The following is a 56,666-nucleotide window of genomic DNA, read 5'->3' on the forward strand; positions in this document are numbered from 1 at the left end:
GCTGCCCGAGCGCGAGTACCACTACTTCGCGGTGGACTTTCTGCGCCGGTACGCCGGTCGGTGCTCCTCCGGCCTCCTGCCGGTGACGCGGCACCTCGTCACGACCGACTCCTGGTGGGACACCGTCGACCCGCTCGCCGCGCACGTGATCGGACGCCTGGTCGCCGCCGATCCCGCGCTCACCGCCGACATGGACGCCTGGATCACCGACGCCGGTCTGTGGCCGCCGCGCGCGGCCCTGCTGCACCAGCTGGCCCGCAAGGAGACCACCGACACCGACCGGCTGTTCGGCTACTGCCTGCTTCAGTCCGGGCATCCCGGCTTCTTCGTCCGCAAGGCGATCGGCTGGGCTTTGCGCGAGTACGCCAAGACCGACCCCGACGCCGTACGGGCCTTCCTGGCGCGGGAGCGGGGCCGGTTCGCGCCGCTGACCGTCCGGGAGGCGCTGAAGAACATCGGCGCCTGAACCCGCCTCGGCTCGACCGTGCCGAAAACCATTCGACGTCGTACCGCCGCTCGGCGATGATCGACCCCATGTTCCGGTACGCCTTCCTCCTCGCAGCATCCGCCGTCGCGGATGCGCCGAAGGCTGCCGTCCAGATCCTCATGGCCGCCGTCGACGGCGCCCGAAGCTGACCCTCTCCGGAACGACCGGCGGACCCCGCGGGGGGAGGGTCGGCGAGTCCTCGGGGTCCCGCACCCTTCCACGCCTGAGAGGCTTCGAGGTACAGCCATGTCCAAAACGGCCTACGTGCGCACCAAGCCGCACCTGAACATCGGCACCATGGGGCACGTCGACCACGGCAAGACGACCCTGACCGCGGCCATCACCAAGGTCCTCGCCGAGCGCGGCACCGGAACCTTCGTGCCGTTCGACCGCATCGACCGGGCCCCCGAGGAGGCCGCGCGCGGCATCACCATCAACATCGCGCACGTCGAGTACGAGACCGACACCCGGCACTACGCCCACGTGGACATGCCGGGTCACGCCGACTACGTCAAGAACATGGTCACCGGCGCCGCACAGCTCGACGGGGCGATCCTCGTCGTCTCCGCGCTCGACGGGATCATGCCGCAGACTGCCGAACACGTGCTGCTGGCCCGGCAGGTGGGCGTCGACCACATCGTCGTCGCGCTCAACAAGGCCGACGGCACCGACGACGAGGAGCTGATCGACCTCGTCGAGCTGGAGGTCCGCGACCTGCTCACGTCCCAGGGTTACCCGGGCGACGCGGTACCGGTCGTACGGGTCTCGGGGCTGAGGGCCCTGGAGGGCGACCCGCGCTGGACGGCGGCCGTGGAGGCGCTGCTCGACGCGGTGGACACCTATGTGCCGATGCCGGAGCGGTACCTGGACGCGCCGTTCCTGCTGCCGGTGGAGAACGTGCTCACCATCACCGGGCGGGGCACGGTCGTCACCGGTGCCGTGGAGCGGGGGACGCTCCGCCTGGGGGACCGGGTGGCGGTGCTCGGCGCCGACGTGGAGACCGTCGTCACCGGGCTCGAGACCTTCGGCAAGCCGATGCAGGAGGCGCAGGCCGGGGACAACGTGGCGGTGCTGCTGCGGGGCGTGCCGCGGGACGCCGTGCGGCGCGGCCACGTCGTGGCGGCTCCGGGGAGCCTGGTGCCCGCCCGGCGGTTCACCGCCCGGGTGTACCTGCTGTCGGGGCGCGAGGGCGGTCGTACCACACCGGTCGCCACCGGATACCGGCCGCAGTTCTACATCCGTACCGCGGACGTGGTGGGGGACGTCGACCTCGGCCAGGTGGCCGTGGCCCGGCCCGGCGAGACGGTGGAGACGACCGTCGAGCTCGGGCGGGAGGTGCCGCTGGAGCCGGGGCTCGGGTTCGCCGTCCGTGAGGGCGGACGGACCGTGGGCGCGGGCACGGTCGGCTCCGTCGTTCCCTAGGCGTTCCAGGGCGTGGGGACGTGCCGGCGCGTCGTGGCCGGTCGCGCAGGTCCCCGCGCGCCTTCCGGGCGCGCCACAATGAACCTGTGACCGAGCAGATACCCGTGACCCGGACCACCGATCAGGGCACCGCCAAGCTGATGCCCGACGTCGATCGCGAGCGGGCGTGGCTGCTCACGGTCGACGGCGCGCCGCAGTCGTACGTCGATCTGGACGACCCGGCGCACCTGGAGTTCGAGTACGCGCGGCGGCTCGGGTATGCGCTGGACGCCGTCGCCGAGCAGGGGCGCCCACTGGATGTGCTGCACCTCGGGGGAGGGGCGCTGACGCTGCCCCGGTATGTGGCGTCCACCCGGCCGGGCTCACGGCAGGACGTCGTCGAGGCCGACCGGGGGCTGCTGGAGCTGGTGACCGAGTATGTGCCACTGCCGCGGGGCTCGGGCATCGCGCTGCACGCCGCCGACGCCCGGACCTGGCTGGAGGCGGCGCCGGACGATCACGCCGATGTGCTGATCGCCGACGTCTTCGGCGGGTCCCGGGTGCCGGCACATCTGACCACGCTCGCCTACGCCCGCCAGGCCGAGCGGGTGCTGCGGCCCCGCGGGGTCTATCTGGCCAACCTCGCGGATGCGGCGCCGTTCGCCTTCCTGCGCTCCCAACTGGCCACGTTCGCCGCCGTCTTCGAGGAGCTGACGCTGATCGCCGAGCCCGGGGTGCTGCGCGGCCGGCGGTTCGGGAACGCGGTGCTGGTCGCCTCGCACCGGCCCCTCGACACGGCCGCGCTGGCTCGCCGCACCGCGGCGGACGTCTTTCCGGCGCGGGTCGAACACGGAGCGACGATCAGCGAGTTCACGGGCTCGGCGCGACCGGTCGAGGACGCCGACGCCGTGCCCTCACCCGAGCCCCCCGACGGGGCGTTCGGCATCGGCTGACCCGGCCGGGGAGACCGTCACCCGCCGCGTGCGGCGGGTCGGCGTGCGGACGTCCGGGACCAGCAGCACCAGCGCGGTCACCAGCACGACCAGCCCGGCACACCCCCCGCAGCGCTGCCGGACGGCCGAAGACGTTCTCGACGGGCCCGGCGAGCGCGGTGGCGACGAGCATGAGCGAGACCGACCCGAACCAGTCGTACGCCGAGCCCCGGGAGAGCCTCTCCTCGGGGATCTCCTGGTGCAGCGCGGTCATCCAGGACACCCCGAACACCTCCACCGTCGTACCGGCCGCGAACACCACCGCGTCCAGCGGGCCTGCCGGCAGCGGTACGGCCAGGGCGGCGGCGGGCAGAGCCAGGGGGAAGACGCAGAGGGTGCCGGCCAGGAGCGGGCGGCGGGGTTTCCAGCGGGTCATCAGCACGGCGCCGGCCACCGTGCCCGCCCCGAACGCGGCCAGGGCCAGGCCCCGGGGGCCCGCGCCGCCGAAGTGGGCACGGGCGACCAGCGGGCCGTAGACCGCCTCGGCCGCGCCGACCACGGCGTTGGCGATCGAGAACTGTACGACGATGCCCCACAGCCAGGGGCGGCCGGCGAACTCCCGCCAGCCGTCGCGGAGATCGGCCAGCATGCCCTCGCCGGGGGCGCGCGCCGGGATGTGGCCGACGTCGAGGAAGGAGCGCAGGGCGCCCGGGACGGCGAAGGCCGCGGAGCCGAGCGCGAGCACCGATCCGGGGCCGACGGCAGCGACCAGGGCGCCGCCCAGTGCCGCGCCGCCGAGCGCCGCGCCCTGCGTGGCCATGCGGAACACGGCGAACGCCCGGCCCGCCTGGTCGCCCTCCACGGAGGACAGCAGCATGCCCTCGGCCGCCGGGCCGAAGAACGCCTGACCGGTGCCGCCGAGCGTGCTGAGCAGCACCATCTGCCACAGCCGGGGCTCACCGGTCAGCACGAGTGCGGCGAAGGCGCCCTGGGAGAGGCAGTTGAGGGCGTTCGCGGCGACCATCACCCGCTGCCGGGGCAGCCGGTCCGCGAGCGCGCGCCGATCAGCAGGAACACCACCAACGGCACGGTGCGCGATGCGGCGACCAGCCCCACGTCGCCGCCGTCGCCGCCCGCGTCCAGCACGGCGAACGCAGCGGCGATGAGCGAGCTGTTCGCGCCGAGGCCGGTCACGACGGCCGCGGCCGTCAGCAGCGAGTAGTTGCGGCCCCCCAGGAGGGTCTGCGCGGGCCGTTTGGGAGAGAGGGTTGGTTCACCGGGTGACTGTCGTCCCTGCGTCGCGCGCGGGCAATCGGTTTCCCGCGCGCGCCACGCGTGCTCACTCGTTGGTCGGGTCTCCGTGCAGCCGGACCGTGCGCAGGACCTTCAGGACGGTCGCCTTGGGCACCTCACCGTTGACGCCCGTGGCCCCGTAGAAGTTGAACGACACATAGTCGTGCGCCGAGTTCTGGAAGCCGAAGGTGAGTGCCTTGCCGTCGCTGATGCACTTGCCCTTCTTCGGCGTGTGCGTCGACTGTGCCCAGGCGTAGCTGCCCCTGATGCCCGAGTCCGTGGTGAAGGCGGTGGCCTTCTTGTCCCAGGAGATGCTCTTCTTGTCGGGCTGGGTGTAGCCACCGTAGACCCACCAGGCCGGCGTGTTGATCGCGATCTCGTCCGTGTCCTTGGCGCCGTTGGCGCCCTTGACGCCCGTGACCCCGAGCGCGGTGTCCTCGGTACGGCCGTCCTTGTCGTCGTCGGAAGTGCACCACTTCGGCCGGAACTCGGCGGTACCGGACATGATGATGCCCGTGTCCTTCTCACTCTTGGGGAAGTCGAAGCCGATGCTGAGACCCGGGGACTGCACCTGCCAGTCGGCGGGCACGTCGTAGGCGACGCCCCACTTGGGGTTCACCACGACCTTCCAGCCGGGGACGGTCGGTTTCTCGGTCCCGGTGCCGCGCGGATCGTCGGTCGCCGAGCCACCGGCCGTCGGCTGGGACGTCGGCGGCCGGCTCGCGTGCTGCCCGTTCTTGCCGTCGGCCTGGTCGCTCTTGTCCTTCTTCCCCAGGACGAGATAGCCGGTCACCGCGGCGGTCGCCACGACCGCCGCCGCCGCGACGACCGCGATCAGCTTGGTGCGGCCGCCGCCCTGCTGCGGGGGCTGCGGGACGGGCGCGGTGGGCTGCTGCCCCCACTGCGGCGGCTGACCGTACGGGCCGGCCTGCGGATACTGCTGGTATCCCGGCTGCTGGTACGGGTTCGGCTGCTGGTAACCCGGTTGCTGATACGGATTCTGCTGCGGGTTGTTCTGCGGGTTCGGCGCGCCCCCTGGCGGCTGCTGATCTGGCCACATGGCCAGTAACCCTAGTGCGGCCCCGGACACGATTCGGTCACCGGCCCTCGTCGGGCTCGTAGCGAAGAGGGGCGGGCGGCGGTTCCCGCTGGTCAGTGTGGAGCGTGCGGGGCTGGCCAGTTCCCCTACTCGTCAGTAACATCTGGTCCATGACAGTTGAGAACGCCTCGATGGGCGAGATGCTGGCCGCCGCCGTTCCGATGGTGCGGACCCTGAACCTGGAGTTCGTCGAGGTCGGCCAGGAGCGTGCCGTGCTGCGGCTGCCCGACCAGCCGGACTACCACAACCACATCGGCGGCCCGCATGCCGGCGCGATGTTCACGCTGGCCGAGTCCGCCAGTGGTGCCATCGTGCTCACGGCCTTCGGCGACCAGCTCTCGCGCGCGGTGCCGCTCGCGGTACGGGCCGAGATCGCCTACAAGAAGCTGGCGATGGGGCCGGTGACCGCCACGGCGACCCTGGGCCGTTCGGCGTCGGAGGTCGTCGCCGAACTCGACGCCGGTGGGCGGCCGGAGTTTCCGGTCGACATCGCCGTACGGCGCGAGGACGGCGCCGTCACCGGTGAGATGACGGTGGTGTGGACGCTGCGGCTGAACGGCTGAGGCGGCAGGGGCGAGCCGCCGACGCGCACGACGGCCCGCGGCATGAAGAGGTACGGCGACGCGTCGTGCGCTGCGGAGACCCGGCGGGGCACGTCGGTGGTCGCCGGGACGGGTGGCCGACGCACCAGGCCGGCAGCTCCGGGAGACCGGCGGCCCGCTCCGGGGCTCGTGGTGTGGCGGCGGTGGGGCTCGTGGATCCGCGCCGCGGCCGTTCAGTCGGCGGGGCGGTCGACGCGCAGCAGGCGCGGTGGCCGTACGGCGGGTTCGGGCAGGCGCAACGGCGCCGCACCGGGAGTGATGCTGCCCAGCAGCGTGGCCCGGCGGGCGCCGGTGCCCGAGGGCAGGGTGCCGGGCAGTCCGTGGACCGTGAGGAAGCCGAGGACGGCGAAGGCCAGAGCCTCCTTGGCGTCCGAGGGCAGACCCAGGTCGTCGCTGGGCCGCAGTCGTACGCCGGGCAACTCCTCGCCGATCATGCGCATGAGCACCGGGTTGCGGGTGCCGCCGCCGGAGACGACGAGTTCGGTGACCCCGTGGACGCGGCAGGCGTCGGCCACGGTGACGGCGGTGAGCCGGGTCAGGGTGGCCAGGACGTCGTCGGGGTCAGGGGTGGGCACCGCCTCCAGCGCCCTTTGCAGGTAGGGCAGGTGGAAGTGCTCCTTGCCGGTGCTCTTCGGGGCGGGCCTGCGGTAGTAGGGGTCGTCGAGGAGGACGCGCAGCAGTCCGGGGCTGGTCCGGCCGGTGGCGGCCCTGCGCCCGTCCTTGTCACAGGTGGCGGCGCCGGCGGTGAAGTGCCGTACGGCCGCGTCCAGCAGGGCGTTGGCGGGGCCGGTGTCGTAGGCCAGCGGTTCGGCGTCGGGTGCGAGGACGGTGACGTTGGCGATGCCGCCGAGGTTCAGCGCGGCCGGCGTGCCGGGCAGGGCGCGCAGCAGAAGAGCGTCGGTCATGCCGACCAGCGGGGCGCCCTGCCCGCCCGCGGCCACGTCCCGGCTGCGCAGGTCGGAGACGACCGGGAGCCCGGTGGCCTCGGCGATCCAGGCGGGTCGGCCGAGTTGGAGCGTGCCGCGGACGGTGCCGTCCTCGACCCAGTGGTGCACGGTCTGGCCGTGCGAGACCACGAGGTCGGCGCTGTCCTCGCACAGCTCGCGCAGCGCACGGCCGGCGGCGTCGGCGAAGGCCTGGCCGACGCCGGTGTCCAGGGCGCAGACGGCCTGCGTGGTCGTCGTGGACGGCGGCAGGGTGGAGCCGATCAGGTCCCTCAGCTCGTCCGGGTAGGGCGCGGAGAGGTGACCGAGGGGCCGCAGGAGCAGGGTGTCGCCGTCCAGCGCGAGGTCCCCGGCTGCGGCCTCGATGGCGTCGTAGGAGGTGCCCGACATCAGCCCGATCACGCGCACGGCGCCTCCCGGTGCCGAGTCCGCCGCGCGGGCGGTGTCGGTCGACGCAGTGGCATGGCTTCTCCCTCGGGTGTCGGGGGTGCGGGTCCGGGGCTGCTGAGGCCCCGCACCGGGTGGGACGGGCGCGCCGTCAGTCGGTGCCGGCGGCGGTGGCGACGCGGCCGGTGCCGGAGCCCGTTCCGTCCTCGGCCGCCGGGATCGCGGCGGCCTCGGAGGCGCGGTGGAGCAGGCTCGCCAGGCCGCCGACGACCAGGGTGACGACCACGCCGATCGGCACCAGCCACTGGGCGGCGATGGCGGTCGGCACGGTGACACCGGCCACGTGGACGTCGATCTTGACGCTGCGCACGACGTACGTCATCACGCCGACCGTCACCAGGAACGCGGCGACGGAGTCGACCTCGTTGGCGCGCCGGACCAGACGCCCGAGCAGGAACGCGCCGAGCAGGGCGCCGTAGGTGTAGCCCGCGATCGTCAGACCCGTCAGATAGACGTTGCCGGTGCTGGTGCTGAAGGCACAGGCGAATACCGCCATCAGCACCGCCCACACCAGCGTCATCACGCGGGCGAGCCTCAGCAGCGACTCCTCCGACGGCGTGCCGCGGAAGAAGCTGTGGATGATGTCGGCGACCGTCGAGTTCGACATGGAGTTCAGGGCCGAGGACAGCGAGCCCATCGCGGCGCCGAGGATGCCCGCCACGAGCAGACCGGAGATCACCACCGGCAGCCCGTGCAGGATGAACTGCGGGTAGAGGTTGTCGGAGCTGGTCAGGCCCAGGGACTTGAAGTCCTTGCCCTTGTCGTACGACCACAGCAGGGCGCCGACGAGCGAGAAGGCGGCGAACTGGAGGGTGACGAAGACACCGGAGGCGATCATGGCCTTCTGGCCGTCGCGCAGCGAGCGGGTCGCCAGGACGCGCTGGACGATCAGCTGGTCCGAGCCGTGGCTGGCCATCGCGAAGATCGCGCCGCCGATGATCGCGGTCGGCAGGGCGAACGGGCTGGTCAGGACGTGCGCCAGGGTGAAGTCGGTGTCGAACAGCCGGAAGTGGTCCGAGTGCAGGGCGCTGGAGAAGCCGTCGGCGCCGACGTGGCCGGACAGCACGGCGATGGCGAGGATCGCGCCGCCCAGGTACAGGGCCATCTGGATGGCGTCGGTCCAGATGACGGCCTTGATGCCGCCGAGGTAGGTGTAGACGACGGTGATCGCTGTGAGCACGATGATGATCAGTCGGTAGCTCGCGTGCACCCCGAACTCGTCGAGCAGCAGCTTGATCGGGATCGCGGAGGCGAACAGCCGGACGCCCTCGGCGAGGAGCCGGGTGAAGACGAACGTCACCGAGGCGAGCCCCTGCAGCCTGAGCCCGAATCGGCTGCCCAGGTACTGGTAGGCGCTGACGAAGCCGCCGCGCTTGTACAGGGGGATCAGCACGGTGGCCACGACGACGCGGCCGATGACGTAGCCGAGGGCCAGTTCGACGTTCCCGAAGCCCTGCCCGCTGTACGCGCCGCCGGGCACGCTGATGACGGTGAGCACGCTGGTCTCGGTGGCCACCACGGAGAACGAGACCGTCCACCACGGCATGCGGCCCTCGCCGACGAAGTAGTCCTTCGAGGTGCTCTGCCGGCCGGCCAGGCGCAGTCCGATCACGGCGATCGCCACCAGATAGACGACGACCACCACGAGGTCGAGTTGACGCACGCTCACTCCTAAGCGACGGCCGGCGGGGGCACCGGCGGGGTGGGGACGGGGGAGAAGGGCGCCGACCGCCGGACGCGGACGACGTGCGGCTCGTGCGGTGCGCGGGCGTCCAGCGCCAGCAGGCGCGCGCCGTCGAGCGGTTGCCCGAGCGGGCGCCGCACATGCAGGGGGAGCGCGGAGCGGGACAGTGCCGAGCGCAGCGGCCCCAGCAGCGGTTCGCCGAGGCCGGTGAGTCCGCCGGTGAGGGCGACGGAGAGGGCGTCGCCGCCGATGCGGCGCGCCGCGGCGAGTACGGCCTCGCCGAGCGCGCAGGCGGCGTCCCGGATGATCGCCGAGGCCTCGACGTCGCCGACCACGGCCAGCCGTGCGACGTCCGGCGCGAAGGACGCGGTGGTGCGGGCGGGGTTGCCGTCGCGGCCGATGGCCACCGGCAGCCGGTCCGGGTCGCCGAAGCGTTCGGCGGCGGCGGCCAGCAGGGCCGTCGCCGGGCCGCGTCCGTCATGGGCGCGCAGCGCGGCCCGCAGCCCGGCGGCGCCGATCCAGGCGCCGCTGCCCTCGTCGCCGAGCCAGGGACCCCACCCGTCGACGCGGGCGTACGACCCGTCGTTCCCGACGCCGATGGCGACGGAGCCGGTGCCGATCGCGAGCACCACACCGGGGCGGCAGCCGAGGGCGCCCGCGTGGGCGGTGACGGCGTCGCTGGTGACGGCCACCTCGTCCGTGGGCAGGTCGTCGAGGAGCAGGCCGGCCAGCGTCCGGGCGGCCTCCGGCGCTGCGGCCGCCCCCGCCGCCCCCACGCAGACCGCGGCAGGCCGTGGCGCGTGCCGGTGTTCGAGGAGGGGGAGCACGGCGGCAAGTACGGCGGTGCGGGCCGCCGCGACTCCGTTCTCGGCGGCGAGCCCGGGGGCTCCGGGCACCTCGTGGATCCGCCCGGCAGGACCGTCGCCGCCGTTCCACAACGCGGCACGGCAGCCGGTCTTGCCCAGGTCCACCGCGACTACTGCTGTCATACGGCACGCCTTCGTGTCATCCGGGATGCGTCCTCCGGCAGCTCACCCGGACGGCCGGAAGGCCGAGGTGACCGGCGCGGAGCGCGGTGCAGCGAGTATCAGAACGACCGACTTCACATGTCAATAAGTAACGTCACGCAATTGGATACGTAAATTTTTGACACCCGCGGGACACGTGGTTACTGTGACGCCACCCAGCCAGGAGGAACGTCCCATGGCCAGCACCGAACCACCTCGCATACCGGCCCGGCACGCGGAGGACGCCTCCGCCGCCGGCACGCTGGCACGCATCAGGACGGCCCTGTCGTCCCTGGCGCCGTCGGAGCGACGCGTGGCCGAGGCCGTCCTCGCCGATCCGGCTCAGGCGGCGAAGCTGTCCATCAGTGCCCTCGCCGAGCGGGCCGAGACCTCGGTGGCGACCGTCATGCGCTTCTGCCGGGCGATAGAGATCACCAACTACCCGCAACTGCGCCTCGCGCTGGCCGCGGCCGCCGCCCGCGAGCACGCCCTCAGTGGAGACCGCCCGTCGCCGGGCACCGACATCAGCGCCACCGACACCCTCGACGAGATCATCCGCAAGATCGTCTACAACGAGGTGCGTGCCCTGGAGGACACCGGGGCGGGAGTGGACGTCGACGTGCTGGGCAGGGCCGTTCAGGCCCTGGGGGGAGCGGGCAGGATCGACATCTTCGGCGTCGGCGCCAGCGCGTTCGTCGGCCAGGACCTGCACCAGAAGTTGCACCGCATCGGCCGTGTGGCATTCATCTGGGCCGACCGGCACGCCGCGCTCACCGCCGCCGCCCTGCTCGGTCCGGGCGACGTGGCCCTCGCCATCTCCCATTCCGGGGAGACCGAGGACACCGTCGAGCCCCTGCAGGCCGCCGCCGAACGCGGCGCCACCACCATCGCCCTCACCAACGTCCCGCGCTCCGCCCTCGCGGAGAGCGCGGACCTCGTGCTGACGACCTGCGCCCGGGAGACGCCCTTCCGGTCCGGCGCCACCGTCAGCCGCATCGCCCAACTCGCACTCATCGACTGCCTGTTCGTCGGCGTCGCCCAGCAGTCCTACGAGGCCACGACCGCGGCGCTGGAGAAGACCTACGGCGCGGTCCAGCGCCGCAGGCGCCAGCCGTCGCCGCGCCGCACAGCGCCCGGCGACTGACCACCACACTGCTCTGCACCACCAGCATCCGGGAAAGGACGACCGCGCCGTGGACCTCAGCACACTCGGCACCGAGACCCGCAACGAGCGGACCGTCGATCTGGACCGCATGCCGGTCACCGAACTGCTCGCGGTCATGAACGACGAGGACCGGACCGTCGCCCTCGCGGTGCGCGACGCCCTCCCGCAGATCGGCGCCGCCGTCGAGGCGATCACCGAGTCGCTGCGGCGCGGCGGGCGGCTGATCTACATCGGCGCCGGCACCAGCGGCCGTATCGGCCTGCTCGACGCCGTCGAGTGCCCGCCGACCTTCGGTACCTCGCCCGGGCAGGTCGTGGGGCTGCTCTCCGGCGGTCCGGGCGCCTTCGTCCTGGCGGTCGAGGGCGCCGAGGACGAACCGAAGCGGGCGGTCGCCGACCTGGACGAGATCGGCGTGAGTGACCGGGACGCGGTGGTCGGGCTCGCCGCCAGCGGCCGTACGCCCTACGTCGTCGGCGGGTTGCGGCACGCCGCCGCCCGGGGCGCCGTCACGGTGTCGGTCGCCTGCAACCGCGACGCACTCGTCGGCCGCTACGCCGACATCCCGATCGAGATCCCCACCGGGCCCGAGGTCCTCACGGGGTCGACCCGCCTGAAGGCGGGCACCGCAGAGAAGATGGTCTGCAACATGCTCTCCACCGCCTCGATGGTGCGTCTGGGCAAGGCCTACGGAAACCTCATGGTCGACGTCAAGGCCGGCAACGGGAAACTGGTCGACCGGGCCCGCCGCATCGTCGTCCAGGCCACCGGCGCCGACCTCGACACCGCCGCCGACGCGCTTCGGGCCGCCGACGGCCACGCCAAGACCGCCGTCGTCATGCTCCTCGCCCACTGCACGGCCGAGGAGGCGACCCGCCGTCTCGACAAGGCCGGCGGCGACACGCGGACGGCCATCGGCAACGCCTGACGCCGTCTGCGCCGGCCGCCGGTCCCCGCCGGTGTCCCCGCGGCCGGGGGCTCGGGCGGAGGTTCGCGGATCTGGGAAACGCCTGGATCTCCTTGGGAGACCGCATCAAGGCCTCCGCCTCGCACACGAGTCGGCGCGTTGACGGCGCGTGGCGGCGCCGATGAAGGGGGTTGTGTCGCCATGGGGGGGCGGCGAATGGCGACGACGTACCGGCGGCACAGTGCGCCCAAAGAAACGTGGGAACGGTCCCACGGAAGCGATACCGTCGGTAACTATTGTGCGCTGCACCGATTTTGAGGCCGGGTCAATCGAACTCCTTGTTTCCCGTGAGCCGCCTGTGCGAAGGTGAGCGTTCCCGCGGGAGGGCAAAGGCGGGCGTCCGACGCCCAGGCCGGCCCGACAGGTATGCACCACATCGGCACTGCTTTCCGACAGGACGGCATTTCGCATGCCGTCCTGCGGCTGGAAGGAAATGGTTCCGTGCAGTCCCCACACCCCCCGCGCCCGCCGTATCCACCGCTGCCCGGTTCACCCGGGGAGTCCGACCGCAATCTCGCCGCCGGCCTCGGCGGCCCCTACACCGTCCGCCATCACGCCGTCGCCCTGCTGCTGGCCCGCCACTGGCGGGCCGCCTGCGACTACGCCGTCGTCTGTCTGACCTCGGCGGGACCCGCAGCCCAACTCGTCGCCACCGCCGCCTTCCACGAGGTTCTCGGCCGGATGGCGGACGGAGCCGTCGGCGGCGCCCTGCGCCCGCAACTGCTGGCCGCCGTCCGCGACACCGTCCGCGCCTGGGCGGCGGACGACGCGGCCTGCGCGACGCTGCCGGAATTGCGCAAAACCGCCGGAGGCCGCGGACTGCGCGCGACAAAGCCCGGAACGCCGGAAAGACGGCAACTGGCCGAACGCGCATTCCGGGCACTTCCCGGCGCCTCGCAATGCCTTCTGTGGCACACCGAGGTGGAGGCGGAACCGATAAACATACCCGCTGGTCTGCTGGGTATCGACCCGGCCACCGCGACGGGCGCCCTGGAACAGGCGCGCGAGCAATTCAGATCCGGTTGCGTACGCGCCCACCGGGAACTCGCCCCCACCAAGGAATGCCGCTTCCACAACCGGCTCCTGGACATCCCCCTGCGGCGAGGCGGCGCCCTGCTGCCGGACGTGCGGCAGCATCTGACGGCCTGTGCGCACTGCCGGCACGCCGCCGAGACCTTGGGGTTGATCGACGACAGTCCGGGCCTGCTGCTCGCCGAGACCGTGCTCGGCTGGGGCGCCCGCCGCTATCTCGACTCACGCCCCGGACGCGGTTCGGCCGAGGAGGTTCCGTGCGGCCCGGCGCCCGGCCCGGCGGCACCGGTCGCCGGTGGCAGGCACCGCACCACCGGTTCTGGAAGCCGCCGGCGCAAGGCCGTGGTCATCGGCGTCGGACTGACCTCGCTCGCGCTGCTCGCCACCGTCCTCGTGGCCAGGAGCTGGTCCGAGGACAACGGTGTCCGCGGGCCCGGCGCCACCCGGAACGCCCCCGTCGGCCGCACCACGCACCCGCGCGACATCGGAACCCTGCCCGCCACCGCACCCTCCGCCGCCTCGGCCGGAGAAGGCGTCGCGGTCGCCCGGGCCGGCCTGCGCGTTCTCTCCTGCGGACGCCGCCTTCACGTGCGAGGCGACACCGTCCGGGCCGGCGCGGACATCGGGCTCGCGCCCTGCTCCTCGGCCGCGGCACAGCAATGGTCGTACCAGGGCGACGGGTCGCTGCGCAGCGCCGCCGACGCCTCCCTGTGCCTCACCGCCGGCTCCAGCGCGAAGAACGTCGTGCCGCCCCGACGCCTCGCGCACCTCGGCGAGGTGGTCCACGACCTCACCGTGCAGGGCGAGGTCCTGCTGTCACGGGGCGAGGATCTCGCGCTCGGCCCGGTCACTGACGGTCCGTCAGTCCGCGTGACGGCGGACCGGCGCCGGGAGCCGCGACCGGGGGCGGGCCGGGGAGGGTGGACCCGCGCCGCAGCGGGCGGAGGCACCGGTGGCGAGGCGGGAGCGTCCGCGGGCCAGACACCAGGGCGCATCCACGGGCGGGCCGGCGGGCCGTCGTACGGGAAGATTTCGCCCGGGAAGCGGCAAGGCGGCCGTGGTGCGGGCGAGTCGAGGGGTTCGGACAGGGCCCGGTTCGCTCGGGTGGCCCTCGGTCATCGACCGTGGGCGCCCCATGCGGTGTCGTCGGCCCGGGAGGTACGGGCGGTGCACCATGTCCTGCGTCCGGTCGCCGCGGCGCCGCCGGCCGTTGGCGCGCTGCTCAACTGACGGTTGCCGGGCCCCTGATCGCTGCACCGACTCGGAGTCGGGGCACCGCGCCCCGGCTCCGGCCGAGGTCGGCGGCGCCCGGAACGGCCCTCCTGCGCCCGCTGCCCCGTCGGCTCGGCCCGTGCGGCGCCCGCCGTCCGACGGCTCGTCATGAACGGACCGGACTCACAGCACCTTGGCCCGGATCAGCGCCGACAGCAGCAACGTGCCCGGCAGCAGCGGTACCCAGTCGGTCAGCACCCGGTAGCCGATGACCGTCGCGGTGGCCGTCGCCGGTACACAGCCGAAGGCGACCAGCGTCCACACCAGCGCCGCGTCGACCGCCAGCCCGCCGGGCGCCGGAACCGCGCCGACGGCCGTGCCCGCCGCGAGACAGGCGAGCACCGCGTGGTGCCACGGCAACCCCGACCCGAGCGAGGCGCCCACACAGGCGAGCGTGGTCCCCTGCACCAGCGGCATCGCCACCGCCCCGCCCCACAGCGCGACCACCCGGCAGGGCCGCGTGTGCACCTCACGGGCATCGGAGAGTGCGGACAGCAGCAGCCCGGTGGGCGGTCGCCGCAACGGCCGTACGACCGTCAGCAGCACCCCCGCCACCACGACGGCCCCGCCGGCGACCGCGGCGACCGGGACCAGCAGTCGGCCGTCCGGGACCAGATCACCGAGGCGCCGCCAGGCCGGGGACGCCGCGAGGAACACCAGCAGCACCATGGCCTTCGCACTGGACCTGGCCAGCGAGTACAGCCCGATCGACGCGGTGGCCCGGGCCGGCGGCACCCCCTGGCCCCGCAGAAAACGCAGGGTGACGGCATGCGCACCCAGTCCGCCCGGCAACGTGTGGTTGGCGGCGCCGGCGGCGAACTGCGAGGCCAGCAGCAGCCTCGGCGGCACCCGGTCCGGCAGTGCGCCCTGGCGGACGCAGGCGGCCGCCACACAGTTCAGGCCGGTGAGACCGGCCCCGGCCAGCAGCCACCCGGGATCGGCTGCGACCAGCCGCCGTACCCCCTCGTACATCACCGGCCGGTTGGCGACCGCCCAGCCGGCGGCGAGCAACAGCGGAGCCAGGCAAAGGGCCGGCCGCAGGTGCCGGGCCCCGAGGAGGAACCGCGGGCGGGGGGTGGTCCCGGGACCGGGGCCGGGGAGCGCGGCCGAGGCGGCGGGAAGCGGATCCGCCGTCCGCGAGCACGGCGGATCCGCCGGCCGGACGTACGGCGGGGCGGAGAGCGAGGGGGACGGAGAAAGTGAGGACACGGGGACGTCGTCCTTCCGCAGTGGGCCCCACGGCGGGGACCTGGGGAGGCGGGTCGGGCGAAACCGCGGGGAGCCTTCCCCACCCGCGTGACACGGGGATGTCCGAAAACCGAAGGACCGGGGGCGGGACGGTGCCGCCGGGCGGTTGCGCGTGCGCCGCCGTTCACCGTCGACCGGGTAGCCTTCCCTTGGGGCACCCTTTGCATGCGGTGCCCCACCGGCCAGGGAAAGACGACAGGGGAGGAGCCCGCGGTGCACGTCCAGGCTTGGCTCGACTCGGTGCCCGCGGCCGCCGTGTACGCCGTGGTCGCCCTGGTGATCGGTGTGGAGAGCCTGGGCATCCCGCTTCCAGGAGAGATCATCCTGGTCTCTGCGGCGCTGATGTCCTCCCAGCACTCGGGCATCAATCCGGTCGTCCTCGGCGCGTGCGCGACCGCCGGCGCCGTGGTCGGCGACTCCATCGGCTACGCGATCGGCCGCAAGGGCGGACGCCCGCTGCTGGCCTGGCTGGGCGAGAGATTCCCGAAGCACTTCAGCGAGGGCCATGTGGCGACCGCCGAGCGGTCGTTCGAGAAGTGGGGCATGTGGGCAGTCTTCTTCGGCCGCTTCATCGCCCTGCTGCGCATCTTCGCCGGCCCGCTCGCCGGCGTCCTGCACATGCCGTACTGGAAGTTCCTGATCGCCAACGTCCTCGGCGGCATCTGCTGGGCGGGCGGCACCACGGCGGCCGTGTACTACGTCGGCGTGGTCGCGGAAGGCTGGCTGAAGAAGTTCTCGTATGTGGGGCTGGCGGCGGCTGTGGTCCTCGGCCTCGCCACCATGCTGATCGTCCAGCGCAAGGCGAAGAAGGCCCGGCGGCAGGTGGACCGAGAGGCGGAACCGGTGCGCGCCGGGGACTGAACCGTCCCGAACGGGGCGTGGGACCGATGTGCGGCTCCGTCGCGTGGGCGCGACGAGCCGCACTCGACCGGTGGTCGCCGGACGACAGGCGCTAGCGATGCACGTCCTTGTGCGCCTCGGCCAAGTCCGCATACAGCGTGCCGTTGAGGGTGACCCCCTGCCGCTCCTCCTCGGTGAGCTCCCGCCTCACCTTCGCCGGCACCCCGGCCACCAGCGACCCGGGCGGCACGAGCATCCCCTGCGGCACCAGCGCCTGGGCTGCGACGAGCGATCCGGCACCGATCACGGCCCCGTTGAGCACGGTCGCCCCCATCCCCACGAGGCAGTCGTCCTCCACGGTCGCCCCGTGGACGACGGCGTTGTGCCCGATGGAGACCCGTTCCCCGACATGCACCGGAAACCCGGGGTCCGCATGCAGGGTGACGTTGTCCTGGACGTTCGCCTGCGCCCCCACGGTGATCTTCTCGACGTCGCCCCGGACCACCGCGCCGTACCAGACGCTGGCGCCCGCGTGCAGCGTGACGTCGCCGATCACACAAGCCGTCGGCGCGACGAACGCCTCCGGATCGACCCGCGGCTCCCTGCCGCCGATACCCACGATCAGCGCCTGCTGTGTCATCACCGTCTCCTCAGCCTCCGCGACTACCCGCACGGTACGTCACGGGCTGGGGCAAAGATCACAGCAGCCCGGCCTCTCGCCGGAGGCGACCGATGAGTAACGTAAGCGCGTGCCGAAGCCCAAGAACACGTTCTCGTCCTGGCGCCGCCGCGTCGCCCAGCGCGTGGTGCACTCGGCCTGGGCGTGGGCGCAACGCACGGGCTCCGTCACCGCCGAGCATCCCGGCCGCCTGAGGTTCGGCTCGATCGGCGAAGCCACCCGGCTCGCCTTCCCGCTCGGCACGGTCTTCGGCGAGCCCTGGATCCACCTCGGTGCGCACTGCATCATCGCCGAACAGGTCACGCTGACCGCGGGTCTGATGCCGGACCTGGACCTCGGGCCGGAGCCGATCCTGCGCATCGGCGACGGCGTGGTCCTCGGCCGCGGCAGCCATGTCATCGCGGACACGACGGTCGTGATCGGCAGCGACTGCTACTTCGGCCCCTACGTCTACGTCACCTCCACCAACCACTCGTACGACGACCCGCACCAGCCCATCGGCAGGCAGTGGCCGCGCATGGAGCCCGTGGAGATCGGCCCGGGCTGCTGGATCGGCACCGGCGCGGTGATCCTGCCGGGCGCCCGGATCGGCCGGAACGTGGTCGTCGCGGCCGGGGCTGTGGTGCGGGGCACGGTGCCCGATCACGCCGTGGTGGCCGGGGCACCCGCCCGGGTCGTCCGGCGCTGGACGGCGGACCAGGGGTGGCAGCCGCCGCTGAGGACCCCGGCACCGGTACCGATCCCGGAGGGGACGACACCGGAGCAGCTGCGGGCACTGGCGGAACTGGACGAGGACGACGTGGCCCGGCTCGCGCAACTCGAGACCGAGAGCTGACTCAGCCCGTCGCCAGCAGCAGGGTGCCGAGCAGCGCCAGACCCGCGCCCGCCGCCTGGATCGCGCGCAGCCGCTCGCTGAGGAAGCCGCGCGCGGCAAGGGCGGTCACCACCGGGTACAGCGAGGCGAGCACGGCCGCCACGGTGACCGGGCCGTGCTGGGCGGCGACCGCGTAGGTGCCGTTGGCGGCCACGTCGGCGAGTCCGACGAAGGCCAGCGCGGGCAGTGAGGCCCACGGGAAGCCGCCCTGGGGCACCGCCCGGCCGCCCCGCCGCACGGAGACGGCGAGCGCGGCGCCGCCGACCGCGACATTGGTCAGCCGCTGCACGAACAGGGCGAGGAACAGGCCGGTGACGGTGGTGGAGGCCTCCGTGATCAGAGCGAAGACCGTGCCGAACCCCAGTGCCGCGACCAGCGTGAGCAGGATCGTCCGCCGCTGGACGGGTGCACCGCGCAACTGCGGTCCGCCCGCGAGGACGACCCCTGTGACGGCCACGGCGATGCCCGCGGCCTGGAGCAGTCCCGGCCGCTCGCCGAGGACCAGGCCCACGCCCACGGGCACGGCCACACTCAGCGTCGCGAGCGGCGAGACGACGCCCATGGGGCCGAGGGCGAGGGCCTGGTAGAAGGAGAGCAGGGCGACCGGTCCCACCAGCCCGGCGGCGAAGGCGAACCACAGGCGGGGCCCGGCCTCGCCCCATCCGCCGGTCGCGACGACGACCGCGCCCAGCACGGCCGCCGCGATGGCCTGCGAGACGACCACGACCGTCAGCGCGGGCGTCCGTCGTGTCAGCAGCCCGCCCCCGAAGTCGGCCAGCCCCCACAGAAGGCTGGTGGTCAGAGCGAAGAATGCTGTCACGGCCGGCCTCGCAGTACAGTTTGATGAACGATCGGGTTCACCTCACCGTAGTTCAGTGAAGTGAACTCTGTCATCCTCAATACTGGACTTTCGGAACTCCCGGAGCTGACCCTCCGGGCCTGGCCCGGACCTCTTCCCGATGGACGTGATGTGTCGGACCTCGACCTGCTGACCCAGTCCCTGGCGCGCAACGTCAAGCGCTGGCGCACCGAGCGCGGCTTCACCCTGGACGCGCTCGCCGCCCGCGCGGGAGTCAGCCGCGGCATGCTGATCCAGATCGAGCAGGCCCGTACGAACCCCAGCATCGGCACCGTCGTGAAGATCGGTGACGCGCTCGGCATCAGCATCACCACACTGCTCGACTACGAGCAGGGCCCGACCGTCCGCATCGTCCCCGCCGAACAGGCTGTAAGGCTCTGGCACACCGACGCCGGCAGCTACAACCGCCTCCTCGCCGGCACGGAGGCGCCCGGCCCGCTGGAGATGTGGGACTGGCGGCTGATGCCCGGGGAGCAGAGCCCCTCCGAGCCGCACCCCGTGGGCACGGTGGAACTCGTCCACGTCACCGCGGGCGAACTGACCCTCACCGTGGACGGCGTCAAGCACCTGGTGCCGACCGGCGCGAGCGCCACGTTCGAGGCCGGCACCTCGCACACCTACGGCAACGAGGGCGACGTACCGATGGAGATGGTGATGGCCGTCTCGGTGCCGCCCGTGCGCTGAACCGCGCGCGCCCGGGCTGTTAGCGTGCGGACATGCGCGCACCCATCGGAGACTTCGACACCGCCACCCCCGTCACGGACTGCCTCGAGGAGCTGACCGCGCCGGTCGCCGACGCCGTGCGCAACTGGCGGGGCGCGGTTCCCGCCGACCGCCTCCTGTACGTCGAGACGGACCCGCGCTGGGCCGACACGGCCGTCTTCGTGGAGCACTACGGCCGCGAACTGCTGCAGCAGTCGGCGAACTGCGTGGTGGTCGCGGGCAAGCGGGGCGGCGAGACCACCCTTGCGGCGTGTGTGGTGCTCTCCACCACCCGGGCCGACGTCAACGGCGTCGTACGCCGCCGGCTCGGCGCCCGCAAGGCCTCCTTCGCCTCGATGGAGACGGCGACCGGCGAGACGGGCATGGAGTACGGCGGCGTCACCCCGGTCGGACTGCCCGCCGACTGGCCGGTGTTCATCGACGCGGCCGTCGTCGACCTGCCCTACGTCCTCGTCGGCAGCGGCCGCCGCCGCGGCAAGCTGCTGGTGCCCGGCAAGGCCCTCGCGGAACTGCCGGGCGCGGTGGTGCTGGAGGGGCTCGGGGTCGCCTGAGACCGGCGATCGGAGGACCGCTGTCACCGGCCGGCCGAGAACCGGGGGCGGGTCGGGCTGGGCGGGACATCGGCAGGTCGGACGGGACGGGGAGCGCGGGCCGGCAGGGATGGGCGGGCCGCGCGGGAATGCCGGGCCGGGCGCGCGACGAGCGTCGTGGGGCGGGCCGGGCGAGCAGCGCCGGGCGGGGTGGGCCGGAAGGACAGGTTGGCCCGGGGGGAACCGTCTCCGCCCGAGTGGATCTGTCCCTCACGCCGTCACATGGTGGGCCAGAGCCAGGTGAGGATCGCGCTCGCCCGGCGCCGGCGCGGGGTCCGCGTGCACCAGGGCGGCCGTAAGCCTCGGTACGGCGTGCAGCAGGGCGTGTTCCGTCTCCACGGCGATCGCGTGGGCCTGCCGCAGCGTCGCCTCGCCGTCCACCACGACCGCGAGTTCGGCCCGCAGCCGGTGCCCGATCCACCGCAGCCGCAGTTCGCCCACCTCGCGCACGCCCGGTACGTCCCGCACCGCCCGCTCGGCCCGGTCCACCAGCGCCGGGTCGACGGCGTCCAGCATCCGCCGGAACACCTCGCGCGCCGCGTCGCGCAGCACGAACACGATCGCGGCCGTGATCGCCAGCCCGACGACCGGGTCGGCGAGATGCCGGCCCAGGGCGGATCCTCCGGCGCCCACCAGCACCGCAAGCGAGGCGAAGCCGTCGGTGCGGGCGTGCAGCCCGTCGGCGACCAGCGCGGCCGAGCCGATTTGCCGGCCAACCCGGATCCGGTACCGCGCCACCCACTCGTTGCCCACGAACCCGACCAGCGCGGCGACCGCGACCGCCGGCACGTGCGCGACCGGCCGCGGATCGAGCAGCCGCCCCACGGCGACCCAGGCGGCGAAGGCCGCCGACGCGGCGATGGTCAGCACGATCACCAGCCCCGCCAGATCCTCGGCGCGGCCGTAGCCGTAGGTGAACCGCCGGGTCGCCGCGCGCCGGCCCAGCACGAAGGCGATGCCGAGAGGGACGGCGGTCAGCGCGTCCGCCGCGTTGTGCACGCTGTCCCCGAGCAGCGCCACCGAGCCGGAGACCGCCACCACGGCCGCCTGCGCCAGCGCGGTCGCCCCCAGCACGGCCAGGGACACCCACAGCGCCCGCATCCCGTGCGCCGAGGCCTCCATGGCCGGGTCCAGCTTGTCGGCGCTGTCGTGGGAGTGCGGGGTGAGCAGATGCGCGAGGCGGTGGCGGAGGCCGGTGGTGTGCGGATGGTCCCCATGGTCATGGGCGTGGCCGACGTGACCGGCGTGGCCCTGGCCGTGCGCATGATCCGCGCGGTCGTGGGTGTGGCCCTCGTGACCGTGACCGTGACCGTGCGCGTGGCCCGTGTGATCGTGGGCGCCGCCTGCGTGGTCGTGATCATGACCCTGGATGTACCCGTGCCGATGTGCGTGCCGGTCGTTCACGTGGGTCCCCTTCCGGTGTGCGGAGTGGACGCGCGGCGCCCACGGGACCATTATGTGCGTATGAGCGCACGCATGCACCTGTCACCTGCGCACCATGCGCACCCGCGCAGTCCGGGCGAGGAGCAGTTCGCGCTCGCCGCCCAGTTGATGGCCCTGCTCGGCGACCGCACCCGCCTCACCCTGCTGCACGCCCTGACGACCGACGAGGCCGACGTCACGACCCTCACCGAGGCCTGTGGTGCGGCCCGTCCCGCCGTCAGCCAGCACCTGGGTCGGCTACGGCTCGCCGGACTGGTGAAGACCCGCAAGGAGGGCCGCCGGGTGGTCTACTCACTCCCGCACGGGCATCTGCGCAGACTGGTGGAGGAGGCGCTGAAGACGGCGGACCACCTGCTCGCCGAGCAGCCCACCGGGCGTCAGTAGGCGGCGGCCGTCCCGAGATACTGCTCGGCGAAGGCCGCCGCCGCGACCGGCGAGGTGAACAGCCGACGCAGCCGGGCCAGCGTGGTGCCGGCGCGGAACGGATCGCCGGACGCCACACCGTGGTAGATGTCCGACAGCCACTGCGAGAACTCCTGGTAGTCCCACACCCGGCGCAGGCACGCCGCCGAGTAGCCGTCCAGGCCGCTGCCGTCGCCCTTCGTGACGTACGCCGTGAGCGCGTCGCCGAGCAGGAAGGCGTCGTGCAGGGCGAGGTTCATGCCCTTGGCCGCGATGGGCGCGACCAGATGACCGGCGTCCCCGGCCAGGAACAGTCGCCCGTGGACGAGGGGTTCGACGACGTAGTGGTGCATGTCCAGGACGCGCTTCTCGGTCAGCCGGCCCTCGGCGAGCGGAGGTGCACCGGCCGCGCCGAGCCGCTCGCGCAGTTCGGTCCACACCCTGTCGTCGGGCCAGTTCCCCGGATCGTCGCCGGGCGGGCACTGGAGGTAGAACCGGGTGACCTCGGGGCTGCGCGGCATCTGCCCGGCGAAACCGTGCGGATGGATGCCGAACAGCACGCAGTCCGTCGACGGCGGGACCTCCGCGAGCAGCGCCAGCCAGCCGATGTTGTCGTCCTGCCGCGCGATCCGCCTCCGCGCGGCGGGTATCGCGTCCCGGCTCACCCCCCGCGCCCCGTCGCAGCCCGCGACGAAGTCGCAGCGCAGCAGCCGCCGTTCACCCGTCTGCGGGCAGCGGTACGACACCGCCGGCCGGTCGGAGTCCAGGTCGTGCAGCGTGACGTCCCGCACGCCGAAGCGGATGTCGCCGCCGCGTACGTCGGCGTACTCCCGCACCAGGTCCGTCACCAGCAACGGCTGCGGGTACACGTAATGACGACTGCCCGTCAGGGCGGCGTAGTCGAAGCGGTGGCGCTCGCCGTCGAAGCGGAACTCGCAGGCGGCGTGCGACTCGGCCCGTTCCGGGAGCCGCTCGGACAGACCGCGGCGGTCCAGTTCGCGCACCGCCCAGTGCTCGACGACCCCGGCACGCGGCCGGGTCTCGATGAACTGCCGGCTCTCGGTCTCCAGGACGACACAGTCGACGGAGGCGGCCCGCAGGATGCTGCCGACGGTGAGCCCGGCGGGCCCGGCGCCCACGACGACCACCGTGTGGCGTTCGTCGCGCGCGGAGTCGCCGTGGGGGGAAGGGGAGATCATCCCCGCATTATGACGGTGTCCCGTCAGCCGCGAACGGCCGACGGGACACCAGGGGAGAGCGGGTCAGTGCGCGGGGGCGTCGGTGACGACGACTTCTTCGATGTCGCGCTCGATCTGCTCGGGCGCGGAGGCGGTCGCCTTGGCCCAGTAGTAGATGACGAGCGAGAACACCGAGACGACCAGGATGTCCCACCACAGCGGCAGGTCACCGGTACCGCCGAAGGTGCTGAAGTAGGAGATCACGCCGATGCCCGCCAGGTAGGGCAGCAGCCACTGCGCGGCCTTGAAGTCCAGCCGGGGCGCGCCCGGCAGGTTCTTGCCGATCGCGTACCAGGCGTAGGAGCCGAGCAGTACGTAGCCGATCAGGATCGCGCAGCCCAGGCGCCACAGCGTGTCCCAGCCGGACCAGAAGATGATCAGGTTGGCGACCACGAAGGACAGCGGCGAGATGATGTTGCCGGCGGGCAGCTTGTACGGACGCTCGTGGTTCGGCAGCCGGTCCTTGAAGACGCCGTAGGCCAGCGGGGCGCCCGCGTACATCAGCACGCTCGCCGAGGTGATGAAGCTGACCAGCTCCTGCCAGCTCGGGAACGGCAGGAAGCAGATCACACCGGTCACGAACGAGATCGCGAGGCCGAACCACGGCACACCGCGCTTGTCCGTCTTGGCGAACGCCTTCGGCGCGTAGCCGTTCTTGGCCAGGCCGTAGGAGATACGGGAGGTGGCCGTGGTGTAGATCAGGCCGGTGCCGCCGGGGGAGATGATCGCGTCGGCGTACAGCACCCAGGCCAGCCAGCCCAGGCCGCACAGCGTGGCGAGACCCGCCCAGGGGCCGCTGATGCCCGTGTAGTTCAGGTTCGCCCAGCCCTTGGCGAAGGAGGCGTGCGGCAGGGCGGCGATGAACACGACCTGGAGCAGGAGGTAGATCACGGCGCCGATCGCCACCGAGCCGAGCGTGGCGCGCGGCAGGTCGCGCTTCGGGTTGCGGCTCTCACCGGCCAGCTGGATGGCCTGCTCGAAGCCGAGCAGCGCGAAGATGATGCCGCTGGAGCTGATCGCGCCGAGCACACCCGCGGCACCCTTCGGGGCGAAGCCCTCGGAGGTGAAGTTGCCCGGGTGGAAGTTGCCGATGGCGATGATGAAGATCGCCGCGAGCGGCACCGCGATCTTCCACCAGGTGGCGGCGCTGTTGGTGTGGGCGAGGATCCGGACGCCGAGGAAGTTCACGGCGACGAACACCGCCATGAGGAGAACGGCGACGGCGATGCCGCTGGCCGTGAGCGTGCCGTTGGCACGCTGGAAGCCGTCGGCGAAGTGCCAGTGCTTGGCATAGCCGATCATGGCCTCGACCTCGATCGGGGCCACCGTCGCGGCCTGCAGCCAGGAGAACCAGCCGAAGGACATACCGGCCAGACCGCCGAAGGCGTAGTGCGGGTAGCGGGCGGTACCGCCGGCCACCGGGAACATGCCGCCGAGCTCGGCGTGCACGAGAGCCAGCAGCACGATCGCCACCGCTCCGATCACCCACGAGATGATCGCAGCGGGGCCGGCCGCCACAACCGCCTTCTCGGCACCGAAGAGCCATCCGGAGCCGATGATGGAGCCAACAGAGGCCCACATCAGACCAATGAGTCCGACGTCGCGTCGCAGACCACCGGTGTCGCTTGTGGCTACCGGTGCAGCCTGGTCGACTTGTGCCATGTCAAGTGGCCTCTCAGTTCGTATACGCAGCATTAACGAGCAAGGAGGCCACAGGCTAGGGATGCTTTCCGAGTGAGCAAAAGAGTGTTAACCAAATTTTGACCTGGGATCTCCGGTGTCTTGGCCGCACGCTCGGTCACAGTCTTGTCACAGGTCAGATGCCTAGTCGGAATGTCAATATTCAGCGCTCAATTGTGAGTAGAAAGCTAGATTCGCTAGCCCAGACGGGGAATTTCGATGGCCGGGCACCGGTCCATGACCATGTCCAGACCGGCCGATCGGGTACGTTTGTAGGCCGCGTGGTCCACGACGCCGAGCTGGAACCACACCGCCCGTGCGCCCTTCGTCACGGCCTCGTCGGCCACCGCGCCGGCGAGCTCGCTGTTGACGAAGACGTCGACCACGTCCACGCCGAAGGGGATCTCCGCGAGGGAGGCGTAGCCCCGCTCGCCGTGCACGGTCCGGGCCTTCGGATGCACCGGCACGATCCGCTTGCCGTACCGCTGGAGCACCTGTGCCACGCCGTACGCCGCCCGGCTCCGGTTGTCGGACAGGCCGACCACCGCCCAGGTGTCGCCCAGCTCCGTCAGGATCCTGCGGATCGTCGCTTCGTCGCCGTACACGGCCGCCTCCTCGGGCTGCGGGGAACTGTTCGCCTGGGCAACATCGGCGCGCCGGGTCCGGATTCCCCGGCCTGCCCCCCCTCGCCACCATGGCCTGAACAGACACAAGATGCCCGCGTACGGCCGCCGGCCCGCCTACGCTCACCTCGTGCTGCGCATCCTCGACGCCCGAACCGGTGAGCTGGTCCCCGCCGCGCCCGCCCGCCGCGGCCTGACCCGTGTCGAGGCCCACGCCTGCGGACTCGACGCGACGTCCCTGCGCGTGCTGCTCACCGCCGACCTGCTGGTCCGCGCCCTGGAACTGGACGGCACCCCGGTCTGGACGACCCTCAGCGCGCCCCACCGCGCCGCCGGGCTCCGCGCCGCCGCGACCGCCCTGTCCGTCCGCCCCTTCGAGGACGCCCGCGACCTCGCACCGGGCCTGCCGAGGACCCGGGCGATCCAGGTGACGGCCGACCGCACGGCCGCCTCCGGCAGCGGACCCGTGATGCGGGTCGCACCGGTGGAGTGGACGGGGCAGGAGCCGGTGAGCGGACGGAGCGCGGGTGCGTCCTCGTCGGAAGACGCCCGCCTCGACGTCCTGCTCGCCGATCCCTCGGCTCTCCGGCTCGCCCTGCTCGCCGTTCCACGTGGAGAGGCGGTGCGGCTGGACCCGGGCGCGCTGGAGGAGGCCGGCGGGCGGTTGGCGCGGTGGCGGCGGGCCGTCGCCGCGTGGGCGCGGCAGCCGTCGCGGCCCGTGCCCGAGGAGGTGCGGGAGCGGCTGCGCTCCGCGTGGGAGGACGACCTCGGCCTGCCCGCAGTGCTGGACGTGCTGCGGGACGTGGAGAGCACCCCGGACCTGCCTGACGGGGCCCGCTTCGAGACATATGTCTACGCCGACCGCCTGTTGGCACTCGACCTCGCGCGCGGTCTCGGGAGCCTCGCGTGATCGCGCGGGCGGGTGCGGGTCCGCTGCGTCGGTTGGTCGTCCTGAGGCACGCCAAGTCCGCGCGGCCCGAGGGCGTCGAGGATCGTGCCAGGCCGCTCGCGCCGCGTGGTCTGCGCGACGCCTCCGCCGCCGGACGCGCCCTCGCCGAGGCCGACTGCCTGCCCGACCTCGCGCTGTGCTCGACAGCCGTACGCGCCCGCCGCACCTGGGAGCTGGCCTCCGCCGAATGGGGCACCCCGCCGCCGGTGCGTTACGACCGACGGCTGTACGCGGCCGGCGCACCGGAGCTGCTGGAGGTCGTCCGCGAGACGTCCGCCGAGGTGGAGACGCTGCTGCTCGTCGGGCACAACCCCGGTCTGGAGGAGCTGGTCCTGGAACTGGCCGGGGACGGTCTCGACGACACGCTGGAGCGGGTGCGGACGAAGTTCCCGACGTCCGCGGTCGCCGTCCTCTCCTGGCGCGGCACCGGCTGGCCGGCCCTCGGCCCCGGCACGGCGCTGCTGACCTGGCTGACCGTGCCGCGCGGGCCGAAGAAGTAGCGCGCACGCGCGCGTGCGGGTGCGCGAGCCGAGCCGCCCCGGGCACGCGCGTGCCCGACCGCCGGTGGCCGCATCGCCCGCACGCGCCCGTGACCGGCACCCCCGGGCACCGCATACGCTGATCGGATGCAGGACGAGTACCGCACAGTCGCCCGCGCGGGCGTGCACGAGATCGAGATCAACCGCTCCCGCTTCCTGTGCGCCCTCGCCCCGGCCGCCACCGAGCAGGAGGCACAGGACTTCATCGCGTCGGTTCGCAAGGAGCACGCCGACGCCACGCACAACTGCTGGGCCTACGTCATCGGCGCCGACGCCTCCGTGCAGAAGGCCGGCGACGACGGCGAGCCGGGCGGCACGGCGGGCGTCCCCATGCTGCAGATGCTGCTGCGCCGTGAGATGCGCTACGTCGTCGCGGTCGTCACCCGGTACTACGGAGGCGTCAAACTCGGCGCCGGTGGACTCATCCGCGCCTACGGCGGAGCCGTCGGCGAGGCCCTGGACAGGCTCGGCACGCTCACCCGGCGCCGTTTCCGGCTGGCCACGGTGACCGTCGACCACCAGCGGGCCGGCAAGGTGCAGAACGACCTGCGCGCCACCGGACGCGCGGTCCGGGACGTCCGCTACGGCGAGGAGGTCGCCATCGAGATCGGGCTGCCGGACGCGGACGTGGACGGCTTCCGTGCCTGGCTCGCCGACGCGACGGCGGGTACGGCAGGCTTCGAACTGGGCGGCGAGGCCTACGGAGATGCCTGATGTTCCACCTTAATCGGACATAACGTACGGAAGTTCGGCGGGCCATGACGGGCCGATACGGGAGTAACCGCCCGTGATGTCAGACCCGGCCGTTAGTCTCGGGGATCATGAGATTCCTGCACACGTCCGACTGGCATCTCGGCCGGGCCTTCCACCGGGTGAACATGCTCGGGGCCCAGGCCGAGTTCATCGGTCACCTCGTCACCACCGTGCGCGAGCGCGAGGTGGACGCGGTGGTCGTGGCGGGCGATGTGTACGACCGCGCGGTGCCCCCGCTCGCCGCGGTCGAACTGTTCGACGACGCCCTGCACCGCCTCGCGGACCTCGGCGTGCCCACGGTGATGATCTCCGGCAACCACGACTCGGCCCGCCGCCTCGGTGTCGGCGCCGGACTCATCGACCGCGCCGGCATCCACCTGCGCACCGAGCCGTCCGCCGTCGCCACCCCGGTTGTGCTGGCCGACGCACACGGCGACGTCGCCTTCTACGGACTGCCGTACCTCGAACCAGCCCTGGTCAAGGACGAGTTCGCGGTGGACAAGGCCGGCCACGAGGCAGTGCTGGCCGCCGCCATGGACCGCGTCCGGGCCGACCTCGCGACGCGCCCGCCCGGCACCCGCTCGGTCGTCCTCGCGCACGCCTTCGTCACCGGCGGCCAGGCCAGCGACAGTGAACGGGACATCACCGTGGGCGGGGTCGCCGCCGTACCGGCCGGAGTCTTCGACGGCGTCGACTACGCGGCGCTCGGCCATCTGCACGGCTGTCAGACCATCACCGAGTGCGTGCGCTACTCGGGCTCCCCGCTCGCGTACTCGTTCTCCGAGGCCGGCCACCGCAAGAGCATGTGGCTCATCGACCTCGACGCCGACGGCTCCGTGACCGCCGAGCGCCTCGACTGCCCGGTGCCCCGTCCGCTGGCCCGCATCAGGGGCGCCCTGGACGACCTGCTCGCCGATCCGGCGCTGGCCCGCCACACGGACGCCTGGGTCGAGGCCACCCTCACCGACCCGGTCCGCCCCGCCGACCCCATGGCCCGGCTCACCGAACGCTTCCCGCACACCCTCAGTCTCGTCTTCGACCCCGAACGCGCGCCCGACGACCCCGGGGTGTCGTACGCCCGGCGGCTCGCCGGCCGCAGCGACCGGCAGATCGCCGAGGACTTCGTCGCCCACGTGCGCGGCGCCGGACCCGACGAGCAGGAGACGGCCGTCCTGCGCGAGGCCTTCGACGCCGTGCGCGCCGACGGCGCCGTGCGGGAGGTGGCCCGGTGAGGCTGCACCGGCTCGACATCACCGCGTTCGGGCCCTTCGGCGGCTCCCGGAGCGTCGATTTCGACGCCCTGTCCGCCGCCGGGCTGTTCCTGCTGCACGGCCCCACCGGCGCCGGCAAGACCTCGGTCCTCGATGCCGTCTGCTACGCCCTGTACGGCTCCGTCCCCGGCGCCCGGCACAACGCTCAGGGCATGAACCTGCGCAGCGACCACGCCGACCCCCGCACCCGCACGGAGATCCGCCTCGACCTCACCGTCGCCGGCCGCCGTCTGGAGATCACCCGGCAGCCGCCCTGGGAGCGGCCCAAGCTCCGCGGCAAGGGCACCACCGTCGACAAGGCCCAGACCTGGTTGCGGGAGTACGACAGCGAGGCGGGCGCCTGGCAGGACCGCAGCCGTTCGCACCAGGAGATCGGCGAGGAGATCACCCAGCTGCTCGGCATGAGCCGCGAGCAGTTCTGCCAGGTCGTCCTGCTGCCCCAGGGCGACTTCGCCCGCTTCCTGCGCGCCGACGCCGAGGCCCGCGGCCGGCTGCTGGGCCGCCTCTTCGACACCCAGCGGTTCGCCGACGTCGAGAAGCGGCTCGCCGAACGCCGCCGGGCCACCGAAGCACGCGTGCGCGACGGCGACGCGTCGCTGCTCGCCGTCGCCCACCGCATGCAGCAGGAGGCCGGCGACGCCATGGAGCTGCCGGAGCTGGCCCCCGGCGATCCGGGCCTGGCCGACGCGGTCCTCGGCGCCGCCGCCGTCGCCCGCGTCACCGCGCGCGAACGTCTCACCGCCGCCCACTGCCGCCTCGCCGCCGCCGAGTCCGCCCACGCCGAGGCCCGGCGCGCCCTGGAGGACGTACGCGAACTCGCCCGGTCGCAGAGCCGGTTCGCCGAGGCCCGGCGGCGTGCCGAGCGGCTCCAGGAGCGGGCCGGCGCCCACCACGAGGACCAGCGGCGCATGGAGCGGTCCCGCAAGGCGGAGTCGGCCGCGCCCGCGCTGGAGCTGCGCCGGGCCGCCGAGGAGGAGCACCAGCGAGCGGCCGCGGCCGAGACACGCGCCCGTGCCCTGCTCCCCGGCGCCTGGGCCGACGCGGGCGCGGCCGGACTCGCCGCCGCCGCCCGCCGGGCCGCCGAGGAGCTGGGCGGTCTGGACGCGGCCCGGCGCGCCGAGCGCCGACTCGCCGAGGCGGCCGAGGAGCGCGCCGGGCTCGACCGTCAGGAGCGCGCCGACGACGACGTGCTCCGCGAGGCCGAGGCCTGGCTCGCCGGGTGGGACACCGCCCGCGCCGCGCTGCAGGCCCGCGTGGACGTCGCGCAGCTGGCCGCCGCCCGCGCCGAACAGCTGGCCGTCCAGCGGGAACCGATGGCGAGGCGCCTCGACGCGGCCCGCACCCGGGACCAGCTGGCGGCGGACCTGGAGGACGCCCGGCGCCGGGCCCACGCATCCGGGCAGCGCGCCCTCGACGCCCGCGCCCACTGGCTGGACGTCAAGGAACAGCGTCTGGACGGCATCGCGGCCGAACTGGCCGCCCACCTCACCGACGGCGAGCCCTGCGCCGTCTGCGGAGCCACCGAACACCCCGCACCCGCCCGCAAGGACGCCGGACACGTCGACCGCGAGACCGAGGAGCGGGCCCACCGGACCTCCCAGCAGGCCGACCGGCAGCACACCGACGACGAGCGCCGGCTCGGCGTCGTCCGCGAAGCCCTGGCCGCGGCCACCGCCGAGGCCGGTGACACGCCCACCGCACAACTGGAAGCCGCAGCCGCCGCATTGGAGGAGGAGCACGCCCGCGCCCGCCGCGAAGCCTCCGCGCTGCACGCCGCCCACGAGGACCTGCGGCGTGCCGAGCACGAGCGCGAGCGGCGCCTCGCCGACCGCCAGCAGGCCGCCGTGCGGGCCGCCTCCCGGCTCACCCGCCGCGAGACCCTGGAGCGCGAACAGATCCTGCTGGAGGTCGAGTTGGCCCAGGCGCGCGGCAGCCTGGGCAGCGTGGCCGCCCGTGCCGCCCAGTTGGAGCGGCAGGCGGCGCTGCTCACCGACGCCGCCGACGCCGTACGTGCCGCCGAGGAGGCCGCCCAGCGCCTGAAGGACGCCGACGCCCGCCTCGCCGACGCCGCCTACCGCGCCGGCTTCGACACCCCGCAGGAGGCGGCCGCCGCCCTCCTGGACCCCGCGGCCCACCGCGAGCTGCAGCACCGCCTGGACGCCTGGCACATGGAGGAGGCCGCCGTAAGCGCGGTGCTGGCCGAGGCCGACACCGCGGCCGCCGCCGAGCGCCCGCCCGCCGACCTGCCCACCGCCGAGCGCATGGCGGCCACGGCCGAACACCGGCTGCGCGCGGCGGCGTCCGCACGCGACGCGGCGGCCCGCTGCTGTGCCGAGCTGGACCGCCTCTCCGCGCGCGTCGCCGAGGCCGTGCGGCACCTGGCCCCGCTCCGCGAGGAGTACGACCGGGTCGCCCGCCTCGCCGCCCTCACCGCGGGTACCTCCGCCGACAACGAGCACAGGATGCGCCTGGAGTCGTACGTGCTCGCGGCGCGCCTGGAACAGGTCGCCGCCGCCGCGACCGCACGGCTTCAGCGCATGTCGTCGGGCCGCTACACCCTCGTCCATTCCGACGACCGCACCGGGCGCGGCCGCAGCGGACTCGGGCTGCACGTGGTCGACGCCTGGACCGGACGCGAACGCGACACCGCCACCCTGTCCGGCGGCGAGGCCTTCTTCGCCTCGCTCGCCCTCGCCCTCGGCCTCGCCGACGTCGTCACCGACGAGGCCGGCGGCGTCCGCCTGGACACCCTCTTCATCGACGAGGGCTTCGGCAGCCTGGACGACCAGACGCTCGACGAGGTCCTCGACGTCCTCGACTCCCTGCGCGAACGCGACCGCAGCGTCGGCATCGTCAGCCACGTGCCCGACCTGCGCCGCCGCATCCACGCGCAACTGGAGGTCGTCAAGGGCAGAACGGGGTCGGCGCTGCGGCAGCGGGGGGTCTGACCGGTCGGCGGCCCAGCGCGCGCCGGCGCAGCGGTGAGGAGTACGGCGCCCCCGCGCCGCCCCAGCTCTCGCCGAACTCGACTACCAGGTCGAGGAGATGCTCGGCGGCTTCGCGTACCGGGTGCGCACGAGGGACTCGCCCGCGAGACCTGGCAGGGGCCCGCACAGCACCCCGTCGGCCCGCTGACCGCGCCCGTCGAAGGCGAATGCGGCTGCTGATCGACACCCGTGTAGTTTCTCTTCCCATGGCTCGATATGCGGATCCAGGCGCGCTGGAGTGGGTGGAATCGGGCGGCGGCCCGCTGATCGCCGTCCCCGAGACGGTACTGCCGTTCTGGGCGGGCGCCGACAGCGAGGAACTCGACACGGACTACGACCGCGCCTGCGAGGTCGACGGTTATGTCGGACTGCTGCCCGTCGGCGACAGCGCGGCCCTGGTGTTCGGCGACGAGCCGGCCTCCACCTCCTATCTCCCTGAACACACCACCTTCGTACGGTGGTCCGCCGCGAACACCGAGGCGGAACTGCTCGCCACCGTGCCCGCCGCCCTGGACACGGCCGCGTGGGGGAGCGAGGTGCGCTGGCGGGTGCCCGGCCCGGTGCTGCTGTTCGACTCGGCCTGGCCGGGCCGGGCCGCCGACCGCACCGAGCACCTGAGGGTGCCGCTGGAGGCGGGCACCTACGTGGTGCGGGCCGCGTATGTGCAGCCGGGGCCGGAGACCTGGCTCGGGCTGGTGCGCCTTTCGCGGATCCCCGCCCCCTGACCACAGGGTTTCAGGCCGTCGAAGACGATGTCCAGATGCCGGGGCCCGCGCAGCACGGCGTTCTGCCGGTACGGCGGCGGGTCCTCGGCCAGACGCGGGTTCTCCAGCCGCCGGGCCAGTTCTGACAGCGCGATCTGCGTCTCGAGGCGGGCCAGCGGAGCGCCGAAGCAGCTGTGGATACCGCTGCCGAAGCCGAGGTGCTGGAGGTCCTCACGGTCCGGGTCGAAGCGTTGCGGGTCCTTGAAGCGCTCGGGGTCGCGGTTGCCCGCGGCCAGCACCAGCCACATGCGCGCGCCCTTGGGGATGGTGACCCCGCGCACCTCGATGTCGGTGATGGTGGTGCGCTGCGGCACGATCTGCACGGGCGGCTCGTAGCGCAGCAGTTCCTCCACGATCCGCACCGACAGTCCCGGATCCTGCCGCAGGCGCTGGAGGACGTCCGGGTGGCGCAGCAGCGTGAGCATGCCGTTCGTGATCAGGTTGACCGTCGTCTCGTGACCGGCGATCAACAGCAGCACCGCGGTGCTGAGCACCTCCATCATCGTCATGGTGCCCTCCGGACCGTGGCTGTCGACCAGGTCGGACAGCAGGTCGTCCTGCGGCTCCCTGGTGCGCTGCTCGACCAGCCCCGCCAGGTACATCCCGAGCTGCATCCGCGCTTCCTGGGCCGTCCTCGCGAACTCCGGGTCGGGGCCCTGCCGCGTCTCCGGGTCGAGCGTGGCCACCAGGGGATCGACCCAGGCGCGGAAGCGGGGCTCGTCCGCCCGGGGCACACCGAGCAGCCGGCAGATCACCGTCACCGGGAACGGATAGGCGAACTGGTCGACCAGATCGATCTGGCGGGCCTCTCCGAAACCGTCGATCAGCTTCTTGACGGTGGCCATCATGTCGCCCCGCAGGTCGTCCACCCGGTGCGGCCGGTGCGGCGGCCCGAAGGCGCTGTTGGCGATCCGCCGGAGCCGGTCGTGTTCGGGCGGATCCAGCCGCAGGAAGGAGGGCGGGAGCCCGCCCGTCTCCTCCGCCTGGGCCAGCGGATCCTCTCCGGCGGCGGCAAGGTTGGCGGAGTCGGAGCTGACCCGGGGATCGTGCAACAGCGCCTCGATGTCGTAGTACGAGCTGAAGATGTACGGGCCGCCCTCCTCCTCGTGCAGCACCGGGGTCTTGCGGAGTTCTTCGTACAGCGGGTACGGGTTCGCGCGGTTGGCGAAGTCGGTGATCTGACGGAACAGCGGCGTGTGCGTCATGACGCGTCCTTGGAGCATCGGGCCGGGCGGCGGTCAGTGGCGGGCGGGATGGAAGACCAGCTGCTGGTCGGCCGGTGAGTAGCCGCTGAGGGTCACGGTCGGGCCGTGGGTCGGCAGCGACGGGTCGGGGAAGTCGGCCGCCACCGGCTGCCGGCCCTCGGGGCGCCGGTCCATCGTCGGGAACTCCACCGGGAACGGAGCACCCCGCTCGATCTGCCGGGCGTAGAACTCCAGCCACCGCGTGTTGTCGAAGCTCACGGCGGCGACGACCCGGCCCTGGTGGCCGTACACGCCGACGAACCGGCGTTCGGCCAGCGAACCCTGCGTGATCATGAGCCGGTCGCCCATGGACGGCACACCGACCGACTTGATGTTCACACCGAACATCGACGACCAGAAGGCCGGCATCCACAGGTGCGGGCGCCGCTCGGCGGCGTGGCAGATCATGTTGTGCGCGGCCGTCTCCGCCTGGGCGACGGCATTGCCCCAGTGCTCCAGCGACAGGAACTGGTAGCCGAACAGCGCGTGCGGGGAGCGGGCGACGTCACCGGCCACGAAGACGTCGTCGGTGACGATGCCCCGGAAGTCGAAGGCTCGGCAGCCCGCGTCACAGGCGATGCCGCGGGGCCCGGCGCCCAGACCCGACCCGGCCAGCCAGTCGGTGTTGCGCAGCGACCCCAGCGAGACCACGACCACGTCCGCCTCGACGACGCTCTCGTCGGACAGATGGACCGCCCGCACCCTGCCCACCGCGTCGCCCTCCAGCGCGGTCACCGTGACATGTGTGCGCAGGTCGACGCCGTTCTCCGTCTGCAGATCGGCGGCGACCGCGCCGATCACCCCGCCGAGCGCGCCCACCAGCGGCGCCCCGGCCCGCTCCGCCACCGTGACGGGCAGGCCCATCTCCCGGCAGGCCGAGGCGACCTCCGAACCGGCGAAACCGGCGCCGATGACGAACACCCGGCGCGGCCCCGCCTTCAGCCGCCGGCACAGATCGGCCGCGTCGTCCCGGTTCCGCAGCAGGCAGACCCCGTCCAGCCGGCCTTCCTCCTCCTTCGGCCAGGGCCGGGCGCGCACACCGGTCGCGATGAGCAGCCGGTCGTACTCCACCTCGTCCCCGTCGGCCAGCCGGACCCGTTTGGCGCTCAGGTCCAGTCCGGTCGCCGGGACGCCGAGCCGCCACTTGGCGTCGATCTCCCGGCGGTGCGGCAGCTCGGTGTGGCGCGGGGACGCCTTGCCCAGCAGGACCGACTTGGACAGCGGCGGCCGGTCGTACGGCTCGTACGGCTCGTCCCCGATCAGGGTCAGCTCCCCGGTGAAGCCCTCGGCGCGCAGGGTCTCGGCGGCGCGCAGGCCCGCGAGCGAGGCGCCGACGATCACGATCCGGCCCTCGCGCCGCAGCCGGTCGACGTGGTCAGCGGACATCGGACGACTCCTGGGCGGCTCCCGTGCCGGTCCCGCCCCTGCCGGCCAGCCCGTCCGCGGTGATCGCCTGTACCGGGCAGGCGGCGACGGCGCGGGCCAGCCGTTCCCGTTGCTCCTCGGGTGCGTGCGGGTTGTAGATCAGCGCCTCCTCGCCGTGCATCGCGAAGACGTCGGGCGCGAGGAACGCGCACTGGGCGTACCCCTGACACTTGTTGAGGTCGACGACGAGCCGCATCGATGCTCCGCCCTTCCGGTGGCCAGGTCCGGTGCGCGCTCGCCGCTTCGCGCGGCAGTCCCGGACGGCGGTCATGTCCCGTGTGCCAGCATGAGCGCGGTCGGCCGGCCCCGCCCGTCGGGGAAACCCGTTCGGGCCCCCCGGGTCCCCACTCACGGGCGACGGGCGTGAGAGGTGGGTCTCACCCATCCGCCGCGGCACCGGCACGGGTGCGGGCGTTCACGCGGAGGATGTACACGCTGAGCACCAGCGACCAGGCCGGGAAGACCAGTTCCGCCCAGGGCACGTTGGACGCGACGAACAGCAGCGTGAGGGCCGTCGGGAAACCCAGGATCGTGAGCGGGCGCGGCAGGATCCTCAGGCGGTGGCCGATCACCGACACGGAGGTGACGAACACGGCCGCCATCCGCATGGCGTACTCCGCCATCAGCGCGTACGCCAGATGACGGCCGAAGTCCCACGAGGGCAGCGGCGGCACGGCGCCGGGGGGACGCGCGACAGAGAGGACGGCACCCGCCGATGCGGCCGCGCAGAACAGCGTGGCCGTGAAGACCAGGCCGCTGCCGAGGAACACGGTGGCGAGGAACTTGTCCTCGCCGGTGCCTACGTGCGCTCGGACGGCGCCGATGAACCACAGGAAGAAGATGCCGGCGAACGGCACGAGCGCGAGGGCCGTACGCACCGCCAGCCGGCGAGCGGGGTCCGTGAACGCTCGTGGGGAGACTGCTTCGGGCCCCTCGGGAATGCCCAGCCGGATCAGGACGATCGCCGCCGCGAGCAGCAGCGCGAACGCCACTCCCGCCAGCCCGGCCGCCCGCGGCGTCTCCAGCACCCGCCGCGCCTGCTGCCGCATACCGCCACCACCTCCTCCACGACACCCCCGCCACCAGCCAGCCGCCGCCGCCCGCTTCCCGCCACCGGGGGGCGGCCGGACGGACGAGCGAGGGAGGACGGGGCGGTGCCGGCTCGCGCGGTCGCTGCGGGGCCGGGAGGGATGCCGGGGGTGGGGGCGGTCGGGCGGGCGGAGGCTCGCCGGGCGGAGGTGACGGGGTGGGAAGGGTACCGGCCGTGCGGGCCGGTTGCGTGCGGGAGCGGGGGCGCGCCGGTTGGCTGTGCCAGGGGGCGGCAGAGCGCCGGAGCCCGGTGGCAGCTCGCACCGCCCCGTGCACAACCTCACGACCCGCCACGGGGGAGGGCGCGTCGGCCCGCGCACCGACCGGTCCGCCCACGCTCGGCTGCCCCGGCTGAGGTGATCTCCGTCGGTCAGGCTCGACGAACGTCGGTTGCGCCGCCGGCGGGGACCACGCGGCTGTCGCCGTGCGGTCCCCGCCGGGCGTCGGGTCCTGTCGGCACCCCGGGCCGCCGCGGCGCCCGGTCGGCCGACCGCCGACGAGGGCCGCCGGTTCACCGGGGAGGTCATCGACCCCCGGAAGGCGTCTCCCCGGTGTCGTCGCCGGGCGGTCAGAGCCGGGACAGCTCGTCCACCAGGTCGTCCAGGCCCAGCGAGCCCTGCGACAGCGCCGCCATGTGCCAGGCCTTCAGGTCGAACGCGTCGCCGTGCCGCTCGCGCGCCTTCTCCCGGCCCAGCAGCCAGGCCCGCTCACCGAGCTTGTAGCCGATCGCCTGGCCCGGAATCGTCAGATACCGGGTCAGCTCGCTCTCCACGAAGTCCGCGGGCCGGCTGCTGTGCGCGCCGAAGAACTCCTGCGCCAGCTCCGGCGTCCACCGCTCACCCGGACGGAACGGGGAGTCGGCGGGAATCTCCAGCTCCAGGTGCATGCCGATGTCCACGATCACCCGGGCCGCCCGCATCATCTGCGCGTCCAGGTAGCCGAGCCGCTCCTCCGGATTGGTGAGACGGCCCAGCTCGTCCATCAGCCGTTCCGCGTACAGGGCCCAGCCCTCGGCGTTGGCGCTCACCCCGCCGATCGTCGCCTGGTAACGCGAGAGGTTCTCGGCCACGTGCGCCCATTGGGCGAGCTGGAGGTGATGACCGGGCACGCCCTCGTGGTACCAGGTCGAGACCAGGTCGTAGACCGGGAAACGGGTCTGCCCCATGGTCGGCAGCCAGGTGCGGCCGGGGCGGGAGAAATCCTCCGACGGCGGCGTGTAGTAGGGAGCGGCGGCACCGCCGGGCGGGGCGATGCACGACTCCACCCTCCGCACCCGCTCGGCGAGTTCGAAGTGCGTGCCGTCCAGGTCCTCGATGGCCTTGTCCATCAAGCCCTGCAACCACTCCCGCACCTCCTCCACGCCCTCGATGTGCCGGCCGTGCTCGTCGAGGTGCGCGAGCGCCACCCACGGGGTCCCGGCGCCGGGCAGGATCTTCTCCGCCTCCCGCTTCATCTCGCCGAGGATCCGGTGGAACTCCGACCAGCCGTACGCGTACGCTTCGTCCAGGTCCAGGTCGGTGCCGTTGAAGTAGCGCGACCAGCGTGCGTACCGCTCGCGGCCCACCGTGTTCGGGGCGCCTTCGATCGCCGGCGCGTACACGTCCCGCAGCCAGTCCCGCAGCTCCACCAGGGCGCCGGTCGCCGCGCGGGCCGCCTCGTCCAGCTCCGCGCGCAGCGCCTGCGGGCCGGCGGCGGCGAAGTCCTCGTACCAGCCGCGGCCCTGTCCGTCGGTGTCGGTCCACTCCGTGAGCTGCTGTATGTACGTCGCGGTCGGCCGCGGCGCCGCGAACAGCTTGCGGTCCAGGCCGAGTTGCAGCGACTCGCGGTAGCCTGCGAGCGCGCCCGGCACAGCGCGCAGTCGCTCGGCGATCGCCGCCCAGTCCTCCTCCGTCTGCGCCGGCGTGACCGTGAAGATGTCCCGCACCGAATGGCCCGGCGTGGCCATGTTGCCGACCGCGCGCAGGTGTTCGTCCGCCTCCTGCATGGCGAGTTCGGCGGTCAGTCGCTCTCGCAGCAGCCGCCCGCAGCGCCGCTCCGCGTCACTGTCCGCTCCCGGCTGCCGCTCCGCCTCGTCCAGCTTGGCGAGCGTGGTCCGCGCCAGATCCGCGAGGGCCGCCTGACCAGCGGGCGAGTAGTCGGGCAGGCGGCTCGAACTCTCCTTCACTCCGAGGTAGGTACCGGTGACCGGGTCGAGGGCGATGAGGTCGTCCACGTACGCGTCTGCCACCTGGCGGGGCAGCGGGCTCTTGGTCTCAGACATGCATCCATCCTCGTACGAGATGGATCACCGCGTCACCCACGTACGGGGGGATTCAGCTGTGGGCGTGGCCGGGCGGCAGCAGCGGCCCGCAGTCCCACTGCTGGAAGATCAGCCGGGTCTCCACCCGGGCCACCTCGCGCCGCGCGGTGAACTCGTCGAGCACCAGCCGCTGCAGATCGGCCATGTCCGCGACGGCCACATGCACCAGATAGTCGTCCGGACCGGTCAGATGGAACACCGTCCGCGCCTCCGGGAGCGCCCGGATGCGCTCCACGAACGGCCCGACCAGCTCCCGCCGGTGCGGCCGCACCTGCACCGACAGCAGGGCCTGCAGCCCGCGTCCCAGCCTGGCCGGATCCAGCCGCAGCTGGTGGCCGAGGATCACGCCGGAGCGGCGCAGCCGGGTCACCCGGTCCAGACAGGTCGACGGCGCCACGCCCACCTGCGTGGCCAGATCCCGGTAGGTTGTCCGGGCGTCGTTCTGCAGCAGCCGCAGTAGATGGAGATCCACCGGATCCAGTACGACAGACTCGGTCATGTGCCGAACGTAGCACGGTGGGCGGCGTCGACGAACCGGCCGATGTTCAACCTTCCGCCATGGACACAGCGAGCACCGGTGCCTACGACGGCGTACGCACCACAACGAGAGCCCTGGCCACGGAAGCCGTGCACGCCGGCCGCGACGATCTCGCCCGCCAGGGCCTGCACGCCCCGCCGATCGACCTGTCCACCACCTACCCCTCCTACGACAGCCGCGCCGAGGCGGCCCGCATCGACGCCTTCGCCGCCGACGGCGCCGACCCGGTCGGGCCGCCCGTCTACGGCCGCCTGGGCAACCCCACCGTCGCCCGCTTCGAGACCGCGCTCGCCCGACTGGAGGGCACCGAGTCGGCCGTCGCCTTCGCCAGCGGGATGGCGGCGCTCAGCGCGGTCCTGCTCGCCCGCGCTGCGACGGGCCTGCGGCATGTGGTCGCGGTACGGCCCCTGTACGGCTGCAGCGACCATCTGCTGACCGCCGGGCTGCTCGGCACCGAGGTCACCTGGACCGACCCGGCCGGCATAGCCGACGCGCTGCGCCCGGACACCGGTCTGGTGATGGTGGAGTCCCCGGCCAACCCGACACTCGCCGAGATCGACCTGCGGGCCGTCGCGCACGCGTGCGGTTCGGTCCCGCTGCTGGCCGACAACACCTTCGCGACACCCGTGCTGCAACGCCCGGCGGAGCACGGTGCCCGCGTGGTGCTGCACAGCGCCACCAAGTATCTCGGCGGCCATGGCGACGTGCTGGCCGGAGTGGTCGCCTGCGACGAGGAGTTCGCGGGGCGCCTGCGGCAGATCAGGTTCGCCACCGGGGGTGTCCTGCATCCGCTGGCCGGCTATCTGCTGCTGCGGGGCCTGTCCACGCTCCCGGTGCGGGTGCGGGCCGCCTCCGCGAACGCCGCCGAACTGGCCCGACGGCTCGCCGCCGACCCGCGCGTGGCCCGCGTCCACTATCCCCGCATCGGCGGCGCGATGATCGCCTTCGAGGTGCTCGGCGATCCGCACGAGGTCATCTCCCGGGTCCGGCTCGTCACCCCGGCGGTGAGCCTCGGCAGCGTCGACACGCTCATCCAGCACCCCGCGTCCATCAGCCACCGCATCGTCGACGCGGACGACCGGCGCGGGGCGGGAGTGAGCGACCGGCTGCTGCGGCTGTCGGTGGGCCTGGAGGACGTGGACGATCTCTGGGACGACCTGGACCGGGCGCTCGGGCAGCCCGCCAGGACGGCGGTGCCGCTGCGGGAGGCGGTGGGCTGAGACGTGGCGGCCGGTGGTCGGTGCCGGTGCTGGTGGCCCCTGGGGCGGGGGCCTGCGCATTCGGCACCGCCGGGCGTCGCCGTCATGCCTGGGGGCCGTCGCGGCGGAGTCATGGTGCGAAGGCCCTGACGGAGGACGGGGCCCGGTCACCGCTCCGACGCAGGAGCACGGGCCGCTGCGCCCAGCCGGCCGTCCGCCGGTCACCGCCGTGCTGCGAGCGGCCGGGCCGGCACGCGGGGCGCAGGCACTGGACGTGTCGAACGGGGGCTCCGATGGCGCTGACGCGCCTGGTCGTCGGCGCCCCAGTGCCGCTGGCGGGCGCACGCGAAGGCCGGTCACCGCCGTGCTGCGAGCGGGCGTGCCGCGGGCCGGCCGCGGCACGCCTAGGGGCCGGTCAGTCGCGCTGCGCCGTGCCGCCGAAGTGGCGCAGGGCCGGGTGGTGCGGCGCGCCGGAGGGGACCGGCGCGGGGTTCAGACGGGCGGTGATGACCAGCGTGCCCTCCTCTATCTGGTAGTCGAGGGGCAGCCCCAGGCCGCGCATCGCGGCGACCATGCCGGTGTTGGACGCCTGCGTCACGGCGTACACGCTCTCGCAGCCGGCCTGCACCGCCATCGCCACCAGCCGGCCGAGCAGTTCACCGCCGATGCCGCGCTGCTGCCAGTCGTCCTCGATCAGCAGTGCCACCTCGGTCTCGTCGCCGTCCCACAGCAGATGCCCGAGACCGACGATGCGGCCGGATTTGGTCTGCGCGGCCAGCGTCCGGCCGAAGCGGGGGCTGAGCAGGTGGTTGAGATAGCGGTCCGCGTCACCGACGGGGCCGTGGTAGCGCAGGCTGAGGGTGCGCGGCGAGCACCGCTCGTGCATCTCCTTGGCCGCGGCGAGGTCCGCGGTGTCGGCCCGGCGGACAGTGATGTCGTTGCCCTCGGGCAGCGTGAGCACGTCCTTGCCGCGCGGGATCCTGGGGCCGAGCCGGTTGTCCAGCTCGACCAGCGCCCGGGCCCGCGCGAACTCGGTGGGGGTGAACGGCAGATACGGTCGCTCGACGGTGATCACCCCGCCCTCCGGCGCCCGCAGCCGCATCACGGTGTCCTCCAGCACGCCCTCGACCGGCACCGGTTCGGGCTCGAGGCGTCCGGTGACCGGTGTCCGGGGCAGCGAGCGGATGGTGCAGCGGCCGAGCAACTGACGTAGTGCCAAAGGCAGTTCGGCGGCGTCCAGCGCGGTGCGGGCGGCCAGCCCGAGCACCCGCGTGGGGGCGTCGACGAGGTCGTGGGCGTCGGCCCGTTCGATCCACGTGGAGGCGCCACCGGCCTGCGCGACGGCCCGGGTGATCTCCGCCGCCGGCAGCGGACCCGGAGCCCGCAGCAGGAACTCGTCGACGGTGCCCTCGGCGAGCGGGTGCGCCTGGAGGCTCAGGATGTCCACGTGCCGCTCGGCCAGCGCCGCGCACAGCGCCGCCAGTGATCCCGGCTCGTCCTTCACCGTCGTCCGCATCCGCCACAGCACACCGGTTCCGGACACGTCGTCCGAGCCACTGCCCGGCTGTCCGGCGGGCCCGGCCGGCCGCCTCTCGGCGGCCGGCCGGGCGCCGGTATCACCTGCGGGCGGTGCGTGGCCGTGGCGGCGTGCCCACCAGAGGTGGAAACCGGCCGTCGCGGCCAGCGCCAGCGCCGAGATCACCAGGAGGGCGGGACCATCGGGACCGTGCCCGATCAGGTTCGCCACCGCGTCGGCGACCGCCACCGCCGTGAACAGGGCGGCGAGCTCCACGAGGTCGCGCCGCCAGTGGTGCACGGGGCGTCCGTGCCTCGCCCGGGTCACATCGGACATCTCTGCAGTCATGCAGCCACTGTGAAGGAAACGTGTTGCGTGATCACGAACGCTTTGTGACCGATGGGTAAAGCATGCTCCGTGCCCTTTGTCCAATTTTCTACGGTCGTCCGGCCCCGCACCGCCGGACCGCGAACAGCCTGCCCGCGCACCCCCGGCTCCAGATCGTGGCGTTGTCGTCATCTCGTGATCGCATCATACGAAAACCGTAGAGGCGACCACTGACAATCGGTCCGATCTGCGAAGACGGCGGTGGAGCAGCGGAGTTGACGCCCCGTTCCGTGGGATGACGCCGCCGCGACGCACGGGTGGGGGATGCGGGACCGGCGGCGGGGCCTGAGGGAACACGGCTGCCCGACCGGGTGTGCGGACGAGAACCTGCCGGTCTTCGTCCGGGGTGCCGGAAGCGGGCCGCTCAGCGGCTGCCGTCCAGGATGACCCGTGCCACCAGTGCCGGGTCGTCGTTCATCGGGCAGTGGCCGCAGCCGGGCAGCCGTACCAGCCTGGCGTGCGGGATCATCTGCTTGGCCCGCACGCCCTGGCGGCGCACCAGGAGCCGGTCCCGGTTGCCCCAGGCCACCGTGACCGGCAGGCCCGGCAGTTCGTCGGTGAACCGCACGGTGGTGCCCGCCCGCAGTGTCGCCTCGAATCCGGTGGCGCCCACCAGTGCGAGGGTCTCGGCGACCACGGCCTGCGGGGCGCGGCGTGCGGGACGGGCGTAGATGGTGCTCGTCAGTGCGGTACGGCCGGCCGCGGTGCGTGACAGACGCTCCACCATCGGCAGCGGGAGCCGCTGGGCGATGCCGCGCATCGCGAGCAGCACCGCGAAGGCGTACCGGCGTTCGGCCTCCGTCCAGAACCCGGCGGGCGAGAGGGCCGTGACCGACCGTACGAGCTTCTCCCGGCCCAGCTCCAGGGCGAGCAGGCCGCCGAGCGAGTTGCCCGCGATGTGCGGCCGGTCCAGCCCCAGCGTCTCGAAGAGGGCGCCGAGCACCGAGTTGGTGGTGGGGAGGTCGTAGGCGAGGCCGTCGGGCAGGGCCGGGGACGCGCCGAAGCCCGGCAGGTCGACGGCGATCACGTCGCGCTCGGTGGCGAGGATGTCCACGACCGGGTCCCAGGCCTGGCGGTGGTGGCCGATGCCGTGCAGCAGAACCAGCGGCTCGCCGTGTCCCACGCGCGCGTAGGACACGGACACGTCCTTCGGGCCGTGCGGGGCGGGGACCTTGAAGGAGACGGTGGCGGACATGGGGAAGCTCCTCGTCTGGGTGCTGACGGACGCCGTAGACAGCTTGTCAGCAATTGCTACCGGCCGGTAGCCCCTCGCGGGAGTACGTCGCCCCCGCTGCCCCCAGTCCCCGCGGCGCACCTGGACGGCGAAGTCGGCGTTCCCGAACTGTCGCATCAGGGTGATCCACGGCGGCAGTTGACATCTCCGTCGCCCGCGAGGGCCGGGTCCCGCCCAGGTACAGCACCCGATCCCCCGGCCACCCGGACTCCCCGAGCAGGACGACCACCTGTTCCTTCGCCCCGCCGTCGCCGCACGCGAAGCAGGTGGTGCGCGCCGGAACCCGGCCCCGATCCATTCACCCGGCAGTTGACCGTGTTCAGCGCCTTCACCACGCGCGCGTACGGTAAGGCCTGCTGGATCCGCTCGCCGACGCTGTCCGAGTCGACCGGGTCCAGGCGCGGCCGGCCGTCCTCGAACGCCGAGGGATCAGGATCGTGCCGTCGAGGTTCTCGGCACCGACCGCCCACAGGGCGTCGAGCGCCACCCGGCCGCCCACCGCGTTGACGACCGCCTCGGCCGAGGCGGCCGCCTCCGCGAAGGTGCCCGCGCGGGACCGCTCCGCCGAGGCCGTGGCCCACTCCGGCGCAGCCGGGTTGTCCTTGCCCCGCGAACCGAGTGTGACCTCGTGTCCCAGCTCCACCAGCCCGCCACCCGGCGTGCGGCCCACCTCCGTCCCCAGCACCGCGTACCGCATCGGCCATCCCCGGATCACCGGCCGCCCCCCGGCGGTCCGCGGACATCGTGATCCGGGCCCACCACAGGACGGACCGATTCCGGGCGGACGCCCCCGACGCGCGCCGGATCCGACGGGGGCTTTGCAGTGACGTCACCGGGGCCGCCGTCTGCGAACGCCTCATGAACGCTCCGCGGCAGGCCTGCCGTGCGGTGCCCCGGCGATCGAGGATTGGTCTTGACCAAGGGTGCGGGCCGCCCTATGGTCGCAGAGAAGTGCAACAACCTTTAATAAACAAGGGCGCCAAAAGCCGCCGGACCACGGCTCATGCGGAGGACAGGGTGGGGACCACGCAGCTGGAACCGGTGCCGGAACCGAAGTACTGGCATCTCAAGACCGTGCTCAGCGAGGCACTGGACTCCGAGTTCTCGGTCGGCGAGATCCTTCCCAACGAGCGGGACCTCGCGGCGCGATTCGGGGTGGCCCGCGCCACGCTCCGCCAGGCCCTCGAACAGCTCGAGCTGGAAGGCCGGCTGCAGCGCCGCCGCGGCGTCGGCACGACGGTCGCGCCGCCGCGCGTGGGCGTGGCCGTCGGCACCGAACGGCAGGTCTGGCCGGGTGCCGCCTCGGATGCCTGGCAGCCCGTCGACTGCGACCAGGAGGTGCCGCCCGCCGCCGTCGCCGCGGCCCTGGAGACCGGGGCGGACGAACCCGTGCACGTCGTGCGCCGCTCCCGGATGTCCCACGGCCAGCGGGTCGCGACGGAACTGCTCTACGTCCCGGCGGCGTCGGTGCCCGAACTCACCGCGATCGACGCCCCCTCCGGCCCGGCACGCGCGCGTGCGGTGCTGCGCGAGCTGCAGCACCCGACGCTGGAGGGCCAGGACCGCGCCGTCGAACTGGGCTCCGCCCGCGCCGACGACGCCAAGGACCTCGACCGGCTCCCCGGCTCGCCCGTCCTCGTCGTCACCACCCGCTTCTTCGCCGAGGGCCGCACCGCCGCCCTGTCCGTCGCGACCTACCGCGCCGACACCTGCCGGCTGACCTTCGGCGACTCGCCGGAGGTGGAGATACACCACGACCCGGAGCGCCGGGCATCCTGACGCCGGCTGCCTCTCGAGCGTCGGGCGGGGCCACTCGCCCGGGGTGCGGGGCCGCGTCGGATGTGCGGCTTCGCTGAGTGGGCTCGGTCGGCCATGACGGATCCTGGATGCGTGCCCGGGATCGTGCTGCGCGGCTTTCCGTGGCTCCGGGTCGTTCCGCAGGGTGGGGCGGGGCAACTCGTCCGGGGGTGCGGGGCTGCGTCGGATGTGCGGCTTCGCTGAGTGGGCTCGGTCGGCCACGACGGCGCCGCAGTGGCAGGACGACCCACCCGGCACGGCACCCAGCTCGGCGCCGCGCCGTCGCACGGCCAAAGCTCAGCGCCGCGTCACCGTGCCCTCCACCGCGAACAGTTGCTCCTCGACACGGTCCAGGGCCAGGCGCAGCGCCCCCGTGGCCACCACCGCCTCGCCCAGCAGGGACAACGCCACCTGGGGCGGACGCAGACAGTAGCGGGCCAGTTCGCGACGCAGCGGCTCCAGGACGCCGTCCAGGCCGGCTGCCCAGCCGCCGATCACGACCAGCTCGGGGTCGAGGGCGAGCACCAGCGCGGCCACGTCGTGCACGAGTCGCTGGATGAACCGCTCCACGGCCGCCCGCGCCCGCTGGTCGCCCTCCCGGGCCAGCGCGAACACCTCGGCGACCGCCTGTTCGTCGAGCGGATGCAGCGGCTCGTCGGTGGTGGACAGCAGCGTCTCCGGAGTCGCCTCCCGCCCCAGCAGATGCAGCGCGCCGATCTCCCCGGCCGCTCCGCCGTAGCCGCGGTGCAGCCGCCCGCCGATCAGTGAGCCCGCGCCCGGGCTCAGCCCGGCCAGCACGAACACGACGTCGTCCGACTCGGTGGCCGCGCCCTTCCAGTGCTCGGCGACGGCCGCCGCGTTGGCATCGTTCTCCACCAGCACCGGACATTTGAACGAGCGGCTGAGCCGCTCGCCCAGCTTCAGGCCCGTCCACTGCGGCAGCGCCGTGCTCAACCGTACCGTGCCGTCGGCCTCCACGATCCCCGGCGTCCCCACGCCCACGGCCCGCAGCGAGCTGCGTGCGACCCCGGCCCGGCGCAGCAACTCCGCGACCGCGCCGCGCAGCCGGTCGAGCCGCTCGTCCGCCGGGGCCGTCTCGTCGACCTCCTTGGCCTGCGCGCCCAGCACCCGTCCGTCCAGGTCGGACAGCAGCACGGCGACCCGGTGCGGCCCGATCTCCAGGCCCAGCAGATGCCCCGCCTCGGCCCGGAACCGGAACCGGCGCGCGGGCCGCCCCTGCCGGCGCGCGGCGCCCTCGTCGGCCGCCGTCTCCACGACGAGCCCGCCCTCGATGAGCCCCTCGACCACGCCCTCGACGGTCGGCCGGGACAGTCCGGTCACCCGGGTGATCTCGGTGAGCGTCGCGCAGTCCGTGGCACGCAGCGCGCGCAGCACCACCGCGGAATTGATCCTTCGCAGCAGCGAGGGATCGCCGCCGGTCAGCTGCGCCACCGTCCGTCCTTCCAGCTCGCGGGCGTGTTGGCCGGATCGTACTCGGCCCGGGGTACGCCCGGCGAGTACGGGCCGAGCGCGGCACAAGCGGCCCACGCCGGCTCCACGAGCCCCGACGCGTACGCCGCGGTCACCGCCTGGACGCGGTCCCGCTCGGCCCGCACGGCGCTCACATGCCACTTCACGGTCTCCTTGCCGACGACCGACCGGGCGGCGATCTCCGCGTTCGGCAGCCCGCGGGCCATCAGCCGCAGCACCTCGCCCTCCCGCTCGCTCGGCCGGGCCCGGCCGCCCGGCCGCAGCACCGGCGGGGGACAGCAGCCACTCGCCCTCCGCGGCGTGGGGCGAGGGTCCGCGCACCGCGGTCGGCTGCGGCCTCTGCCACGCGCTGACGGCTGTGCTCGCCGCCGTGCTGCTCCGAGGGGTGGCGCCGCCGGGCATTCTGGTGCCGTTCCGGCTCATCGCGTCCTTCGTCGGCGCCGGCATGTGCGGCGGTGTCACCGGCCCGACGAACTCACCGCGCCGGGGACGGCGGCCGCCCTGGCGGCGGGAGCGCGTACCGCGTCGGAGCGCCCGTGCCCGACGAGTGCCGCGCGGACTCTGACGGCCCGCCAATTGTCAGTGGGGGCGGGTTTACTGGATCACATGGGCATCGAGAAGTACCTCGCCGTCACCGACCTGCTGTGCTCACGGGAGTTCCCCGCCGAGGACGGCAGATCGGACCTCGGCATCGCCGGACCCGGCTACCACACCGCCGAGTTGGCGTCCAGCCAGGGCACGCGGGTCGCCGACGCCTCGATGCGCGAGCAGGCGGAGGAACGCTTCCACGAGGAGCGGGAGGCGCTCGCCGGCATCCTGACCGAGCGGTGGGGCGCACCGTCCCCGATGGGACTGCAGACGATACGGCTGCGCACCGCGACGGAGGACATACCCGAGCCCTGGGCCCGCCTCAGCCACCTCATCGCGGACGCGTACGTCTGGGAGGCGCAGGAGTGCGGCCGCTGGATCGTCCTCGGAGTCGCCGCCCGCGATCCCGCCGACGAGATCCAGCTCCTGCTGACCACCACCGAGACCGATCCGCCCTGACCCGCTACGCCTTCGCGGCCCGACGCAGCCGGGCGAACTCCTCCGCCATCGTCGCCGCCGTCCAATGTGCGTTCAGGCCGCTCGGGTTGGGAAGCACCCACACCCGGCTCTCCCCGATCGTCCGCTCCTGCGGGCCCACCCGTGCGGTGCGGTCACCGAACGCGGCCCGGTACGCGGTCACCCCGACCACGGCCAGCCATTCCGGCCTCAGCTGCGTCACCTTCTCGGCCAGCAGCAGCCCGCCTGCCACGTACTCCTCGACGGTCAGCTCGTCGGCCCGCACGGTCGCCCGCGCCACGACGTTCGTGATGCCCAGCCCGTACGACAGCAGTTCGTGCTGCTCGGCCGGCTTCAGCAGCCTCGGAGTGAAGCCGGACAGGTGCACAGTTATCTGCACTACGTCTCCTCGTTGGTCTTGGTGCTGGTACCCGAGATCAACGAGGAGAGTGCAAGTGGACCTGCGGCATGAACTGATGGAGGGGCGAGCGGACATCCCCCGTGTCGGGACGGTAGTTCCGGCGAGGAGGGTGCACCCTCCGTACATCGTCCTCAACGGGTACGACGACGAGATCGAACCGGCCACGGCGTACCTGCGGGACCTGGCCCTGCACGACAGTAGCCCGCTGACGGTCCGCAGCTACGGGTACGGGCTGCTGCGTTGGTTCCGCCTGCTGTGGCTGCTCGGGGTCGGTTGGGAGAGGGCGACCGAGGCCGAGACGGCGGTATTGGCCGGGTGGCTGCGGACAGCGCCGAACCCTCAACGACAGCGCAAGTCGGCTGGTGGCCCGACTCCGGGCTCGATGAACCTGCGCACTGGGAAGCCGGTCCTGAGGGTCGGCTACGCGCCACGAACGATCAACCATGCCTTGTCGGTGGTGAGCGGGTTCTACGAGTTCCACGCGCACCAGGGCAATGGGCCGGTCACCAACCCGGTCCCGGTCTCCCCGCAGCGGCGCCGTGCCCTTGCCCATCGCAGCCCGCTGGAGCCAAGGCCGGTGCTGGGCCGGGCCCGGCTGCGCCAGAAGGTGGCAGACCGGCCGCCGCGGTCGATCCCTGATCACTTGTGGGACGAGCTGTTCGAGCGCATGGGATGCGAACGCGACCGCGCCCTGCTGGAGTTCTACGTCACCAGTGGGGCCCGAGCCGAGGAATTGCTCGGCGTCGGCATCGGCGACCTGGACTGGGCTGGCCAGCGCGTGTACGTGATCTCGAAGGGGTCGCGGGAGCGTCAGCCTGTTCCGGCCTCGCCACAGGCGTTCGTGTGGTTGGCCCGCTACCTCGACGAGATCGGCACCCCGCCCTCGGACGAGCCTTTGTGGCGGACTCGCCGAGGGGCAGACCGGCCATTGTCTTACTGGGCGATGCGGCGCATCATGCAGCGCGCCAACGATGTGCTGGGCACCAACTGGACGCTGCACGACCTGCGGCACACGGCCGCGAGCCGTATGGCCAACGGCGACAAGCTCACGCTGCCCGAGGTGCAAGCCATCCTGCGGCACGCCAACATCCAGACCACCAGTCGCTACCTGACGGTGCGCGTCGAGGAGCTTTTCGACAAGCTCACCGAGCACTACAACAATCCACGCGTCGAACGGAGCTACCCCACCGGCTACAACGTCGACGACATCGCGGCGGTGTTCGGTGCCTAAATCCCGACTCAGCACCACCACGGGGGCCAGCCGACGGCACGGCCCGGTTGCCCAAGGTCTCGACTTCGCCAGCCGATTCGTCGGAGGGGCCATCACGCCTGAACCGGCCGTCGCTGCAGCCCCGCCCCGTCCGCACGGGGACCTCTCCACGGCATCCGTCGCTCACATCGGTCGGCTTGCCGCCACGGTCTGGATGGACGCGTGCCGGGTGACCCGAAACCAGCGAGCACAGGCCGCCCAATGCGTCCTGGAATACCTGCTCGACTTCCCTGGTCGTACATGGCAGGAACGATGGGACGCCAGCCCCATCGGGCAAGGACTGATCGCCGCGAACACCCTCGGAACTCGACGTTCCACCGGCTTGGCCATCACTCCGGGGGTCCGGGCGCTCTACTGCCCTCTACTGCCTGCGCGTCATCCAGCCGACCCTTGTCGCCTTCCGGCGCAACGTGTTGCACAGCTTCGCGCCGATGTTCGTCGCCGCCCAGGACGACCCGCTTCTGGACAAGTACGCCGCGCAGGTTCAAGCGCAGCCGATGCGGCACATCCACCGTCGAGAGGCTATGTCTGGGCTGTGCACTCTCCTCGCGGTCCAGGGAGTGGCACTAGGCGATGTGACGGCGCAGGCGGTTCTGCACTTCACTCAGGAGAACCGCCGGGCTCGCAGTGTCCTGCAGCCGGGGAACAAGGTGGCGAACCGGCTGGTCCGGCACCACGCCCGCCGTGTTCTGCACAGGCACCATTCAGGAGATGATCAGTCGACGCGGGCAGGCCCTCGCCGAAGCCCATCCGGGGTTCCGTGGATTGAAGTTCACCCCACACGACTTCCGAAGGATCTTCGCCACCGAACTCGTTAACAGCGGTCTGCCGATCCACATCGGAGCGGCCCTGTTGGGTCACCTCAACATCCAGACCACCCGTGGTTACGTCGCGGTCTTCGACGAGGACGTCGTCCGCCACTACCAGGAGCATCTGCACCACCGCCGCCAAGTCCGGCCCGAGGGCGAGTATCGCGACACGACGGACCAGGAATGGGGGGAGTTCGAGGAGCACTTCGACCGACGCAAGGTTGAACTCGGCTCGTGCGGACGCCCTTACGGCACCCCTTGTCAGCATGAGCATGCCTGCATCCGCTGCCCGATGCTCCACATCAACCCGAAGATGCTCGAACGCCTCGAAGAACTCGAAACCGACCTCCTCGCCCGCCTCCGGCGGGCTGAGGAGGAGAACTGGCTCGGGGAGGTCGAAGGCATTAACCTCACGCTCACCTTCCTCCGCGCCAAGCGCGAGGAAACCCGCCGACGAACCCGACGCCCAGCGGTCGACCTGGGTATCCCCAGTGCGCGCAAGCACCGGACGTGACCGCGTCGGATCTCAGTACCGGAAGCTGGCGTCCTCTTCCGAGAGGTAGATCATCCACGGTCGGATCGTCTCACCACCGCGCACTGGTCGAAGTTCCACGCCCAGGTCGCGGACAGCAGCGATGGCACCGGCCATTTCGATGGGGAACTGCCGTCTTCTGGCCTCCTCTTGGGCGGCGAACAGCGCACTCAGCTCATCCCAACCGGCACCTGGAACAAAGCGGCAGCGGAACCACGGCTGATCAACGCTCACGTCCGTGAGGACGCCGATCAACGAGTTACCATGCCAGACCTCGTATGCCGCTGTGTCCTGCACTACCCCTCCCAGTCCCACCCGCTCAGATCCTGCCTTGCAGGACAACCTGCCGAACCTGTCTTCAGCCTGCAACACGTCTGATCACGAAGATTTCTTGCGGACTCGAATGCCCACCCTCACTCAGTCGAGTGAAGTGCAGAGAAGCAGCACCGGCCAGAAGCGGTTGCCGGGGCGAGCGAAGTGGTGGCCGGTCGCCGCCGTCATCAGGCCCGGGTTGATGCCGCAGAACAGCACACGAAGGCCGTCCGCGACCACGTCCGGGACGAGACGGTCGCGAGCGGCCTCCAGGTCCGCTTTCGTCAGGCGCGTCAGAGGATCGCCCCGGGGGTGTACCCGGCGGCCTCCGGGCGCTGCTTGACGATCTCCTCGATCCGGCCGGCCACCACGCCGACCTGGTCGGCCGCCGCGCCGGTGAAGGACAGCTTGTCGGCCATCAGCGCCGCCAGCCGGTCGTGGTCGAGCGGCAGGCGGTCGTCGGCGGCCAGCTTGTCGAGCAGGTCGTTGCGTTCGGCTCCCTGCTCGCGCATCGCGAGCGCGGTGGCGACGGCGTTCTCCTTGATCGCCTCATGGGCGAGCTCGCGGCCCACACCGGCCCGCACCGCGCCCATGAGGACCTTGGTGGTGGCCAGGAACGGCAGGTAGCGGTCCAGTTCGCGGGCGACGACGGCCGGGAAGGCGCCGAACTCGTCGAGCACGGTGAGGAAGGTCTCCAGCAGACCGTCCAGGGCGAAGAAGGCGTCCGGCAGCGCGACCCGGCGCACCACCGAGCAGGACACGTCGCCCTCGTTCCACTGGTCACCCGCCAGCTCGCCGGTCATCGACGCGTAGCCGCGCAGGATGACCATCAGGCCGTTGACGCGCTCGCAGGAGCGGGTGTTCATCTTGTGCGGCATCGCCGAGGAGCCGACCTGGCCCGGCTTGAAGCCCTCGGTGACCAGCTCGTGCCCGGCCATCAGCCGGATCGTCTTGGCCAGCGACGACGGCGCCGCAGCAAGCTGCACCAGCGCGGTGACGACCTCGTAGTCCAGCGAGCGCGGGTAGACCTGCCCGACCGAGGTGAACGCCTGCGCGAAGCCCAGGTGCCCGGCGATCCGCTGCTCCATCTCGGCGAGCTTGGCCGCGTCGCCGCCGAGCAGGTCCAGCATGTCCTGCGCGGTGCCCACCGGGCCCTTGATGCCGCGCAGCGGGTAGCGGCCCAGCAGCTCCTCGAGGCGGCCGTAGGCGACCAGCAGTTCGTCGGCGGCCGTCGCGAAACGCTTGCCGAGGGTGGTGGCCTGCGCGGCCACGTTGTGCGAGCGGCCGGCCATGACCAGCTCGGCGTACTCGCCGGCCAGCTTGCCCAGGCGCGCCAGCACGGCCACCGTGCGGTCGCGCATCAGCTCCAGCGAGAGCCGGATCTGCAACTGTTCGACGTTCTCGGTGAGGTCGCGGGAGGTCATCCCCTTGTGCACGTGCTCGTGCCCGGCGAGGGCGTTGAACTCCTCGATCCGCGCCTTCACATCGTGCCGGGTGACCTTCTCGCGCTCGGCGATCGAGGCCAGGTCGACGGTGTCGAGGACACGCTCGTAGTCGGCGATCGCCTCGTCCGGCACCTCGATGCCGAGGTCCTTCTGGGCGCGCAGCACGGCGAGCCAGAGCTGCCGCTCCAGCCTCACCTTGTGCTCGGGGGACCAGAGCGTGGCGAGCTCGGCGGAGGCGTAACGTCCGGCGAGGACGTTCGGGATGCGAGGCTTGGCGGGCGCAGAAGTCACGTGTCCAGATTCTACTGGCGGTTCGTGCAGGCCGGCGCCACGCCCCGGTTCGGTGGAAGCTACGAGACCCCGGTCACCCTGCTGGGGCCTGTCGTCACATCTCCGTCGTCACCCGGGACAGCAGACGTCCAGCCAGGGCCTCTGTGACCATACGCGTCGTTGCCCGAAGCCCGGCAGGGAATTGTCAGACAGGCCCTCTAGGCCCGGCCCTCGTACGGCAGCAGCTCCGGGCGCTTGGGCGGGCGGCCGTCCCCGGAGGAGCGGCCCGTGAGGCGCCTGCCTATCCAGGGCAGCAGGTGCTCCCGGGCAAAGCGTAGGTCCGCTACCCGGCGCGTCGGCCAGCCCGGCGGCAGCGTGGCCGGCATGGGCACATGCCACGCGGTGTCCTCCGGCTCGTGACCGAGCGCCTGCCAGACCGCCTCGGCGACCCTGCGGTGCCCTTCGGCCGTCAGATGCAGCCGGTCCACGTCCCACAGCCGGGGGTCGCCCAGTGCGGGCGCCCCGTACAGGTCGACGACGACCGCGCCGTGCTTGCCGGCCAGTTCGTCCACGCAGGCGAACAGCTCTTCCATGCGCGGCCGGAACCGCTCCAGCACCGGGCCCCGGCGGCCGGGGCTGCGCATCAGCACCAGCTTTTCGCAGGAGGGCGCCAGCCGCTCCACCGCCTCGGTCAGCAGGCCTGTGACCCGGCCCATGTCGCACTTGGGCCGCAGGGTGTCGTTGAGCCCGCCGACCAGAGTGATCACGTCGGCGTTCATGGCCGCCGCGACGTCCACCTGCTCCTCGACGATCTGCCCGATCAGCTTGCCGCGCACGGCCAGGTTGGCGTACCGGAAACCCGGCGTGCGGGCCGCCATCCGCGCGGCGAGGAGGTCGGCCCAGCCGCGGTAGGAGCCGTCGGGCAGCAGGTCCGACATGCCCTCGGTGAAGGAGTCGCCGACCGCGACCAGGCTGCTGTGAGCGGGAGGTGTGGGATTCGTCTGCATGGCGTGAGCGATGGTATCCCGGCTCCATACCCGCCGGTCGGTCGCCCGGGGGACATCCGGTGTCATCCGGGTGCGGGCTGGCCGAACAGCTGCCGCAGGACGTCCTCCATGGTCACCAGGCCGGCCAGCCGGCCGTCGTCGCCGAGCACCGCCGCGAGATGCGTACGGCTGCCCCGCATCGCGGTGAGCACGTCGTCCAGCGGGGTCCGCTCCCGTACCCGCGCGATGGGCCGCATGTCCCGCAGCCGGAACGGCATGTCCCGGGGCGAGGCTTCCAGGGCGTCCTTGACGTGCAGGTAGCCCACGATCCGCCGGCCCACGTCGACCACCGGGAACCGGGAGAAGCCCGACTCGGCCGACAGCCGCTCCAGCTGTTCCGGGGTGACGCCCATGCGCGCGTACACCACCCGCCTCAGCGGTACCACGACGTCCCGCACCGGCCGGCTGCCCAGCTCCAGGGCGTCGTGCAGCCGCTCCTGCGCCCGGTCGTCGATGAGGCCCGCCTGGCTGGCGTCCTTGACGATCTCGGCGAGTTCGGCGTCCGTGAAGGTCGCGGAGACCTCGTTCTTCGCCTCGACCCTGAGCAGCTTCAGCAGCCCGTTCGCGAAGGCGTTGACGGTGAAGATCACCGGGCGCAGCGCCTGGGACAGCGCGACCAGCGGCGGCCCCAGCAGCAGGACGCTGTGCACCGGTTCCGCGAGCGTGATGTTCTTCGGAACCATCTCACCCATCAGCATGTGCAGATAGGTCGCCAGCGCCAGCGCGATCACGAACGACACGGCGTGCCCCGCGCTCAGGGGCACGCCGGCCGCGTGGAACACCGGCTCCAGCAGATGCGCGATCGCCGGCTCGGCGACCACACCGAGGACCAGCGTGCACAGGGTGATGCCGAGCTGGGCGGTGGCCAGCAGCGCGGAGACGTGCTCCAGGCCCCACAGCACGGCCTTCGCGCGCCGGTCGCCCTCCTGGGCGAGCGGCTCGACCTGTGAGCGGCGTACCGAGATCAGCGCGAACTCGGCCCCGACGAAGAAGGCGTTGACGACGAGGGTCGCCAGTCCGATCAGCAGCTGTACGGCGGTCATCGCGCCCCCTCCGCGGTCTCGTGGGGCCGCTCGTCGTCCAGCGGCGCGTGCAGCAGCACCCGTGCCGCGCGGCGGCCCGTGGCGTCCACCACGTCCAGCCGCCAGCCCGCGACCTCGACCGTGTCACCGGTGACCGGTATCCGGCCCAGCAGGGTCGCGACCAGGCCGGCCAGGGTCTCGTACGGCCCCTCGGGCACCCGCAGTCCCACGCGCGCGAGCTGGTCGGTGCGGGCGGCGCCGTCGGCCGAGTACAGGGCCCGGCCGCGCTCGTCCGCCCCGGCGGGGGCGAGGTCGGGCGTCTCGTGCGGATCATGCTCGTCGCGCACCTCGCCGACGACCTCCTCGACGATGTCCTCCAGGGTCGCCACACCGGCCGTGCCGCCGTACTCGTCGATGACGACGGCCATGGTGCGCCGGCCGCCCAGCCGGTCCAGCAGCCGGTCCACGGTCAGGGACTCGGGGACCAGCAGCGGCTCGCGCATCACCTGGCCGACCGTGCGGTGGCGCCGCTGGTCGGCGGGGACGGCCAGGACGTCCTTGATGTGGGCGGTACCCACCACCGAGTCGAGGGTGCCCCGGTAGACGGGGAACCGGCTCAGCCCGGTCGCGCGGGTCGCGTTCGCCACGTCCTCGCAGGTCGCCTGGGTCTCCAGGGCCACGACCTGGACGCGCGGGGTCATCACGTTCTCCGCCGTCAGATCGGCCAGGTTCAGCGTGCGTACGAACAGCTCGGCGGTGTCCGGCTCCAACGCGCCCTCCTTCGCGGAGTGCCGGGCGAGCGCCGCCAGCTCCTGGGGGCCGCGCGCGGAGGCCAGCTCTTCGGCGGGCTCGAACCCGAGCCGGCGCACGACCCGGTTGGCCGCGTTGTTCAGGTGCGCGATGAAGGGCCGGAAGGCCGTGCTGAACCAGCGCTGCGGGTTGCCGACCCGCTTGGCCATGGCCAGCGGTGCGGAGATCGCCCAGTTCTTCGGCACCAGCTCGCCGACGACCATCAGGAACACCGTCGACAGGGCCGTGCCCAGGACCAGGGCGGCCGTGCCCGCCGTCGCCCCCGCCAGGCCCATTGCCCGGAAGGGGCCGGTCAGCAGCTTGGCGATGGACGGCTCGGCGAGCATGCCGACCACCAGGTTGGTCACGGTGATGCCGAGCTGGGCGCCGGAGAGCTGGAAGGTCAGGTTCCGTACGGCCTTCAGGGCGCCCGCGGCGCCGCGCTCGCCGCGCTCGGCGGCCCGCTCCAGCTCGCTGCGCTCCACAGTGGTCAGCGAGAACTCCGCCGCCACGAAGGCGCCGCAGGCGAGCGACAGCAGGATCGCCACCAGAAGCAGGAGCACTTCGGTCATCGCGTCACCCCCGTCCCATGATCGGACAAGGCGCGACAGGATGCGCGGTGGCGCGAACGAGGAGACTCGCCCATGGGCGGACGCTCACAACCTTTCATGGAGAGCCGAGTACTCCCTCGATGGT

Annotated in this window: 50 protein-coding genes and 3 pseudogenes (1 of these 53 only partly in view); 23 read left to right on the forward strand and 30 right to left on the reverse strand. The window is 72.8% G+C overall.

Annotated features, from left to right (window positions below):
* The 3 genes from AC5WRT_RS10520 to AC5WRT_RS10530 form a co-directional block, all read left to right on the forward strand.
* Window positions 1–466 carry the 3' portion of a DNA alkylation repair protein gene (locus AC5WRT_RS10520; RefSeq protein WP_496092709.1) on the forward strand. Its footprint begins 257 nt before the window's first position, so 466 of the gene's 723 nt are visible here — the last part of the coding sequence; its start codon lies off the left edge, out of view; its stop codon occupies window positions 464–466.
* Between the two features lie 267 nt (window positions 467–733).
* A complete protein-coding gene (gene tuf / locus AC5WRT_RS10525; protein WP_496092710.1) occupies window positions 734–1,909 on the forward strand; it encodes an elongation factor Tu in 1,176 nt (391 codons plus the stop codon).
* Window positions 1,910–1,995: 86 nt separating this feature from the next.
* Window positions 1,996–2,841, forward strand: a complete 846-nt coding sequence (locus AC5WRT_RS10530; RefSeq protein WP_496092711.1) for a spermidine synthase — start codon at window positions 1,996–1,998, stop codon at window positions 2,839–2,841.
* Here the strand turns inward: AC5WRT_RS10530 and AC5WRT_RS10535 are convergent.
* Together AC5WRT_RS10535 and AC5WRT_RS10540 are read right to left on the reverse strand one after the other, a co-directional pair.
* A pseudogene (locus AC5WRT_RS10535) lies at window positions 2,803–4,097 on the reverse strand (MFS transporter). The gene AC5WRT_RS10530 and the pseudogene AC5WRT_RS10535 overlap by 39 nt on opposite strands.
* A 62-nt stretch (window positions 4,098–4,159) precedes the next feature.
* Entirely contained in the window at window positions 4,160–5,173 is a 1,014-nt protein-coding gene (locus AC5WRT_RS10540) for a DUF8017 domain-containing protein (RefSeq protein WP_496092712.1), read from the reverse strand.
* Window positions 5,174–5,322: 149 nt separating this feature from the next.
* Between AC5WRT_RS10540 and AC5WRT_RS10545 the strand changes: the two genes are divergently transcribed.
* Window positions 5,323–5,775, forward strand: coding sequence for a DUF4442 domain-containing protein (locus tag AC5WRT_RS10545; protein WP_496092713.1), 453 nt, complete (start codon window positions 5,323–5,325; stop codon window positions 5,773–5,775).
* A 212-nt stretch (window positions 5,776–5,987) separates the two neighbouring features.
* Here the strand turns inward: AC5WRT_RS10545 and AC5WRT_RS10550 are convergent, their stop codons facing one another.
* From AC5WRT_RS10550 to AC5WRT_RS10560, 3 genes are all read right to left on the reverse strand, one after another.
* The gene (locus AC5WRT_RS10550; protein ID WP_496100149.1) at window positions 5,988–7,166 is read right to left on the reverse strand and encodes an anhydro-N-acetylmuramic acid kinase; all 1,179 of its coding nucleotides are present in this window, start codon (window positions 7,164–7,166) and stop codon (window positions 5,988–5,990) included.
* Window positions 7,167–7,296: 130 nt separating this feature from the next.
* A complete protein-coding gene (locus AC5WRT_RS10555) occupies window positions 7,297–8,868 on the reverse strand; it encodes a sodium:solute symporter (protein WP_496092715.1) in 1,572 nt (523 codons plus the stop codon).
* Between the two features lie 8 nt (window positions 8,869–8,876).
* Entirely contained in the window at window positions 8,877–9,878 is a 1,002-nt protein-coding gene (locus AC5WRT_RS10560; RefSeq protein WP_496100150.1) for an N-acetylglucosamine kinase, read from the reverse strand.
* 214 nt (window positions 9,879–10,092) lie between these two features.
* Here AC5WRT_RS10560 and AC5WRT_RS10565 point away from each other — a divergent pair, with 214 nt between their 5' ends.
* The 3 genes from AC5WRT_RS10565 (at window position 10,093) to AC5WRT_RS10575 (ending at window position 14,287) form a co-directional block, all read left to right on the forward strand.
* The gene (locus AC5WRT_RS10565; protein ID WP_496100151.1) at window positions 10,093–11,040 is read left to right on the forward strand and encodes a MurR/RpiR family transcriptional regulator; all 948 of its coding nucleotides are present in this window, start codon (window positions 10,093–10,095) and stop codon (window positions 11,038–11,040) included.
* Between the two features lie 49 nt (window positions 11,041–11,089).
* Window positions 11,090–11,986 carry an N-acetylmuramic acid 6-phosphate etherase gene (gene murQ, locus AC5WRT_RS10570; RefSeq protein WP_496092718.1) on the forward strand — a complete coding sequence of 299 codons (897 nt, stop codon included), beginning with the start codon at window positions 11,090–11,092 and terminating at the stop codon, window positions 11,984–11,986.
* Window positions 11,987–12,466: 480 nt separating this feature from the next.
* Entirely contained in the window at window positions 12,467–14,287 is a 1,821-nt protein-coding gene (locus AC5WRT_RS10575; protein ID WP_496100152.1) for a ricin-type beta-trefoil lectin domain protein, read from the forward strand.
* A gap of 165 nt (window positions 14,288–14,452) precedes the next feature.
* Here AC5WRT_RS10575 and AC5WRT_RS10580 read toward each other — a convergent pair whose 3' ends face one another.
* On the reverse strand, window positions 14,453–15,538 hold the full coding sequence (locus AC5WRT_RS10580) for a lysylphosphatidylglycerol synthase transmembrane domain-containing protein (protein WP_496092720.1): 1,086 nt from the start codon (window positions 15,536–15,538) through the stop codon (window positions 14,453–14,455).
* Window positions 15,539–15,790: 252 nt separating this feature from the next.
* Between AC5WRT_RS10580 and AC5WRT_RS10585 the strand changes: the two genes are divergently transcribed.
* On the forward strand, window positions 15,791–16,438 hold the full coding sequence (locus tag AC5WRT_RS10585) for a DedA family protein (RefSeq protein WP_496092721.1): 648 nt from the start codon (window positions 15,791–15,793) through the stop codon (window positions 16,436–16,438).
* Window positions 16,439–16,529: 91 nt separating this feature from the next.
* On the opposite strand, the gene AC5WRT_RS10590 is transcribed toward AC5WRT_RS10585, so the two are convergent.
* Window positions 16,530–17,057 (reverse strand): gamma carbonic anhydrase family protein, encoded by a 528-nt coding sequence (locus tag AC5WRT_RS10590; protein WP_496092722.1) that lies wholly within the window; start codon window positions 17,055–17,057, stop codon window positions 16,530–16,532.
* Window positions 17,058–17,166: 109 nt separating this feature from the next.
* Here AC5WRT_RS10590 and AC5WRT_RS10595 point away from each other — a divergent pair, with 109 nt between their 5' ends.
* The gene (locus AC5WRT_RS10595; protein ID WP_496092723.1) at window positions 17,167–17,931 is read left to right on the forward strand and encodes an acyltransferase; all 765 of its coding nucleotides are present in this window, start codon (window positions 17,167–17,169) and stop codon (window positions 17,929–17,931) included.
* 1 nt (window position 17,932) lies between these two features.
* On the opposite strand, the gene AC5WRT_RS10600 is transcribed toward AC5WRT_RS10595, so the two are convergent.
* Window positions 17,933–18,790 (reverse strand): EamA family transporter, encoded by an 858-nt coding sequence (locus tag AC5WRT_RS10600; protein ID WP_496100153.1) that lies wholly within the window; start codon window positions 18,788–18,790, stop codon window positions 17,933–17,935.
* A 150-nt stretch (window positions 18,791–18,940) separates the two neighbouring features.
* Between AC5WRT_RS10600 and AC5WRT_RS10605 the strand changes: the two genes are divergently transcribed.
* Entirely contained in the window at window positions 18,941–19,513 is a 573-nt protein-coding gene (locus AC5WRT_RS10605; RefSeq protein WP_496092725.1) for an XRE family transcriptional regulator, read from the forward strand.
* A 32-nt stretch (window positions 19,514–19,545) separates the two neighbouring features.
* Complete coding sequence (locus AC5WRT_RS10610) at window positions 19,546–20,103, forward strand: YbaK/EbsC family protein (RefSeq protein WP_496092726.1); 558 nt, start codon at window positions 19,546–19,548, stop codon at window positions 20,101–20,103.
* A gap of 249 nt (window positions 20,104–20,352) precedes the next feature.
* Here AC5WRT_RS10610 and AC5WRT_RS10615 read toward each other — a convergent pair whose 3' ends face one another.
* The gene (locus AC5WRT_RS10615; protein WP_496100154.1) at window positions 20,353–21,546 is read right to left on the reverse strand and encodes a cation diffusion facilitator family transporter; all 1,194 of its coding nucleotides are present in this window, start codon (window positions 21,544–21,546) and stop codon (window positions 20,353–20,355) included.
* A 60-nt stretch (window positions 21,547–21,606) separates the two neighbouring features.
* Between AC5WRT_RS10615 and AC5WRT_RS10620 the strand changes: the two genes are divergently transcribed.
* Window positions 21,607–21,969, forward strand: coding sequence for an ArsR/SmtB family transcription factor (locus tag AC5WRT_RS10620; protein WP_496092728.1), 363 nt, complete (start codon window positions 21,607–21,609; stop codon window positions 21,967–21,969).
* On the opposite strand, the gene AC5WRT_RS10625 is transcribed toward AC5WRT_RS10620, so the two are convergent.
* The 3 genes from AC5WRT_RS10625 to AC5WRT_RS10635 all read right to left on the reverse strand — a co-directional run bounded on the left by AC5WRT_RS10625 (window position 21,963) and on the right by AC5WRT_RS10635 (window position 25,510).
* Entirely contained in the window at window positions 21,963–23,186 is a 1,224-nt protein-coding gene (locus AC5WRT_RS10625) for a 4-hydroxybenzoate 3-monooxygenase (RefSeq protein ID WP_496100155.1), read from the reverse strand. The genes AC5WRT_RS10620 and AC5WRT_RS10625 overlap by 7 nt on opposite strands.
* Window positions 23,187–23,249: 63 nt before the next feature.
* Window positions 23,250–24,887, reverse strand: coding sequence for an APC family permease (locus tag AC5WRT_RS10630; RefSeq protein ID WP_496092730.1), 1,638 nt, complete (start codon window positions 24,885–24,887; stop codon window positions 23,250–23,252).
* Window positions 24,888–25,102: 215 nt separating this feature from the next.
* On the reverse strand, window positions 25,103–25,510 hold the full coding sequence (locus AC5WRT_RS10635) for a CoA-binding protein (RefSeq protein ID WP_496092731.1): 408 nt from the start codon (window positions 25,508–25,510) through the stop codon (window positions 25,103–25,105).
* Between the two features lie 148 nt (window positions 25,511–25,658).
* Here AC5WRT_RS10635 and AC5WRT_RS10640 point away from each other — a divergent pair, with 148 nt between their 5' ends.
* From AC5WRT_RS10640 to AC5WRT_RS10665, 6 genes are all read left to right on the forward strand, one after another.
* Entirely contained in the window at window positions 25,659–26,438 is a 780-nt protein-coding gene (locus AC5WRT_RS10640) for a hypothetical protein (RefSeq protein WP_496092732.1), read from the forward strand.
* Window positions 26,435–26,977 (forward strand): SixA phosphatase family protein, encoded by a 543-nt coding sequence (locus AC5WRT_RS10645; protein ID WP_496092733.1) that lies wholly within the window; start codon window positions 26,435–26,437, stop codon window positions 26,975–26,977. The genes AC5WRT_RS10640 and AC5WRT_RS10645 overlap by 4 nt, the downstream gene beginning before the upstream one ends.
* 126 nt (window positions 26,978–27,103) lie before the next feature.
* Window positions 27,104–27,730, forward strand: coding sequence for a YigZ family protein (locus tag AC5WRT_RS10650; protein WP_496092734.1), 627 nt, complete (start codon window positions 27,104–27,106; stop codon window positions 27,728–27,730).
* Between the two features lie 107 nt (window positions 27,731–27,837).
* The gene (locus AC5WRT_RS10655; protein WP_496092735.1) at window positions 27,838–29,001 is read left to right on the forward strand and encodes an exonuclease SbcCD subunit D; all 1,164 of its coding nucleotides are present in this window, start codon (window positions 27,838–27,840) and stop codon (window positions 28,999–29,001) included.
* Window positions 28,998–31,988: an AAA family ATPase gene (locus tag AC5WRT_RS10660; RefSeq protein ID WP_496100156.1), complete on the forward strand. Its 2,991-nt coding sequence runs from the start codon at window positions 28,998–29,000 to the stop codon at window positions 31,986–31,988. Before AC5WRT_RS10655 ends, AC5WRT_RS10660 begins: the two co-directional genes overlap by 4 nt.
* A 245-nt stretch (window positions 31,989–32,233) precedes the next feature.
* On the forward strand, window positions 32,234–32,752 hold the full coding sequence (locus AC5WRT_RS10665; RefSeq protein ID WP_496092737.1) for an immunity 21 family protein: 519 nt from the start codon (window positions 32,234–32,236) through the stop codon (window positions 32,750–32,752).
* Here the strand turns inward: AC5WRT_RS10665 and AC5WRT_RS10670 are convergent.
* The 6 genes from AC5WRT_RS10670 to AC5WRT_RS10695 form a co-directional block, all read right to left on the reverse strand.
* Window positions 32,668–33,996, reverse strand: a complete 1,329-nt coding sequence (locus AC5WRT_RS10670; RefSeq protein WP_496100157.1) for a cytochrome P450 — start codon at window positions 33,994–33,996, stop codon at window positions 32,668–32,670. The genes AC5WRT_RS10665 and AC5WRT_RS10670 overlap by 85 nt on opposite strands.
* Window positions 33,997–34,029: 33 nt before the next feature.
* Window positions 34,030–35,421, reverse strand: a complete 1,392-nt coding sequence (locus tag AC5WRT_RS10675; RefSeq protein ID WP_496092739.1) for an NAD(P)/FAD-dependent oxidoreductase — start codon at window positions 35,419–35,421, stop codon at window positions 34,030–34,032.
* Window positions 35,411–35,656 (reverse strand): ferredoxin, encoded by a 246-nt coding sequence (locus AC5WRT_RS10680; RefSeq protein ID WP_496092740.1) that lies wholly within the window; start codon window positions 35,654–35,656, stop codon window positions 35,411–35,413. Before AC5WRT_RS10680 ends, AC5WRT_RS10675 begins: the two co-directional genes overlap by 11 nt.
* A gap of 181 nt (window positions 35,657–35,837) precedes the next feature.
* The gene (locus AC5WRT_RS10685; RefSeq protein WP_496092741.1) at window positions 35,838–36,509 is read right to left on the reverse strand and encodes a hypothetical protein; all 672 of its coding nucleotides are present in this window, start codon (window positions 36,507–36,509) and stop codon (window positions 35,838–35,840) included.
* Between the two features lie 608 nt (window positions 36,510–37,117).
* Window positions 37,118–38,809 carry a DUF885 domain-containing protein gene (locus tag AC5WRT_RS10690; RefSeq protein WP_496092742.1) on the reverse strand — a complete coding sequence of 564 codons (1,692 nt, stop codon included), beginning with the start codon at window positions 38,807–38,809 and terminating at the stop codon, window positions 37,118–37,120.
* Window positions 38,810–38,861: 52 nt separating this feature from the next.
* The gene (locus tag AC5WRT_RS10695) at window positions 38,862–39,347 is read right to left on the reverse strand and encodes an Lrp/AsnC family transcriptional regulator (protein WP_496092743.1); all 486 of its coding nucleotides are present in this window, start codon (window positions 39,345–39,347) and stop codon (window positions 38,862–38,864) included.
* A gap of 59 nt (window positions 39,348–39,406) precedes the next feature.
* Between AC5WRT_RS10695 and AC5WRT_RS10700 the strand changes: the two genes are divergently transcribed.
* Window positions 39,407–40,606 (forward strand): trans-sulfuration enzyme family protein, encoded by a 1,200-nt coding sequence (locus tag AC5WRT_RS10700; protein ID WP_496092744.1) that lies wholly within the window; start codon window positions 39,407–39,409, stop codon window positions 40,604–40,606.
* Window positions 40,607–41,000: 394 nt separating this feature from the next.
* Here the strand turns inward: AC5WRT_RS10700 and AC5WRT_RS10705 are convergent, their stop codons facing one another.
* The 3 genes from AC5WRT_RS10705 to AC5WRT_RS10715 form a co-directional block, all read right to left on the reverse strand.
* Entirely contained in the window at window positions 41,001–42,449 is a 1,449-nt protein-coding gene (locus AC5WRT_RS10705) for a GNAT family N-acetyltransferase (protein WP_496092745.1), read from the reverse strand.
* Between the two features lie 403 nt (window positions 42,450–42,852).
* A complete protein-coding gene (locus AC5WRT_RS10710; RefSeq protein WP_496092746.1) occupies window positions 42,853–43,683 on the reverse strand; it encodes an alpha/beta fold hydrolase in 831 nt (276 codons plus the stop codon).
* Window positions 43,684–44,050: 367 nt separating this feature from the next.
* Window positions 44,051–44,419, reverse strand: a complete 369-nt coding sequence (locus AC5WRT_RS10715; protein WP_496092747.1) for a hypothetical protein — start codon at window positions 44,417–44,419, stop codon at window positions 44,051–44,053.
* Between the two features lie 320 nt (window positions 44,420–44,739).
* Here AC5WRT_RS10715 and AC5WRT_RS10720 point away from each other — a divergent pair, with 320 nt between their 5' ends.
* Window positions 44,740–45,501: a GntR family transcriptional regulator gene (locus AC5WRT_RS10720; RefSeq protein ID WP_496092748.1), complete on the forward strand. Its 762-nt coding sequence runs from the start codon at window positions 44,740–44,742 to the stop codon at window positions 45,499–45,501.
* A gap of 315 nt (window positions 45,502–45,816) precedes the next feature.
* On the opposite strand, the gene AC5WRT_RS10725 is transcribed toward AC5WRT_RS10720, so the two are convergent.
* Together AC5WRT_RS10725 and AC5WRT_RS10730 are read right to left on the reverse strand one after the other, a co-directional pair.
* Complete coding sequence (locus AC5WRT_RS10725) at window positions 45,817–46,971, reverse strand: ROK family transcriptional regulator (protein WP_496092749.1); 1,155 nt, start codon at window positions 46,969–46,971, stop codon at window positions 45,817–45,819.
* A 98-nt stretch (window positions 46,972–47,069) separates the two neighbouring features.
* Window positions 47,070–47,258 (reverse strand): annotated as a pseudogene (locus tag AC5WRT_RS10730) (response regulator transcription factor); the annotation flags it as partial.
* 358 nt (window positions 47,259–47,616) lie between these two features.
* Between AC5WRT_RS10730 and AC5WRT_RS10735 the strand changes: the two are divergent.
* Window positions 47,617–48,057, forward strand: coding sequence for a hypothetical protein (locus tag AC5WRT_RS10735; RefSeq protein ID WP_496092750.1), 441 nt, complete (start codon window positions 47,617–47,619; stop codon window positions 48,055–48,057).
* A gap of 4 nt (window positions 48,058–48,061) precedes the next feature.
* On the opposite strand, the gene AC5WRT_RS10740 is transcribed toward AC5WRT_RS10735, so the two are convergent.
* The gene (locus AC5WRT_RS10740) at window positions 48,062–48,454 is read right to left on the reverse strand and encodes a mismatch-specific DNA-glycosylase (RefSeq protein ID WP_496100158.1); all 393 of its coding nucleotides are present in this window, start codon (window positions 48,452–48,454) and stop codon (window positions 48,062–48,064) included.
* A 55-nt stretch (window positions 48,455–48,509) separates the two neighbouring features.
* Between AC5WRT_RS10740 and AC5WRT_RS10745 the strand changes: the two genes are divergently transcribed.
* Window positions 48,510–49,706 carry a tyrosine-type recombinase/integrase gene (locus AC5WRT_RS10745; RefSeq protein WP_496092752.1) on the forward strand — a complete coding sequence of 399 codons (1,197 nt, stop codon included), beginning with the start codon at window positions 48,510–48,512 and terminating at the stop codon, window positions 49,704–49,706.
* Window positions 49,707–50,456: 750 nt separating this feature from the next.
* Complete coding sequence (locus AC5WRT_RS10750) at window positions 50,457–51,068, forward strand: tyrosine-type recombinase/integrase (RefSeq protein WP_496100159.1); 612 nt, start codon at window positions 50,457–50,459, stop codon at window positions 51,066–51,068.
* Between the two features lie 12 nt (window positions 51,069–51,080).
* Here the strand turns inward: AC5WRT_RS10750 and AC5WRT_RS10755 are convergent, their stop codons facing one another.
* From AC5WRT_RS10755 to AC5WRT_RS10780, 6 genes and pseudogenes are all read right to left on the reverse strand, one after another.
* Window positions 51,081–51,383 (reverse strand): hypothetical protein, encoded by a 303-nt coding sequence (locus AC5WRT_RS10755; RefSeq protein WP_496092753.1) that lies wholly within the window; start codon window positions 51,381–51,383, stop codon window positions 51,081–51,083.
* A gap of 144 nt (window positions 51,384–51,527) precedes the next feature.
* A pseudogene (locus AC5WRT_RS10760) lies at window positions 51,528–51,695 on the reverse strand (uracil-DNA glycosylase family protein); the annotation flags it as partial.
* Window positions 51,692–53,134: an adenylosuccinate lyase gene (gene purB / locus AC5WRT_RS10765; RefSeq protein WP_496100160.1), complete on the reverse strand. Its 1,443-nt coding sequence runs from the start codon at window positions 53,132–53,134 to the stop codon at window positions 51,692–51,694. The gene purB and the pseudogene AC5WRT_RS10760, both read right to left, overlap by 4 nt.
* Window positions 53,135–53,331: 197 nt before the next feature.
* A complete protein-coding gene (locus tag AC5WRT_RS10770; protein WP_496092755.1) occupies window positions 53,332–54,120 on the reverse strand; it encodes an SGNH/GDSL hydrolase family protein in 789 nt (262 codons plus the stop codon).
* A 62-nt stretch (window positions 54,121–54,182) separates the two neighbouring features.
* On the reverse strand, window positions 54,183–55,202 hold the full coding sequence (locus AC5WRT_RS10775; protein ID WP_496092756.1) for a hemolysin family protein: 1,020 nt from the start codon (window positions 55,200–55,202) through the stop codon (window positions 54,183–54,185).
* Window positions 55,199–56,542 carry a hemolysin family protein gene (locus AC5WRT_RS10780; protein WP_496092757.1) on the reverse strand — a complete coding sequence of 448 codons (1,344 nt, stop codon included), beginning with the start codon at window positions 56,540–56,542 and terminating at the stop codon, window positions 55,199–55,201. Before AC5WRT_RS10780 ends, AC5WRT_RS10775 begins: the two co-directional genes overlap by 4 nt.
* Window positions 56,543–56,666: the final 124 nt, after the last annotated feature.

It is taken from the genome of Streptomyces sp. NTD91, from assembly GCF_059510455.1.

Excerpts from the sequence above, each read along its gene's own strand:
- AC5WRT_RS10775 (WP_496092756.1), bottom strand. The coding sequence starts at position 55,202 with ATGACCGCCGTACAGCTGCTGATCGGACTGGCGACCCTCGTCGTCAAC.
- AC5WRT_RS10655 (WP_496092735.1), top strand. The coding sequence starts at position 27,838 with ATGAGATTCCTGCACACGTCCGACTGGCATCTCGGCCGGGCCTTCCAC.
- AC5WRT_RS10665 (WP_496092737.1), top strand. The coding sequence starts at position 32,234 with ATGGCTCGATATGCGGATCCAGGCGCGCTGGAGTGGGTGGAATCGGGC.
- AC5WRT_RS10560 (WP_496100150.1), bottom strand. The coding sequence starts at position 9,878 with ATGACAGCAGTAGTCGCGGTGGACCTGGGCAAGACCGGCTGCCGTGCC.
- AC5WRT_RS10700 (WP_496092744.1), top strand. The coding sequence starts at position 39,407 with ATGGACACAGCGAGCACCGGTGCCTACGACGGCGTACGCACCACAACG.
- AC5WRT_RS10710 (WP_496092746.1), bottom strand. The coding sequence starts at position 43,683 with ATGTCCGCCACCGTCTCCTTCAAGGTCCCCGCCCCGCACGGCCCGAAG.
- tuf (WP_496092710.1), top strand. The coding sequence starts at position 734 with ATGTCCAAAACGGCCTACGTGCGCACCAAGCCGCACCTGAACATCGGC.
- AC5WRT_RS10670 (WP_496100157.1), bottom strand. The coding sequence starts at position 33,996 with ATGACGCACACGCCGCTGTTCCGTCAGATCACCGACTTCGCCAACCGC.
- AC5WRT_RS10735 (WP_496092750.1), top strand. The coding sequence starts at position 47,617 with ATGGGCATCGAGAAGTACCTCGCCGTCACCGACCTGCTGTGCTCACGG.
- AC5WRT_RS10770 (WP_496092755.1), bottom strand. The coding sequence starts at position 54,120 with ATGCAGACGAATCCCACACCTCCCGCTCACAGCAGCCTGGTCGCGGTC.
- AC5WRT_RS10540 (WP_496092712.1), bottom strand. The coding sequence starts at position 5,173 with ATGTGGCCAGATCAGCAGCCGCCAGGGGGCGCGCCGAACCCGCAGAAC.
- AC5WRT_RS10620 (WP_496092728.1), top strand. The coding sequence starts at position 21,607 with ATGAGCGCACGCATGCACCTGTCACCTGCGCACCATGCGCACCCGCGC.
- AC5WRT_RS10565 (WP_496100151.1), top strand. The coding sequence starts at position 10,093 with ATGGCCAGCACCGAACCACCTCGCATACCGGCCCGGCACGCGGAGGAC.
- AC5WRT_RS10705 (WP_496092745.1), bottom strand. The coding sequence starts at position 42,449 with ATGACTGCAGAGATGTCCGATGTGACCCGGGCGAGGCACGGACGCCCC.
- AC5WRT_RS10780 (WP_496092757.1), bottom strand. The coding sequence starts at position 56,542 with ATGACCGAAGTGCTCCTGCTTCTGGTGGCGATCCTGCTGTCGCTCGCC.
- AC5WRT_RS10625 (WP_496100155.1), bottom strand. The coding sequence starts at position 23,186 with ATGATCTCCCCTTCCCCCCACGGCGACTCCGCGCGCGACGAACGCCAC.
- AC5WRT_RS10680 (WP_496092740.1), bottom strand. The coding sequence starts at position 35,656 with ATGCGGCTCGTCGTCGACCTCAACAAGTGTCAGGGGTACGCCCAGTGC.
- AC5WRT_RS10610 (WP_496092726.1), top strand. The coding sequence starts at position 19,546 with ATGCGCGCACCCATCGGAGACTTCGACACCGCCACCCCCGTCACGGAC.
- AC5WRT_RS10630 (WP_496092730.1), bottom strand. The coding sequence starts at position 24,887 with ATGGCACAAGTCGACCAGGCTGCACCGGTAGCCACAAGCGACACCGGT.
- AC5WRT_RS10675 (WP_496092739.1), bottom strand. The coding sequence starts at position 35,421 with ATGTCCGCTGACCACGTCGACCGGCTGCGGCGCGAGGGCCGGATCGTG.
- AC5WRT_RS10590 (WP_496092722.1), bottom strand. The coding sequence starts at position 17,057 with ATGACACAGCAGGCGCTGATCGTGGGTATCGGCGGCAGGGAGCCGCGG.
- AC5WRT_RS10650 (WP_496092734.1), top strand. The coding sequence starts at position 27,104 with ATGCAGGACGAGTACCGCACAGTCGCCCGCGCGGGCGTGCACGAGATC.
- AC5WRT_RS10690 (WP_496092742.1), bottom strand. The coding sequence starts at position 38,809 with ATGTCTGAGACCAAGAGCCCGCTGCCCCGCCAGGTGGCAGACGCGTAC.
- AC5WRT_RS10750 (WP_496100159.1), top strand. The coding sequence starts at position 50,457 with ATGATCAGTCGACGCGGGCAGGCCCTCGCCGAAGCCCATCCGGGGTTC.
- AC5WRT_RS10685 (WP_496092741.1), bottom strand. The coding sequence starts at position 36,509 with ATGCGGCAGCAGGCGCGGCGGGTGCTGGAGACGCCGCGGGCGGCCGGG.
- AC5WRT_RS10695 (WP_496092743.1), bottom strand. The coding sequence starts at position 39,347 with ATGACCGAGTCTGTCGTACTGGATCCGGTGGATCTCCATCTACTGCGG.
- AC5WRT_RS10715 (WP_496092747.1), bottom strand. The coding sequence starts at position 44,419 with ATGCGGTACGCGGTGCTGGGGACGGAGGTGGGCCGCACGCCGGGTGGC.
- AC5WRT_RS10545 (WP_496092713.1), top strand. The coding sequence starts at position 5,323 with ATGACAGTTGAGAACGCCTCGATGGGCGAGATGCTGGCCGCCGCCGTT.